Genomic DNA, 57,671 nt, shown 5'->3' with positions numbered 1-57,671 from the left:
CTATCTCATCTTCCGGTTCCGCCTGATCCGCTTTTATGCCTTCGTGATATCGAGTTGGCGGCGTTTTCTCAGCCGCTTCGCCGAACGTATAATACGTATGCAATGCGTCGGCTTCCAAAAGATACTCCAAACGGGGCAGGAGTTTTGTGACGATACGAGCGGAATCCACCGTCGATTCGGCACTAAATAATTCCGTCCACGTGAAAAACAGCTCGTCCACACCGTCGCTCACCGATACATCTCTTCCCCGCAGCTTCAAGTACGCGGCGTTGATGAACGCATCGGCCCAAAAGGCTTTTTGCCTGTTTTGCTTTAACTGGTCGGCATGGAAACCGCTGACTGTTTGTTCTCTCACTTGAAAAGCTTTTTGAGTTCCTGGGCGTTCTGCAACCACCAGGTCGCTCAAGCGGAATTCCTCCGCCAGCAGCAATAATTGGGCGGCGAGCTCCGGCAATTTTGTACGAGTCATTTGAAAGTCCCGCCACGCCAGCAAATCAAAATGACGCCAAAAACCGGCACTCATCAAATAAATGTCTGAAAGGTAGCCTAGCTGTTCAATCTCTTTGGGCCGGTGGCGCCAAAAAACACTCATCGATATGGCTCCTTCAGACGGACGGAATTCCCACAATTTGCGTGTCGTCAGGCGCAAATACGGCGCGCATGCCAGCGCTCTCGCCAATTTTTCCATACGGCTCAAAAGGCGTGTATCGACCGTTTCGTTATTAAACTGGATAAAGCGATTGATTGAAGTCATCGCGCGTCCCTACTTTCGCCAGGTGTTTGCTAAATCCATCAATAAATTCCGCTCGTTCTCATCGTCGAGCTTTTCAGCAATGGCATAACGGACAGCGCGCAGCGGGTCGATATGGAGCGCTAGTGCTGTGGCATCCAATAAACTGCGGATCGATGCCGCTTCTTCCGACAATAAGCCATTTTCCACTTGCTTCATCAAATCCGCCGCCAAATTCAGCATGAATGCCTTAAGTTTCACATCCGCATGTGGAAACTCCCGGTCCCATAAAGCAGACAGCTGCTCGCCGGACAAATAAGGAATAGGATAGGCAATAAAACGGTTTTTCAGTGCTTCGTTCATCGGTGCGGTGCCGATATAGCCTTCATTGATGGCCGCTACGGCCGAAAAGTCCGGATGTGCCTGAATGACTTCTCCCGTGAACGGGTTGGTCATCATGCGGCGGTGATCGAGCACACTATGGAGAATCGGCAAAGTTTCTGCCTTTGCCATATTAATTTCATCTATATACAAAATATGGCCTTTTTTCATTGCTGTGACGACAGGGCCTTCTACAAATTCGATGGCACTCTGGCCATCGCGCTGCACAAGTGTTTTAAAACCAAGCAGTGCTTCGGCATCCAGGTCGACTGAACAGTTGATGCTTTGGATCGGCTGTTGGAACAGGTCCGAAATGCTTTCGGCGAGTTTGGTTTTCCCTGCACCGGTCGGCCCTTTTAACAGTACTGGTTTTTTCAAGACAACTGCTGTCAAAATATCGGTCCAGAGCGTTTCATCCGGCGCAATATAACCGCCTGTGCCAATGAGCCGCTCGTCTTCCCCATGTGTTCTAGCTGAACGGTTTTTTATTTCTGTGTCAATGATGGTCATATGCATCTCTCCCGTCTCCATAGAAAAAACCGATGAATACCATCGGTTTTAAAAATTTATTCAAAATAAGTTTTGTAATAGCCGCCGACTTTTCCTGTATTGTCTACGACGAAAAGGAATTCCTCGGTTTCGTTTTTCACATCGTATTGCTTTCCGGGCGTCAAAACATTCGATACGAGAAATTTCTCAGCATCGGTATGTTTGCAGACAACGGTGCGGACGGTTTCTTTTTCAAGCCAATTTGTATGTATCATCGATTTCATCCTTTGCTATTTGTTTGTTTTATAGTATCAGTATAAGGAAAATGCCAGGAGAATTCAAACTTGTCCTCCCTTTCCGCCTTTCCTGAAAAAGTTCAGGTAAATCACGAGTGCGATGATTACAGTCGCGGACAACGCAATCAAAAACCATTGCAAGTGACTGAGAATCGCTTCATAGGCATATGGAAAGCTGCGCCCGAGTGTGAAATAAACGAACATCCACACAAAACCGGCGGGCATTGCAAACAACAAATAACGCGGCAGTGGAAACCGGTCTGCTCCAACTACATACGGCATGGCCCAGCGGATTCCCGGCAAAAAGAAACTAAATGAGATGGCCCAATTGCCTTTTTGCGAAAGAAATTCGCGGAAGCGTTTTACTCCGTTTCCAAGAAACGTCGTTTGCAGCCATTCAATCAAGCGGCTGCCGAACATTCGCCCGATACTATAGGCGAACAGATTGCTCGTGATTAGTCCACTGTAAGCGGCTAAAAACGCCGGCACCGGATGAAAATAACTCGTTTCCGTCACTACACCTGAAAAAGCAGCGGCAAACTCATTCGGGATCGGCAAGCCGAACAGCAACAGCCAATTCACCAGAAACATACTTACATACCCGTATTCCTTCACTAATTCCCAAAGCAAATCCAGCGGCATCGGCATCCCTCGTCTCTTTGCAACAGTATGACACAAAAAAAGGCAGCTCCGCAACGGAGCTGCCTTTTCATCCACAGAAGCAATAAACTTCTGCTTTATCTTACGATTCGAGCAACAAGTCTTCTGGGTTTTCGATCAATTCTTTTACTGTTTTCAAAAAGCCGACAGAGTCGCTTCCGTCGATTACGCGGTGATCATAAGAAAGCGCCACATACATCATCGGACGGATTTCGACAGCATCGCCAATAGCGACCGGGCGCTTCTGGATCGTGTGCATGCCGAGGATTCCGACTTGTGTGCCGTTTAAGATCGGCGTAGACAATAATGACCCGAAAACACCACCGTTTGTGATGGTGAACGAACCGCCTGTCATATCGCCGATAGACAATTTCTTGTCGCGCGCTTTCGTCGCCAATTCGCCGATGGACGCTTCGATTTCTGCAAAGTTCTTCTTGTCTGTATCACGGACGATCGGCACAACGAGACCTTCTTCTGTCGATACAGCAATCCCTACATCGTAGAACTGCTTCAAGAGTACATCCGTGCCATCGAGTTCAGCATTGACATATGGATATTTTTTCAATGCAGCAGTAACTGCTTTTGTGAAGAAAGACATAAATCCAAGCTTGACGTCATGGTCTTGCTGGAATTTGTCTTTCTTGCGTTTGCGCAGTTCCATCACATTGGTCATGTCGATTTCATTGAATGTCGTCAGCATAGCAGTCGATTGCTTTACTTCAAGCAAACGCTTCGCGATTGTCTGGCGGCGTCTCGTCATTTTCTCACGGACGACGCGACCGCTTTCTTCGTCTGAAGAAGGCGCAGCTGATGCTGATGCTTTTGGAGCTTCCTGTTTTGCAGCAGGTGCTGCGGCAGGTTTCGAACCATGTGCTTCTACGTCTTGGACGCGCACGCGGCCCATTGGGTCAACCGGCGTAATTGCAGCCAAATCGATGCCTTTTTCGCGAGCTAATTTGCGAGCTGCCGGGCTTGCGATTGTGCGGTCGCCAGTCGCCGTTTCTTCTTCTTGAGTCGGAGCAGCAGCCTGATCGGCAGATGCTTCTTCTTTTGCTGGTGCTTCTTCTTTTGCCGGAGCTTGTTCTTTCGGAGCTGATGCTGCTGTTTCGCCAGAACCTTCGCCGACTGTCGCGATCACTTGGCCGACTTCAACCGTGTCGCCTTCTTCAGCGAGCAGTTCCTGAACAACGCCCGCTTCTTCTGAAATGACTTCGACGTTGACTTTATCTGTTTCCAGTTCAACGATGAATTCACCTTTTTCTACTGTATCGCCCGGCTTTTTGAGCCACTGGGCGATTGTTCCTTCTGTAATCGATTCTGCTAATTCTGGTACTTTGATTTCTGCCACTACTAATTCCTCCTCAAAAATTCATCGTTACGCTTTGGCTAATGCCCCGTCGATGATGCGTGCCTGTTCAACTTTATGTGATTCTCCGTCACCCTCCGCAGGGCTTTGGCGCTTAATTCTGCCGTAATATTTCACTTCTTTGCCATCTGCAAGCTCGCGAAGATACGGATCGGCAAATGACCAGGAGCCCATGTTCTTCGGCTCTTCTTGTACCCATGCCAGTTCTTTAACATTCGGGTAACGGTCGATGATCGCTTTGATTTTCTCTTCCGGGAATGGGTACAATTGCTCAACGCGAACAATGTGCGCCCATTCAAAGCCTTTGCCGTCTTTGACGCGTTCTGCTAAGTCGATCGCCATTTTACCGCTGGCGAATAGAAGGCGTTTTACTTTTTTCGCATCTTGGCCCATGCCCGGCTGCTCAATCACTGTTTTGAATTTGCCTTCAGCCAATTGATCAACTTCAGCGCCGACGAGCGGGTGACGCAGCAAGGATTTCGGCGCTACGATAATCAATGGACGGATTGCTTCTTCTCCGAGCATTTTCGCTTGGCGGCGAAGAATGTGGAAGTAGTTGGCGGCACTTGAAAGGTTCGCGACTGTCCAGTTGTTTTCTCCCGCCATTTGCAGGTAGCGTTCGAGGCGTGCACTGGAGTGCTCCGGCCCTTGTCCTTCATAGCCGTGCGGAAGCAACATGACTAGACCTGATTTTTGGCCCCATTTAGCGCGACCGGACGAAATGAACTGATCGAACATCACTTGCGCCATATTGGCGAAGTCGCCGTATTGCGCTTCCCAAATGACTAGCGCTTTATCGTTTTCAACATTATAGCCATATTCAAAACCAAGAATCGAAGCTTCGCTGAGCGGGCTGTTGTAGACGACGAATGACGCTTTTGAGTCGGAAAGGTGGTGGAGCGGGACGAGCTCATTGCCGTTTTTCTCATCGTGCAAAACGAGATGGCGGTGTGCAAACGTTCCACGCTGTGCATCCTGGCCCGTTAGGCGGATCGGGTTGCCGTCTTGCAAAATAGCACCGAATGCCAATGTTTCAGCATGCGCCCAATCGATTTTGCCTTTCCCTTTGAACGGCTCTTCGCGGCGTTTTAGAATGCGCGCCAATTTGCCGAACGCAGAGAAATCTTCCGGCCATGACAATAGCTCTTCGTTCATCTTATGAAGCGCTTCTGTGCCGACGCCAGTTTCGATTTCTGGGAATCCGTTCAAGACTGCTTCCGGGATTTCCAACTTCGCGTGGTCATCGGATTTGTTTTCTTTTATTTTATCGTATGCTTCCTGCATCACTTTCTGGATATCTGCATCGAGCTTTTTGACATCATCCTCAGAAAGCACGCTTTCAGAAGACAATTGTTTCCCATATAGTTCACGGACCGTATCGTGCTTATGGACTCCGTGATACATCATCGGGTTCGTCACCAAAGGCTCATCCATTTCATTATGGCCGTAGCGGCGGTAGCCGATCAAATCAATCAAAATATCTTTGCCGAACTTTTCGCGGTATTCAAACGCTAAGCGCGCAACCGCTACAACAGCCTCCGGATTGTCTGCATTGACGTGGAATACAGGCACTTCGAAGCCTTTTGCCGGGTCGGAAGAATAATGAGTGGAACGGGAGTCATGTTGTTCAGTCGTAAAGCCGATCAGGTTATTAGCGATGATATGAATGGAACCGCCTGTCTGATAGCCGTTAATACGGCTGAAGTTCAAAGTTTCCGTAACGATTCCTTGTCCCGGGAACGCAGCATCGCCGTGAACAAGAATCGAATAAGCTTTTTTCGGATCATGCAGAGCCAAGCCGCTTTGTGCAGTATTTTCCTGTGCTGCACGCGTTTGGCCGGTGACGATTGGGCTCACTACTTCCAAGTGGGACGGGTTATAGGCAAGCTTGATTTTAGTGCCTGACTTGGAACTGTGCGCTGCACCCATATGGTATTTCACATCGCCGAACCAACCTTTAGTGATTTCTAGTGAGCCATCTTCAGGAAGGAAAGCTTCATCACCGACATGGGCAAATCCAGCAAACATCATTTCGTAAGGCTTATTGAGAACGTGCGTCAGCACATTCAAACGGCCTCGGTGGGCCATCCCGATCATAATGTTTTCCGTGCCTGCCGATTCCGACATACGGACCAATTCATCCATTAAGACGACAAGTGAATCCACGCCTTCGATCGAAAAGCGTTTTTGGCCGACAAATGTCCGGTGAACGAATTTCTCAAAACCTTCCACACGCGTCAACAAATCCAATACTTGCTTTTTCTTGTCAGCATCGAGCTTCGGTTGCATTTCGCCCGCTTCGATTTTAGACTGCAGCCAGCTGCGCTCTTGCGGTTGGATGATGTGTGAGAATTCATAAGCGATTTTATCAGTATAAAGAGATTTCAAGTAATTGATTGCATCGAGTCCGTTCTTCACTTCAGCAGGTGCATTTTCCAACAGGAGAGAAACGGGGACATCTTTCAAATCAGCTTCTGTAAGGCCGTGTTTTGAAATGTCGAGCCTTTCCGTGTCACGCGGTTGGTCTTGCAACGGATAAATATCTGAAGCCAAATGGCCATGCGCGCGAATTGCTTCCGCCAGCTGGATTGCCGACAAAACTTTTTCAAAGCGATTCGGTTCAACTGCAACGCCAGGATCAGCGCTTGTCTGCACATGAACTTCCGCTTTTTCTGATGGTGGTCCGTATTGCTCAAATAGTTCAGCGAATTCAGGGTCGATCAATTCAGGTGATTGTTGGTACAGGTCGTACATTTCCATTACATAGCCCAAGTTGGGGCCGGTGATGGAACTCCAAGGGGATTTTGTGTCTGGTTGATTGGTTGACATTGAATAACCTCCAACTATTTGCCTTATGGCATTCACTTTTATTTATAGGTCTTTCCTATTTTAGCACGCCCGGCGCTTGACTTAAAGCGACAGGGCTGTAGCGGTACAGAACGAATTTCCATATCAATCTTACTACTTCCACTGAAAAAAACAATGCTTTTCATTGAAAAGATTCGGTTAATCCGATTTGAAGCGCTTACATACTTGCTAGGGGACAGAATTTCTTCTTATTAATGGAAGAAACTCATTTTTCCCCGTGAAAACACACTAACCCGACTCCTTTTTTCTTCGCTTCGTATAATGCGTGATCGGCTTTTTTCATCAAATTGTCAAAGTCTACTCCATCATTCGGGTAAAGTGCGCTGCCGATTGAACAAGTAGGAGAAAACTGCTGTCCGTCAATTACCCAGCCCTTTTTCAGCGTTTCTTGAATACGCTGAATGATGCCGGCAATTTGCTTGCGGCTATTGAATGGAGAAATTCCCGGAAGCAGGATTAAAAATTCATCTCCCCCAATGCGTGCCGCAACATCCCGTTTGCGGATGCTGCGTTCAAGCGCACGGGCAAATTGGTGAATAAACTCATCCCCGATTTCATGCCCGTACTGATCGTTGATATGCTTGAATTTGTCGCCATCTATGTATAAAACAGCGACTAGCTCTTTGGTCTTTGAGCTGTCTTTGGCCATGTCCTTGAAATGCTTAACCATCATTCGGCGGTTCGGCAAATTCGTCAGCGGATCATGATATGCCATATGATGCAATTGTTCTTCCATCACTTTTCGGTCCGTTATATCGAACAAGATCGAAAGCACTTGGTAAATCCGCCCTTCAACGTCCAACAGCGGAATAATGGTGGCATCCACCCAGAACGGCTGTCCATTCTTGTTTATGCTGCGGAGTGACCCTCTCCAAATTTGCCCTTTGTTCAAGACCGTCTGGAGATGAGCGAGCTCTTGTTTCGTCAAAATGGCACGGCCGATTGTTTCGATTTTCATTCCGATCAGTTCACTGCTGTCAAAGCCCGTCAACTTTTTGAAATTGTCATTGGCAAACTCAATCATACCGGAGATATCCCAGATGAGCACGAGCGCTGCATAATTCAGTGCATCTTTGTAGCTTTCCAGAATATTCTCTGTCCGTTTCAGCTCATGCTTCAACAGCAGTTCGTTCGTCAGTTCACGAAATACGACGTGGAAAGCCCGGACGATGCCATCTTCTTTGATCAATGAATAGCTGGCTGAAAATCGTGCTTCACGGCCATTGCTTTTGATGCGTTTCAAAAAGATGGAACTTGTCTGGTGGTTATTGCTGCTACTTTCAAGCAATAGTTTGCCGGTTTCAAATAATTTTTGTTTATCCTGCGGAATATTTTCGTAATTGCGCCCGACCCATTCTTGTTTCAAAACGCCAAAGGTCTTCTCATATGCTGGATTCATGTCAAGGATCGTAAAATCCGCTGAAATCATCAGCATCGGATCGACCGAGTTTTGGACAAGCGACTGATAAAACAAATAATCTTCTTCAATCTTCTTTTGCGCGGTGACGTCTCTCGTAACAGCCAGTACGTATTGAGTGCCTTCGTGGACCAATGGCGTTAATTCGGTTTCCATGGCAGTGCCGCGATCAGAAAACAAGCTATAGTCCCGATAAAGATGGCGGCTATTGCGTTTAATTGCAATACGGTATTGTTTATGGATTTCCAGCATCAAGTCTTTCCGCATGGATTGTTCGACAGTTGTTCCCGTCAAATCTACACCAAAGATCTCGTTGCACACTGGGTTAACCCAAGCGTAAACAAAGCCCGTGCCCTGTTGCTTCATAAAATACACTGGGTCGGCCGCTTTTCCGTAGAGCATATCCAATTGTTCGTTAGTAAAAGGTCCGGACATCCCATCCACCGCTTTCCATCAAATCAGCTCTGAGGTCGCATCACTAATTTTCTCGATAAATTTTTCATAAGACGGTTGCTCTTCGTATTGCTTGACCAATTCCAGTTCACCATTTTCTAAACCATCGCCATAATGGAAGCGATACGCAGCAAGATAAGTCGCATTACCGCTCAGTTCTAACTCATACTGGCCGTCATTTGGTTTTACCGTACAGTTAACCATACCACCGGGATTATATACGGAAACGTTTCCGAACGGCACAAGCCCTGCTAAACAGCTGACAAGAGCCGATGCGGTCATTGCTGTACCACATGCATTTGTAAATCCGACGCCCCGTTCATACGTACGGACAAAGATGCCGGCTGTGATCGGTGTTACATAACTTAAATTAACACCGTCTGAAAAATATGGGTTTTCGCCGTTGAAATAAGCTGCCCATTTTTCTTGGTGGCGCGTGTTGCGCTGCAATTCAGGTTCGACAATGCCGATCAAATGGGGGTTGGGGACCGCCACCGCAGTAAACGGAATGGCCGGATCAACAAAAGGCAAAGGCTTCTGCTGCCACTCTGCATGATTTTCGTAAACCATCGGCAATTCCTCAAGCTTAAACGAAACCGGTGAAATTTCGACGCCGTAGATCTTTACACCCTCATCGATTTCCGGTTCTTTTTGGACAACCAAATCCGCTTTCAACGTCTCGATAACAGCTTGATCGACAGCGTCCCGTTCACAGACGAAACGCGCTACACAGCGCAACCCGTTTCCGCACATCGACGCCTCAGAGCCATCGGTATTGAAGACGCGCATTTTCGCCGCACAGCGCTCGGACGGAGAGACGGTCAATAACCCGTCAATTTGGCCATCTAAATGAGCCAATTGCCGCGTAATTTGTGGAAAATCTTCGCGGTCATCCCCTGCATAGAGGAAAAATGTGTTCATTGAACCGTGCACTTTGATTAATTCCATTTCGGCCACCTCTTCAAATCCAGTTTATTTCGCATGAGCAGCTACAAGTTTCGCCATTTCATAAGCGGTTTTAGGCGGCTCTGCTTCTGTCATCGCTTGAACCAATTGCTCTTCCTCGCTATTCAGGCGTTCGATTGCTTGCATAAAACTCTTAGCTGTCAGTTGTTCTTCTTCGAGCACGTGGGCAAAGCCTTGCGCTTTGAATAAATTGGCATTTAAGATTTGGTCGCCACGGCTTTTTTGTTTCGACAACGGTATGAGCAACATCGGCTTTTTCAGCGCGAGAAATTCAAAAATGGAATTCGATCCCGCTCTGGAAACGACCAAATCCGTCAAATGCAGTAAATGCGATAATTCATGCGTCACGTATTCGAATTGGCTGTATTTTTCATGGCCATTTAAGCTTTCATCTACATTGCCTTTTCCGCATAGGTGGATAATGTTGAACTGTTCGGTCAATGCATCGAGGTTTTCCCGGACGGCTTCATTGATTGGTGCCGCTCCCTGGCTTCCGCCCATTACCATCAATACTTTATGCGTGTTATCGAAATGGCACAATTCTCTTCCACTCGCAGCCGACCCGTCCAGTAATTCACTGCGGATGACGGATCCGGTACATGTCGATCTCTCTTTCGGCACGTGGCGCAAAGTTTCTTTGAAAACAGTGAAAATATGGTCTGCAAAAGGCAGCGCCAATTTATTGGCGAGTCCTGGTGTGACATCGGATTCATGGATGATGACGGGCACGCCCATCATCCGTCCGGCCATCACAACGGGAACCGAAACAAATCCTCCTTTTGAGAAGATGGCAACGGGTCTCACTTTGCGGATAATGTTCGTCGCCTGCACCAGTCCCGCAACGACACGAAACGGATCGCTGAAATTCTTCATGGAAAAATAACGGCGCAGTTTGCCGCTAGAAATGGCATGATACGGAACCTCTGGATACGACTCACGGATCAGTTCATTTTCAATTCCTGCTTTGGAGCCGATATATTCGATGCGGAACCCGAGGTTTTCAAGTTCTGGGATAATGGCTTGATTTAATGAAACATGGCCAGCGGTTCCGCCGCCAGTCAAAATTATTGTCTTAGTTTTCATCTATTGTCCTACTCTCCTATATATACGTGCTCGTGTCGAAATCACTTCGCATCGTTTCTATGATATACTCGTTTTATTTGGCACTTAGTGTATTGGGAGGCAATGAATATGTATGAAACCGCAACGACTAAAGAAAAAATGAATCTTTTAATGAAAATCGTCTTACCGATTCTCATCACTCAAGTCGCTATGTATATGGTGACTTTTTTCGATATTTACATGACCGCCCGCTACGGGACTGAAGACTTGGCCGGTGTGTCGATAGGATCCTCTTTTTGGGTTCCGGTCTATATCGGACTCGCCGGCATCCTCATGTCCATTACTCCAATTGTAGCACAATTGATGGGAGCCAAGAAAAAAGAAGGTGTCAAAGAAGCGGTCCAGCAAGGCATTTACTTGGCCATTGTCCTCGCTGCGACCGTTTTCAGCTTTTTCTTTTTCGGCATCGATCGGCTACTCGCATTCATGAGTCTCGAGCCGGCAGTCAATGATGTAGCAAGCCGTTATATATTCGCGATGAGCATCGGACTTGTTCCGCTGTTCGTCTATAACGCCTTGCGCTCTTATATTGACGCACTCGGTGCGACCCGTGTGACGATGTTCATCACCTTGATGTCGGCACCAATCAATGTCTTCTTCAATTATCTGTTGATTTTCGGAAACTTCGGCTTCCCTGAACTCGGCGGGCCTGGTGCCGGCATGGCATCGGCAATCACCTATTGGCTCGTGCTCGTCATTGCAGTGGTCATCATCCATACGAATGAACCGTTCAAGTCGTTCGATATTTTCCGCAATTGGCCGCGCATCTCCTTGAAAAGATGGAAAGAAATCTCCGGCATCGGTGTACCGATCGGCATTTCCATCTTCGCCGAAACGAGCATCTTCTCAGCCGTAACGTTCATGATGGCGGTGTATGGAACGATTACCATCGCAGCGCACCAAATCGCGTTGAATTTCGCTTCTCTTCTGTACATGCTGCCGCTGAGCATTTCGATGGGCGCGACGATACTCGTCGGTTTTGAAATCGGAGCGAAGCGGACAAACGATGCCAAGATATACAGCTGGCTTGGTGTCGCTGCCGCTGTCACCTTAAGCGTCATCTCATCCGCCATCCTGTATTTCCTCAGAGAGCCGATTGCTGCCCTTTATTCATCCGATCCGGCGGTGATTGAGCTGGCTGTGCAATTCCTCGTCTTCGCGGCGCTGTTCCAAGTGTCGGACGCTGTCCAAGCGCCGGTTCAAGGAGCGCTCCGTGGCTATAAAGACGTCAACATCACATTCATCATGGCGCTCATCTCCTACTGGGTCATCGGTTTGCCATCCGGTTATTTATTCGCCACGTTCACCGATCTCGGGCCATTCGGCTATTGGGTCGGACTCATTGTCGGACTGACAGCAGGCGCAATCACCTTATCGATCCGTCTATTACTTATTCAAAAAAAACTTGCAGCTCATTGAGCTGCAAGTTTTTTATATAGTTGGACCAATAATGTTTTTTCGTCTTCGCTTAAATCAGATTCTTCGATCCTTTGATACGCCAATTGCAATTTTTCATCAACCGATTTACGGACGCGCGGATGGGTCAATTCATCGTTCAATTCAATCCGCATGCTTGTTTCTAGTTCCTCATCAGTCGTGATTTGCTGGACAGCTTGGCGGTCCGGCCACAGCCGTTTGTAAGCATCGATCATGGCAGCACCAGCTCTTCCAAATTTTCACCAATCAGTACGAGCTGATTGCGCAGCTTCATGTATTCCGGCAACCACTGCACCATTCCATATGCATACTGGAACGCATGTGGGTAGCTATGTCCAGCTAGCGTAACATAGCCTTTAATCCGGTAGACTGTGTCCGGTAGATTGCGCAGCCATTCCTCGAACACTTCCCGCTCGACGGGCCGATCGAAGTTGATGATCTTCGTTTGGAGCTTGAGTTTTGAAATCGGTGCCTGTTCGACCGTTCCGCGCGACTGATGATTCATGCTTTCCAGCAATTGAAACGGCACTTTTGCGTGAACCGTCTGGACAATTCTCGCCGATGGGTTCAGTTGCTGGATTTCAAAAATCGCCTGGCTTTGTTCCGACTCGCTCAACAAGTCCATTTTGTTCGCCAACAGCAAATCAGCATGGCGAATCTGCTCGATGAACAAAGAGCGGACTTGCGGCGGCAATTGCTGGCGTTCCATAAAACGCTTGCTGTCTGCAACGGTGACGATTCCGCGGAAATTTAAGCGCTCCGCGAATAACGGCGAGAAAATGGCATCCAATGCTTCAACGGGATGCGCAGCTCCTGTCGTTTCGATCAACAGCACATCAAACTCCGCTTCTGCCAGCAATGTTTGGATTTGCGCTTCGGATTGCTCGGATCCGCTGCAGCAAATGCAACCGTCCAAAATCTCCTTGAGCGGAACTCCGTCGCCGACTTCTTCCGAATCAAAATTCATCGAGCCAAGCTCATTCATAAACACGGCTGGTTTCAAGCCTTTATCTTTCAGTTCTATGATCATTTTTTTCAGCAGCGTCGTTTTCCCGCTCCCGAGAAAACCGCTGAATAAATAAACGTCTACCATCAACTCATCCTCCCTATTACGTAAAAAGGCCCGCCAGCAGCGGACCTTTTTATACGGATCATTCTTCAGTTTCGGTCTCTTCTGCAGCTGCATCTTCATCAATTGCTTCTTCAGATGAAAGGCCTGCTTGTTCCATAATGATACTCGTGGCTTCTTGGAGCTGCGGATCTTCAGTATTGATCTTCTCACGCAGTGCATCCATAACAGCGTAAGTGCTGTCTTCTGTCAGAATACCGTTCGCTTCGAGGTCGTTCGCTTCCTGGAACTCAATAACTGCCTGCTCCATCTGTTCTTCAAATACGCCGTCGATTTCGCCGACATCATAGCCGAGAGCATCCAGCATTTTCTCTGCCGTTTGCACTTGCTCGGAAATGCTCCCATCTTTCAGTTCAACGGACACATCCAGAAACGGAAGCGATGCATATTCCGGGTAAGCTACTTCTTCATCCGGCTGAATGCCTTCATCGTGGATCCAATTGCCGTCCGGCGTCAGCCATTTGGCCGTCGTGAATTTCAAATTCGAGCCATCGGCAAGATCGTTGGCGGTTTGGACCGTTCCTTTGCCGAATGTTTTTTCACCGATCAATGTAATGTCAGCGGATTCGCTCATTGCACCTGCCAAAATCTCAGATGCCGATGCGCTGCCTCCATCAATCAGCAAAGTTACTGGGATATCCAATTTTTCGCCGCCGGTCGCCAAGTACACTTCCGGTTCTGCTCCTTTAGCCTGCACTTCGAACATTTCCTCACCTTCCTCGATAAAGAGGTTGGAAATATCAAGGGCTGTATTCAACAGGCCACCCGGGTTTTGGCGCACATCAAGAACCGCTGCTTCCATGCCTTGTTCTTCCATTTCGGCAATCGCTTCTAGCAATTCATTATACGTGTCTTCTGAAAAGCTCGTAATGTTGATGTGGGCCACTTGGTCATTGACCATTTCTGCATACACCGTTTCAATCGGAATTTCATCGCGGACAATGGTAATTTCAATTGGGTCTGCCGCTTCCCCTCGCTGGATCGTCAAGGTCACTTCCGTCCCTTTCTCACCGCGAATAAGCATGACCGCTTCAGTCGTGGAAAAGCCTTGAATGCTTTCGCCGTCCACTTCTAGAATTTGGTCATTCGGCAGAACGCCTGCTTTTTCGGCAGGAGAATTTTTGATTGGAGAAACGACGGTCACAAAACCATTGCGCTCCTGAACTTCTGCTCCGATGCCTTGGAAGCTTGAAGAAATGCCTTCCATAAACTGAGCTGCCTCTTTTTCATCCATATAATCCGAATAAGGGTCGCCAAGAGCATCGACCATACCATTGATGGCACCGTTGATCAATTCATCCTGCTCCACGTCTTCGAAATACTCGTCTTGAATCTGATCATAAGCCGAATACAATTTTTGGAACTCAACGCGTTCAGGCGTATTCACTTCCACTGCTCTTTCATCTCCGAACGTCAGGGCAAAAACGGTCAAACCCGCCGTCGCAATTATCAATGAGAAGACAAGCATTATAAAATAAAAGGTCTTCATCCGAATAAAATGAGGCTTTGGCTCTTCCGCGGTTTGCGGTTCGGGTTGTTGCTCTTCGCCTGGTCGCTTGTCGTCCATACTCGTTCACCACTTTCTTCATCACCTAACAGCAGGTATTGCAATACTTGCTGATCACTTGCCCGGGGTTAAAAGAAAAAGACTGCCTAGACAGTCTTTCCCTCTGTTAGTCTTGAATCGCTGCATCCAATGCGACAACGATCATATCGTTGAACGTTGTTTGGCGCTCTTCTGCTGAAGTCACTTCGCCAGTCAATAGATGGTCGCTGACCGTCAAAATCGACAAGGCTTTACGGCCGAATTTCGCCGCAAGCGTATACAATGCGGAAGACTCCATTTCAAGGCCGAGAATTCCGTATTGCGCCCATTTTTCATGCTCAGCATGTTCATTATAGAACACATCTTCCGTGAATACGTTTCCGACACGCAAATTCAACCCTTTTTCTATACCGGCCGCATACGCTTTTTGCAAAAGATCGAAATCCGCAATCGGTGCATACGTGATTCCGTTGAAAATGATATCGTTCATTTTAGAATCCGTAGAAGCTGCTTGCGCCAGAATCACGTCGCGCACTTTTACGTCCTGATGGATCGAGCCGCATGTTCCGACACGTATCAATTTCTGCACATCATATTCCTGCATCAATTCTGTTACATAAATGGAAATGGAAGGAACGCCCATACCCGTTCCTTGAACGGAAATACGTTTGCCTTTATAAGTACCGGTGTAACCGAACATATTGCGCACTTCATTATACAAAGTGACATCCTCTAGGAACGTTTCCGCGATGTACTTCGCGCGCAGCGGATCTCCAGGAAGCAAAATTGTATCGGCGATATCGCCTTTTTCAGCATTAATGTGGACACTCATCATAAAACCTCACTTTATTTTAGTCGATTTAATCATACTGTTTTTTATCACCGAGTGCAATGAAGACCCTCAACCTGCCTCGTATTCTTCCCACATCTGGTCAAAAGTGGAAGCCGTGAGGACCGGGTGTGCTTTTTCTTCGATATATTGGGATAATTCCTGGAAATCGCTGCTGGTTTTCGGAAAACTATGATCCAAGAACATCATGTCCGCAAACCGGGAATACTCGTCCTGTTCGAGCTTGCCCCGATATTTCAGCGCAAATTGGTAAAACGCACGCTCCATCATCGACCCCTCCTTTCAAATAAAGAGAAACTCCAATCAGCAGGTGTTCTTCATCCCCCTGATTGTTAATTGACCTGTTCGTACTTTTACGGGAAGTCAAATCTCCCACTTGTAGAAGTGGGGCTCTTGACTTGCTGTTAAAACAGGATAAAAAGCCCGGACCGAAGTCCAGGCCTGCACCCTATTCAAATAACTTCTTATACTCGCTGTAACCTTGTTGTTCCAGCTGGTCTTTCGGTACGAAACGCAACGCCGCCGAATTGATGCAGTAGCGCAAACCGCCCATTTCAGACGGGCCGTCCGGGAACAAATGTCCGAGATGCGAATCGGCAGAAGCCGAACGCACTTCCGTCCGCCTCATGCCATGGCTTGTGTCGAAGTTTTCTTTCACTTCTCCGCCTGCAATCGGCTTGGCGAAACTTGGCCAGCCGCAATGCGCATCGAATTTATCGAGTGAACTGAACAACGGGGTGCCGGAGACGATATCGACATAAATGCCGTCTTCGAAATGCTGGTCGTATTCGCCTTGGAATGGCGGTTCGGTGCCGCTTTCTTGCGTCACATGGTATTGCATCGGTGTCAGTTTCGCTTTCAGCTCTTCTTTCATGTTTCATCCCCCCAATGTCTTTGGATAAATGACTTGCGCCCAGAACCCGTCGCGTAGCGGGTATAGTGAGTTGGGTTTTTTTGGTAATAATCTTGATGATACGTTTCTGCCGGATAAAAAGGCTTTGCTTCCAGAATTTCAGTGGCGATCGGCTGATGGAATTTGCCAGACTGCTGCAAATCTTGCTTGGATTGTTCAGCTGCTAGGCGCTGTTCTTCTGTATGAACGTAAATCGCGGTTTTGTAAGAATCGCCGCGGTCGAAAAACTGGCCGCCGGCATCGGTTGGGTCAATCTGTGACCAATACACGTCCAGCAGTTTTTCATACGGATAAATATCCGGCTGAAACGTTATTTCCACAGCTTCCCGGTGGCCTGTCCGGTTTGTGCACACTTGCTCATACGTTGGATTCGGCAAGTCGCCGCCCGTATAGCCACTGACGACCGCTTCAATGCCGTCTAACGAATCGAACGGTTTGACCATGCACCAAAAACAGCCTCCTGCGAATGTCGCTTTTTCGGTTTTCATCGTAACCCTCCTCTAACTTAAGGTTGAATCGTTACTAATAGACGGATATCGTCTTCTTCAAGGTCGAACGATGTAACACGGATAGAAATTCCGTCATCCAAGGAAATTTCGGTAAGTTTCAGCACCACTTCTTCTTCTGCTGGTATGACTTCCATGAAGTCAGGCAAATCCACTGAGTCCCTAAGCAATTTTAACGCTGATTCAGGCGGGATGTCGAGCCGTCCGACTTCAACAGAGCGCTGCTCAAGCAGCAAATTGCCATCTGGCAATACGACCGGATCGAACGTCAACAGAATCGGCAAGGTCACTCGGAATAATGTCAGCTCTGTCGACAAGCTGACATTATCATTGACCGCTAGTCGCAGCGGAATCGGCTGGCCTTCCATCGCTTGTGCGATATACGTATTGGCGATGCCTTCGAAATCGGCTTTTGTCGTATTCACGACCACCGTATTTCCTTCAAGCGGCGGGCCGCTGTCGGCTTGATGGGACGTGAAATTATCAGATGGCGTCGTGATGAATATAAGAAATCCAACGACTGCAACAATATTCAGTATTAATAGAATCAAAAAAGCGAGACGCCACTTTTTCATCATTTCCACCTCTATCCTTGGTAGTTGATTCCGCATTGTTCCAGTGTCTCAAGCACCCGCTCAGACATTAAGTCATAGCCTTTGCTATTCGGGTGGAAAAAATCGGTATGGTACACGAGATTCTGGTTACCGACGAACAGATCGCTGACTGGCACAAAGCAAGCTAGCGGATCTTCTTCCACTGTTTCTGCCATGACACTGTTATAGCTGGCAATGATTTCATCGAATTCTTCCACTTCGTCTGTAATGAGTGAAAACGGATTGTAAAGCCCTACCACGACCAGAGGAGCTGTCGGATTGACCGAACGGATTGAAGCATAAATCGTCTCAAAGCGATTTTGGTAAAAAATCAGCTCTTCGCTGAACGCATCAATATTAAGCGAGAACAAATCCCGCTTGACGATGCGCATCACATCGTTGCCGCCGATGGTCATGAGGATATAATCCGAAACCAGCAGCGGTCCGGTGAGCGTGCCTTGCTTGAACAAAGCGAGCAGTTGATCACTTCTGCGGCCGCGTTTGGCTGTGTTTTCAAGCGCGATGCCTTCGACACCCCGCCAGCTAGCCATTTCCACGGCCAGCCGCCCCGCATAACCGCCCCGGTTTTCAGTATCCCCCACACCTTGCGACAAAGAGTCTCCGAGTGTTGTGATGATGACCGTCTGCGGAATAAAGTTCGGCGGAATCGTATAAGCGTTGACTTCCACTGGCAAGCGCGGTTCAGCTTGCTCCTTGCCGAAACTGAACGTCGATGCACATCCCGAAAGCATGAGTGAAACGGCAATGACAATATACAGGATGTGTTTCACGTTCGTCTCTCCTTTTTTCCTAATCTGGCTTACTCGGTATAATACATGAACCCGATCGCCCCGATGCCGGTATGCGTTGAAATGACCGGCGTCGTAAAGTCATAACGGATATCGGTGAAGCCGGTTTCTTTGATTTTTTCACGCAACGGTTCGGCCATCGCTTGCCCATTCGCTTGTGCGATACCGACGCCTTTGACGACCTTGCCTTTCGTACGCTCGACAAAATCCTTCACCAAATAATCGACGACTTGCTTATGGCTGCGCGCTTTCGCAACGGGCGCATATTCCCCATCATCGAGAGAGGCGATCGGTTTGATCTTAAGGAATGAGCCGACCAATGCACGACCTTTGCCGATGCGCCCCCCTTTGACCAAATTATCGAGTGTGTCGACGACTACATAAAGTTTTGTATTGCGGCGGATTTCGTCCACCCGCTCAACAATTTCTTCGACCGATCGGCCGGCTTTCGCCATGTTAGCCGCTTCAAAAACTTGGAAACTTAACGCATGGGAAATATAGCGCGAGTCGATGACGGTCACGTCGGAATCCGTCAATTCTGCAGCAGTGCGCGCCGACTCCACCGTTCCGCTCATGCCCCCGGTCATATGGATCGAGATGATCTGATCGCCATCTTTGCCCAGTTCGTCATAAAGCTCCTTAAAGACACCCGGAGCCGGTTGTGAACTTTTTGGTAATTCCTCTGACGTTTTCATCAAGTCGAGAAACGCTTCCGGTTCCAAGTCGACGCGGTCCAAATACGTGTTGCCGCCGATTTGGATCGACAAAGGCACGACGTGAAGCCCGCATTCTTTTATTTCTTCTGCTTTTAAATCAGCAGTCGAATCCGTTACAATATGAATTTTTGACATTCGATCACTTCCATTTCATATGCTTTTGGTAAACCTTGCTCATCTTTGTGGACTATTTGTGCGGCAATGACTCCAATGCCTGTTCGATGCGGCTTCTGACCAGTTCTGCCGCTTTTACACCGGCTTCACTAAGTTCTTCCAGTGAAATCGGCTCCAGCACTTGGACTGTCACATTGGCTGAATGTACGCGGTTATTGTTCTTTTCCATGATGCGGGAAGTTCCTTCAATCGCGATCGGCACAATCGGTACTTTCGCGTCTTTTGCGATGCGCATGAACCCCGCTTTAAATTCTTGGAGTCCCGCGCCTTTGCTTCTCGTTCCTTCCGGAAAAATCAGCACCGTATGGCCCGCCTGCAATTTCGCAATCGAATCGGTGATAGACTTAAAGGCGCTGCGCCGGTCGGTCCGGTCGAGGAATACGCAATTCATCTCTTCCATATAAGCCGGAATGACCGGGAATTTCCTCACTTCTTCTTTAGAGATAAAGCCGAATGGTTTCGGGATCGATGACAGCAGCACAGGAATATCGAAGTTCCCTTCGTGATTGCTGACAAACAGCACCGGGCCGCCCGGCAATTTGTCGAGACCTGTAACCGTAACTTTGCTGCCGGTACGCTTCATGATGCCTGTTGCCCATTTCTGGGGTTCACTATGGATGAGCCGGCTGTATTCTTCTGTGTCCATGCCGTCTTTTTGCTTTTTGAACTTCGCCAAGTTTTTGGCGGCGACAGGCAAATAACCGAACAAATAAGAAAATGTCTGCGCTGATTTAATCAATTGCTTGTCTTCCTGCATCCCGTTCATAGATCAAATAAGAAAACGGGATGCCGTTGGACTCGAGGCGCTCAGATTCTGACACCAACTTCCATTCCCTGCCGTATTCAGGAAAAAACGTATCCCCTGAGAACGGGCGGTGAATCAGCGTGATGTAGAGCCTGTCGGCGACCGGCAAAGCTTCACGGAAAATCTGCTCGCCGCCGATGACCATCACTTCATCGTGCTCGGTTTCGGCCAGTTTGATGGCGTCATCTAAATTATGGACGATGTCGACACCGTCTGCTTTATAGTCTTTATTGCGGGTCACGACAATATTGCGCCGCTTCGGCAAGGGCCGTCCAATCGATTCGAACGTATTGCGCCCCATTACCATGCCTTTGCCGATTGTATGTTTTTTAAAATAAGCTAAATCTTCCGGAATATGCCAAGGCAATTGATTGTCCTTGCCGATAACATACTCTGGATCATGCGCCACCATCATTGAAATCATGCTTTTTCCCCCTCGGCCTTCTATACAGCGACAGGCGCTTTGATCCGCGGATGCGGGTCGTAGCCTTCGAGCTTAATATCTTCCATCTCCATGTCGAACATCGACTTGCCTTCAGTCAATTTCAATGCCGGCAACGTACGCGGCTCTCTGCTTAATTGCTCACGGACTTGATCCAGATGATTCACGTAAAGGTGTGTGTCGCCGGTCGTGTGAATGAATTCTCCGGGCTCCAAACCGCATTCGCGCGCTACGAGATGCGTCAGGAGCGCATAGGAGGCGATATTGAACGGCACACCGAGAAAGACGTCCGCACTGCGTTGGTATAGCTGGCACGACAATTTGCCGTCTGCCACATAAAACTGGAACATGATGTGGCATGGCGGCAGCGCCATGTCATCGATGAATTCAGGATTCCAGGCGGTCACCAAATGGCGTCTCGAATCCGGGTTGTTTTTGATCGATTCGACGACGTTTTTCAGTTGGTCGAGCTGACCGCCGTCCGTCTTCGCCCATGAGCGCCACTGCTTGCCGTAAACGGGGCCGAGGTCACCGTATTTGTGCGCAAACTCATCATCCTGCAGGATCTTTTCCTGGAACTTTGACATCTGCTCTTTATAGATTTCAGCAAATTCCGGGTCGCGCTGTGCACGCCGTCCGAAATCAATCATATCGGGTCCGTTGTATTCAGGACTTTCCACCCACTGGGAAAATGCCCACTCGTCCCAAATATGGTTATTGTCTTTTAATAAAGTTTGAACGTTCGTGTCGCCTTTGATGAACCATAAAAGTTCTGAGACGATGAGGCGGAACGCTGTTTTCTTCGTCGTCATCAACGGAAAGCCTTGCGCTAAATCAAAGCGCATCTGATGGCCAAACACGCTCAACGTCCCGGTTCCGGTACGATCTTCTTTTTTTGCGCCTTGTTCTAAAATATGTTCGCATAACGCTAAATATTGTCTCATGCAATTACCTCCATTATTAGTATCATCATAACAAAAACAAGTAAAATAACAAAAACATTAAGAGTAACATAAAAAAATAAAAATTCCATAACAATAAGAAAAACCGTTATAATGATAACGGTTTTACGACAGCCATTTCGGCGGGGTATCTTTTGACCAATAGATATCCCCGATGCTGATATGGCGCTGGTATTGATCGCTCGCTAAATGGTAATGGAAATTGAACGAATAGCCTTCGAGCGGTTTCTTTTCAGTGCGGACGTGGAAGCGGATTTCATCTTTGCCGCTGGCTTTATGGTAGACGTGGAAAATTTTTTCCGCATGGTCACCGGATGGCTTTTCGGAAATCGCCAAATTGCACAAGTTCTCTTTGCCGTAAACCGAAAGTTCCGTGTCGATGACTTGCTGTATCGCCGGCAAAATGCGCGTGCGGAATTCCGCATCGATCACCGGCCCGATGCGCGAACCGAACTTCACATACGACTGCTCTTCTGCAGCCGAGCGAAAATCAGCGAGAATTGTGTCGGTTGTGACATAATATTCTGCAGGATCGATCCATTCAAGCGTATATTCTTTCGTTTGCCCTTGGCTGGCATGCGATTTCGGAATATCGTCTTCTTCGAGCAAAGACTCCCAAATCATATGGTTCGGTGTAATGGCTCCAAGCGTCAGGACCGTTACAGCAATCATCAAGGACTTCTGCCACCAACTCTTCACTGAACATCACCTTCAATTTCGAACATTTTGTCAAGCTTTCTATATGTAATAAACGATTTTTGGTTGGAAAGGTTTCATCTTGTTCCAATTCATTGTACAATAAAGTGAGTAAGTACGCCTTGTTTTTTTAAAAAGGAGGAATTTTTATGGACGCGTCATTATTGATCGGATTGGGTCTATTGTTTATGCTTGTGTTTTTGACATCGCTTTCGTATACAGACTAAAAATAAAAAAATCTCCCAAATGGGAGATTTTTTTATTGGCTTTTATTTATCTGAATGACCCCAAAATGAAACTTCGTATTCGGCCGCACGCGCCGCGTAAATCCGAACGCTTCGAAATCGGTGGAGCGGAAATGAGCTTTCAGCACGACGCTTTTTCTTGCGACACGGACGGCTTCCGCTACCCACTGTTCCGTTAACTGGCCGTGGTCCGCATTGTTCCGGAGCGGTGCGAAATTCGACGCTTCCGTGATCCTTTCGGTGAACATCGGATCCATATAGACAACATCAAACGAATCGGTTTCGAGACCTTTCAAATAACTGAGCGCATTCATTGATACGACTTCGATGCGCCTCATCGACTTATGCAACTTCGGCATGTCCTGATAGCTTTTCAAGCCTTCCTGAACGATATGGGCGATGACAGTGTCGCTCTCACAACCGACAACACGCCCCGCTTCCCCCACGACCAGTGAGGCAATCAAAGCATCACTTGCCATGCCGAGCGTGCAGTCCAAAAATGCATCGCCCGGTAGGAGTCCTGACATTTCGATGAGCGGATCTGCTCCGAGCGGCCGCTTCGAGCGAAATGCCGCAGAATTGGGATGAAAAAAGAACGGCTCGCTTTGTCCGACTGGATAAAGCTCGAGCCGTTCTTTTTTGCAGACGATGACGTCTCCCTTTTCCTCTTCGTGCATGCGGAAAATCGTCCGTTTGCTGCGTTCAACGGCGCTCACACCGAGCGAAGCTGCCGTCGATTGTGCACGGCGTTTCGTCTCGTCTGTCGGCCGGTAAGCGGTCGTGACGACTGTCTTCACTCGGCTGTCGCCTCATCAAGTGCTTGTTTCACTGCATCACGCACTTGCTCCATTTCAAAGCCTTCGATTTCCTCGCGCGGAATAAAATGCGCAAGCTGCCCGTCTTTCAAAACGGCGATCGATGGAGAAGACGGCGGCACTTCCTCGAAATATTGGCGCATCTGAGCAGTCGCTTCCTTGTCTTGTCCTGCGAATACCGTCACCAAATGTTCCGGCTTGCGCTCTGCCAGTTCCACCGCTTCGCGCACAGCTGGACGTGCCAGCCCTGCCGCACAGCCGCAGATCGAGTTGATGATGACCAAGCTCACGCCTTGCGAGCTGCTCATATGTTCATTCACTTCGTCCGAAGTCGTCAGCTCCGTGAATCCGGCTTGTGTTAATTCTTTGCGCATTGGGACTACAATGCCTTTCATGTACTCATCGTATGCGTTCATATATCTCCCTGCTTTCTTTAATAGTTTTCTGTTGGCTTAGGTTTATGTCTACAGTTATTATTCTAACTTAGTTCATGCTTATTTTCATTTATTCGGACACCTTATATTTCTATTACTTACTTTTTCAATTCTATAGCAAGATATTCTTTGTAGTAGTTTATGGAATCTGCTTTGATGAATCGTTGGCACCTCAGTCAGTTTCCACACTTGTCGAGCTCTCCCCAAACAAATAACCCTTGAGATACAAGCTTATAATAGCCGCTTTATCTTGAACTACTCCCACTTTAACGCTAAGCGTTTTGAAGTGAGAGATTCCTAAGAACACCAACTAGGCAGTCGGTTGCTTGATTAGGCGAGCCCCGCAGTTCCTGCGGTTAGGAGGCGCATGGCTTCCTGTTTGATATTGATACTGGCGTTCAGATCCCGCTCGTGATGCGCCGTACAGGACGGGCAGTCCCACTGGCGCAGGGCGAGACGCTTCACTTCTTTGTGCTGGTGTCCGCAGCTCGAGCACAGCTGGCTCGAGGCAAAGGTTCTGCCGACCGCCACGACGTGTTTGCCGTACCAGTTTGCTTTGTATTCGAGCATGCGGCGGAATTCCGACCAGCTGGCGTCACTGATGCCTTTGGCGAGGTGACGGGTTTGGAGCATGGCGACTACCTGCAAATCCTCGATGCCGATCAGGTCGTGCCGTCGGACAAAACGGCGAATTGTTTGCGGCCCACGTCGATGCCACCGCCGAACCCATTTTTGGCAGTTCCTGAACTTCGGTCTCCACGACCAGTGACACGTAATAGACGCCGCTCGGTTTGCGCCGGACTGTGGCGCTCAGGATGCGTCCGTCGATCTCCCGGCTGTTGGCCACACGGACCCAGCCCAGTTTCGGCAGCTTGACCTTCTGTCCATCAAGCGCGCTATTGCCGTTCGTGAATTTGGTCGTGTAGGATTGGACCGAATTTTTTTTGGACTTGAAACGGGGTTTTTTATTTTGTTTTTTCCACAGTCGTTTAAATGCCTCCTCTAAGTTCCGGAGGGAAGACTGTAGGGCGGTGCTGTCGACTTCCTTCAGCCAAAGCAACTCTTTCTTCAACCGGGTCAGCTGCGCGGAACAGTTGATGTAACCTAAGGCTTTTCCGTTCTCTTCAAAAGTGGTATTCCTGTGATCCAGAAAGTGATTGAACACAAAGCGGCTGCAGCCGATGGTCTTGACGATCAGCACTTGCTGTTTTTGGTTGGGGTAGAGTCGAAACTTGTACGCTTTGTGGACCATCACAGCAGGCCACCTCCTTACCAGCACCACACCTAGAACGCATGTTCTTTTAACCGTGAAAACGAAAAAAAAAAGCGATTCATCCCCCCACCTATGCATAGCGTTGAGGTAACGGTCTTCTCGCTAATGATGATAAAAAAGATCGAAAACCTTACAGCTGAAGACCATCAACTCATCCAATCGTATTTGAAGAAGAAATTGTAGAGAGATCACCCATCCCCGCAGCAAGTAAAAACTAGTCCTATTTCTTCAAACAAAAAAGTTAGCGGGTTGTGAAAATCACAACCCGCTAACTTTTTTACTTACTTATCTTAAAACCTATTTCCCTTTAAAGCGTTTATTGATAAACGACAGCATATCTCCGAAACTATCGTAATGAAACCAGTCATAGCGCATTTTTTGATCGACTTCGCCGTCGTCGTTGATGTGCATGGAATTGGCGCTCAGCTGAAGAATGTCGGTATCCTTCACATCCGTCGGTTCTTCCTTGAATGCATGGTCGGCGAACTGTGTTTTCACCGATTCGTAAAACTTGTCGCGCTTATTTTCCTGGTCGAATTCCCACGATTCGTATTTGCCGCGGCATAATACTTCTATTGAATATATTTGTTTTTCAGCCATTTTCTCTCTCCTCCACGTAAAAGCGTCGTATTGCTCTTTACCTCGCAGGAGATGGCTGGAAACATAAGTTTGTTATTTGTTGTCTTTCATCGCCTGGCGCGCTTCGGTCATTTGCTTCCATACCGAGCCTTTTGCTTCGTCGCCTTGCTCGATGCGGGCGATGGCCATTTTGATTTGGAGCTTCACTTCAAACTCGGGATCGTTTTCGGCATCTTTCAATGCCGGCAGCGCTGCTTCGGTTCCCGTTTCGTAAAGGAACATCGCCGCACGCCAGCGCACGAGCTTGTTCTTGTCTTTCAAGGTGTCGATCATGATCGGCTCGAACGCTTCAAAGCCGAGGTCGCTGATCGTGTCGCCCGCGGTGCGGCGGACGGCCCATGATTTGTCTTTCATGGCGCGTTCTGCGTAAGGCACAACCGCCTCATCATCGATGTCGCCGAGGTAAATGGCGGCCTGACGGCGTATCGACATTTTGTCGTCTTCCAACGCTTTACCGAGCAACGGCAAATCATCCAAATCCGCTTCGACAAGCTGGCCGAGCAGTTGGAAACGCGTCTCCCAGTCCGGCGCATCGAATTCTTCTAAAGATACTTTGCGTTTGCGGACGGTGCCTGTCGCTTCGCTCGTTTCGGTTTTACTCGTCAGCGCTTCAAGACGTTCATCCGGATACGCCGCTTCGATTTCTTCGACGATATTTTTGCCGATTTCCGCTTTTTCGCCGTAACGGACACCGTAATCAGCCCATTTACGCTGGAAAATAAAGTTTTCATCGTTCGGGTCCATCACTCGGTTCATCGCGCTGACAAAACGTTCGGACATCGCGAAACGCTCTTCCGAATGCGAGTCGAACACTTTCACTTGCAGCGGAATGCCTTTGAATTCCTGGACGTGGACGTACACTTCACCGAAATGCTCATCGATTTCGAGTTCTTCCTGGGAGCCGTTGCCTTCGCCGAACACACGGCGTACGTCTGCCAATATCCCTTCCCAGTCGAATTTCGAGATGCGTTCCACGGCGAGGAAATCCGCGACGTGGTAGACGCCTTTGACGCCGTCGGTTGCAAGGATTTCCTGCACTTCTTTCGGTGCGCCTTCTAGCTGGTCTTTCTTGTAATTATGGCTTTTGCCAAACGGCAATTCCTGGTCGATGATCACTTTCATCGTATTCGGGCTTGGTGTTGGTTCAATAGCTAGAATTTTCAAGATAATCCCCCCTGTGAAAATTTTTACGATTCTGCCATTTCCTGCAGATGGCTCCACCGCTCGATCAGTTCATCGTACTCGGCCGTGTAAGCATCGATTGTGTCGGTCAATTCCTGCAATTTATCGAAATCAGATCCGGCGCTCGACATAGAGGCTTCGGTCTGTTCTATTTTCTCTTCAACCTGTGCGATTTTCTCGAGAATGCCTTCGTATTCTTTTTGCTCGAGGAAACTCATTTTCTTCTTTTTGCTAGTTGCAGGCTCTGCTGCTACTTCGGGTGCCGCAGTAACTGCTTGCGACTCAACTACTGGCTTTTTTTCTTTCAGCCAGTCGGTATAAAGACCTTGGTATTCATCGACGGTGCCGCTGCCGAGTGTCCAAAGTTTCTTGGCGATCCGGTCGAGGAAAAACCGGTCATGGGAAATGGTCAAGACGACGCCCGGGAAGTTCTCCAAAAAGTCTTCCAATACCGACAAAGTTTGGATGTCCAAATCGTTCGTCGGCTCATCAAGCAAAAGAATGTTCGGTTGTTCCATCAATAGCTTGAGCAAATACAAGCGTTTGCGTTCGCCGCCGGACAATTTACCGATCAATGTACCATGGGCATTCGACGGGAACAAAAAGCGTTCGAGCATTTGTGTTGCGGACAGACGGACGCCTTTTTCCGCTTCAAAATCACTCGACACTTCCTGGATGTATTCGATCATGCGCTGGGATTCGTCCATTTCCGGCAAACGTTGCGTGAAATGTGCGATTTTGACGGTGCTGCCATAATCCAAGCTGCCAGCCGACGCTTCTATGTCCCCTGCAATCAATTTCATGAGCGTCGATTTACCTGCACCGTTCGGGCCGACGATGCCGATGCGGTCGCCGCCTTGCAGCAAGAAGTCGAATGAATGGAAAATTTTCTGGTCGCCGTACGAAACGGCCAAGCCTTCCCCTTCGATGATTTTCTTGCCGAGGCGCTGGCTTTGCATCGACAATTCCAAGCTCGTGTTGTCCGATGTGGACTGCACATCTTCGGCCAATTGGTCAAAGCGCTGGATGCGCGCTTTTTGTTTCGTGCTACGGGCTTTCGCACCGCGGCGTATCCATTTCAGCTCCGAGCGGAAACGGTTGTTCATTTTCTGCTTGGAAGCTTCGGACACTTCCTCGCGAATGGCTTTCGCTTCGAGATAATCGCCGTAATTGCCTTTATGTGTGTAAAGGGTTTGGTCCGCGAGTTCAAAAATATGCGTCGAGACGGCATCGAGGAAATAACGGTCATGCGTAACGAAAAGCATCGCGCTGTTCATGCGCAACAACGTTTCCTGCAGCCATTCCGTAGAGCCGGCGTCCAAATGGTTGGTCGGCTCATCCAACAGAATCAAGTCGGCCGGTTCGATGAGCGCTTTCGCGAGGGCTACCCGCTTGCGCTGGCCGCCTGACAACTCGCTGATCTGCTGGTCGTACATATCGATGCCAAGTTTGGTCAAGGCGGTCTTCGCTAAAGCATTGATGTCCCAGGCATTTTCCTGCTCCATGCCTTCCTGGATTTTCATCAATTCTTCCTGCAATTGTTCAGAGCTTGAGTCAGCCATCATATTGACCAACGCTTTTTCATAAGAGCGGTTAAGTGCAAGCAGCGGTGAATCGCCGGAGAACACCGTCTCGAGGACCGTCAGCGATTCGTCAAATTCAGGCTCTTGCATCAAATAGGTGATGCGGTATTTTTTCGGATGGTCCATTTCCATGGAGTCCGATTCGACATCTCCAGCTAGAATCGACAACAGTGTCGACTTGCCGGTGCCGTTGACGCCGATCAAGCCGGCGCGTTCTCCTGGATACAATGAAAATTCGACATTGGTGAAGAGGGTTTTGACCCCCACTGATTTGCTTAAGTGCTTTACATGTAAGTGGCTCATTTTTTCCCATCCGTTTCGTTTTGTAGTTGCTCTAGAAAGGATAGCATAAACTGGTGTCTTTCTTCAGCCATTTGCTTCCCGCTATCCGTCACCATGAGCTCTTTGAGCAGTAATAGTTTCTCGTAAAAATGTGTCACAGTGCTCGTCCCGCCCGTCCGGTATTCACTTTCCGTCATCGCCGTACGCGCTCTTTCGGCCGGGTCGTAGAATTTTCGCCCCTTGGCTCCGCCGTAAGCAAACGCTCGCGCGATGCCGATTGCGCCGATTGCATCGAGCCTGTCGGCATCGCGGACGATTTTTCCTTCGATGGAATCCGGCTCATCGTTCGTGCCGCCTTTAAAGGATACGGTTGTGATAATGGAGCGAATCTTCCCCCGCTGTTCGGCCGTCAGCTCAAGCTGTTGGAGAATTTCCTGTTCCCAGTCTTCACCGTCTTTTTTGTATTTTGGATCGGACACATCGTGAAGCAATACCGCAAGCTCGATCAATAACGGATCGCCGCCTTCAGTTTGCGCAATGTGCCAGGCATTCTGCATAACCCGTTCGATATGCTGCCAGTCGTGGCTAGCATCGAAAGTTTCATATATCTGTTTTACTTTTATTCGGCATTCGGGAATGGCTGGGTGGTTCATCAAATCGCTCCTTCTATTCATACTGTCACTACCAGTATAACGCGAAAACCTTACAAACGGCGGCTCTTCGCCATATTGACCTTATATGCACCATCATGTATAGTTAATCCATCCATTGTCTCATTGGCTTGGTTTCTGACAATCCGAATATATAGGGGGAAGGTCCATGCACCATGGAGTTGTGAAATGGTTCAATTCTGAAAAAGGCTATGGCTTTATCGAATGTGACAACGGTGATGACGTTTTCGTCCATTTCACCGGTATCCAAGGTGATGGTTTCCGCACGTTGCAAGAAGGCAAACCCGTGTCGTTCGAGATCATCGACGGCAACCGCGGCCCACAAGCAGCAAACGTCCTCCTTATTGATAACGAATAAGAAAAAAGCAGGAACGGATTTTTCCGTTCCTGCTTTTTATTTTGGTTAAATCATCCAAGTCAACCTCTGGAGCCCATTTTATTCAGTTCCTGCCCCAAAAATTGCAGCTGGGTGCCGACGGTGCATTCGCTGATGCAGAAGCGGTGCGCGGCTGTTTTTCCTTCGTCCTTGCGGAGTTGGGCTTTGACAAAGCACCCTTCACAATAGGTGCTGAGCATGTCATCTATTTCATTGATGATGGATACTTTCTTCATAATGAGTCCCTCCGCAAAATGTCATTCTATTATTCTACTATGAATTTGTTTTTTTCTGCAACAATCGGTATACTGGCCTGGGACATTTTGGTCCATCAGCGGTTCGAAACTTCCCGCTCTACCAAAACTAAGGAGGAACTCGTTTGTTCAATGAAGTATGGGGGCTCAGCTTTGCCCTGTTTAATTTTGTGTTATTGCTCATCATGTATAAAGTATTCGGCAAGACCGGTTTGTTTGCCTGGGTCGCGGTCGCCACCATCCTTGCGAATATCCAAGTGACGAAAACGATCGAAATCATCGGGCTGACGGCAACACTTGGAAACAGCCTGTATGCATCCACGTTCCTCGCAACGGATATCCTGAACGAAAAATACGGCCGAAAAGAAGCGAAAAAAGCGGTCTGGCTCGGCTTTTCGTCGCTGTTGATCATGGTATTGACAATGCAGTTCGGCCTGCAATTCATTTCGGCAGAAAGTGATTTTGCACAAGGTTCACTTGAAACGATTTTCGGTTTGGTGCCGCAAATCGCCATCGCCAGTTTAATTGCCTACCTGCTTGCGCAGCATATCGACGTCATCGTGTTCTCAGCGCTCAGGCGCGTGTTCCCGAAAGACAGCCAGTTCTGGATCCGCAATAACGGCTCGACGCTGCTCAGCCAATTGCTCGATACGCTGATCTTCACGTCCATCGCCTTTTACGGCGTCTTTCCGTTTGACGTGTGGATCCAAATCTTCATCTCGACCTATGTGTTGAAATTCATCGTGTCGGTGCTCGGTACGCCATTCGGCTATATGGCGAAAAAAATCCGCCCGCTCGACGAGAAGGAGGCCGCTTAATGATTGAACTGTTCGTCGATGCCTCGACTGCCGGACGTGTCAATGTCAGCGCCGTTGGAGTGTTTTTACGCGGCGAAGGGCATTCCATCAAATGGAGTGAATACCTCGGGGAAATGGACAATCACCAAGCGGAATTCATCGCCCTTTTAAAAGGCCTTGAGCTTGCACAGCCGCTCGCGACCGGGATGGTCTCGATCAAATGCGATTCGAAATTAGTCGTCGACGCGTTCGAAAAGCGTTTCGTGAAAAATCCGGTGTACCGGCAACTTCTCGATGAAGCGTTGCATATCGCCGATGGCTTCGAATATTGCTTTATCAAATGGATCCCCGATTCGCAAAACAAGGCAGCGCATGCGCTCGCCAACCAAAAGCTCAATAAGCACAAATAGCCGAAGCAGCCATTCAATTAGAATGGTTGCTTTTTAGTTTTGACATGCCAGACGCTGCCGGATTCTGCTATGATGGAGACATCCTGATTTACTGGAGGCTATGTATGAGATCGAAACTAGGAACGGCACTCGATATTTTCATCTTACTGATCGGACCAATCATCATCTATTCGCGCATTGCAGACATTTCGCGTGACGGGGTAACGCTTTATCCGCTCTTGTCGATCATCATTATCGGCATTGCGCTCGCTTTCGCCATCTATAACCTATACCATATCGTCAAAGCGAAGCAAACGGACCAGCAACGAAAAAAATAGCAGAAATGAGGATCTATGGTGAAAACGCTTTTGTTTTACTTTCTCCCATTGGCCATTTATGCTGCGGTCAATAATGGGGTCAGCGAAGATCTGTCGTGGCCGTATTATTTGATCTTGCTGCTGGCCTTTTTGATGTTCCAGCTCGGGCGGCTGCGCTATCCGAAAAATGCGGTGCCCCCAGCTGCCAAAGTGACGCAAGCGGTGTTTTATGTGTTGGCTGTGGCGATGATTTTCCGTGACAAATATTTGGACGCCGGTCTCGTCAACTTGATGATCGTTTTGGCGACGGTATTTGTCGTCGTCGAATTGTTCATCACGAAACCCCAGCAGAACAGCAAAACCTAAAAAAGCGCGAAACCCTGAATTCAGGGCTTCGCGCTTTTTTCTTGTCCATCATTTGCACAATCGCTTACAGCACATACCAGAGTATGAACAAAACGACTGCGATGCTAATCCAGGTGATGATGCGGATCATGTTGCGCTTGCGGCGGATTTCTTGCTCTTCTTTCACTTCTTTTAATAACGGCATTTCTTGCCCTCCTTGCTGTCTTTCATTTCCCATCGCTCCCTGCTTCGATTATGATGAATAAAAAGGAGGTTTTCAAGTTGAAAAAATGGCTCTTTCCCGGAATTCTCGCAATTGCCCTCACCGGCTGCAGCAATTCACCTGCAAATCCCGATGAAGCGACTGCCCCTGCGGATGTCATCGCGACTAACCTTGATGCCCCTTGGTCAATCAACAAACATGAAGATGTTTTTTATGTCTCGGAACGGCCAGGAACGGTTGCTTACATTGATGCAGAAGGCGTTGTAGAGCGGCAAGCGGTCAACTTTACTTCGACACTATCTGATGCATCGGAAGCTGGCTTTCTCGGGTTTGTCCTGAAGCCTGATTTTAGTGTATCCCAAGAAGCTTATGGCTATTATGTCTATGAAGAAAACGGCAATTCGTATAATAAAATTGCCAGCTTCCGCTTGGAAGCTGGCAGCTGGACGGAAACCGACATACTCCTTGCCGGCATTCCGACCGGCAATGTCCATCACGGCGGCCGCTTGGAAATCGATGACGACGGTATTTTATATGCCACGGTCGGCGACGCCTCCAACCCGGAACTCGCACAGGACCCGGCATCGGTCAACGGCAAAATTCTCCGGCTCAATGAGTTCGGCGAATTCGAAATCTACTCGACCGGCCACCGCAACCCGCAAGGAATCGCCTGGTCGGATGGCGTGATGTATGCTTCCGAACACGGCCAATCCGCCAATGACGAAATCAACATAATCGAACAAGACGCCAATTACGGCTGGCCGGAAATCGAAGGGGAAGAAACTGCGGACGGCATGAAAGCCCCGTTTGCCACAAGTGGTGCCGATAATACGTGGGCGCCGAGCGGCATTGATTTCCACAACGGTTCATTGTACATCGCAGCGCTGCGCGGCACTGCGATCGAAGTGCTCGATCCCGAAACGGCTGAAATCACGGATTCCATCGAAGGCTACGGACGCATCCGTGACGTTCATTCGGACGGAGACAATTTGTACTTCATCACCAACAACACGGATGGGCGCGGTACGCCTTCTGATGGCGACGACAAGCTGTATATTTTAAACGAACAGTAAAAAAAGCAGAGATCTTGGTCTCTGCTTTTTTTATTGGCTTCATGGCGTTAATGAGCGCACCATTAAAATTCATCAACGAAATTCCTGAACGACCCGCCCTATGCCGTCTTGCGCGTGAACAGTCGCATAGGCACCGTTGACAAAGACCAGCTGAGGCGGCTGGTGGCCGATATCCGCGTCATAAATGATCGGAACGTTCAGCTGTTCCGCCAGTTCAGCGTATACATCTTCTGCCGTATAACCTTGCACCGGCCCGTTTGCGGCACTTCTGCCGAACACGATGCCTGCACAATTGTCGAACCATCCCGCATATTTCATTTGCAACAAGCTGCGTTTCAAATCGGTGACGGTCAGTTCACAGTTTTCCAAATACCAGACAACCGGTTCACCCGGGATATGCGCTGTGCGGAATCCTGCCACATCGCCATACGGTGTGCCGATCAAATGGCGGATGACGTCGATGCAGCCGCCGAGCAAACGGCCGTCCATTTGTTCCGCGTGACCGGAAGCCGTCTTCCAGACAGTTGGCTCATCTAAATGAAAGACGGCAGGTGTCGGCTTGTCGTGCTCCCAGCTTTTCTGGTAAAATTTTGATGAAGTCTGCTCAATGACGGCTCCTTGTGTCGATTCGAGCACATCTCGCCAACGCACCGTCGTCGGGTCAGTTTCGCTGCCGCGCAGATCGATGATATTCGTTCCGTGTGCGGTGGCGATCCCGGTATTCAATGTTGCCGCTAAAGTAAGCAGGCTCAAGTCGGAATAACCGAGCAGCCATTTCGGCGTGGTCGACTGGAAATCAGTATGCTCCAAAATTTCCAGCAACAGCTCCCCGCCCCAAGGCGGAACGATCGCATCGATTTCAGGGTCCTGCCACATGGCGATCAGTTGTCGTGCGCGGTCAACTGCAGAAGACGACCTGGCGCCTTGTTGTGTCCACGCATTGGCGCTAGTCTTAACAGAAAGTCCAGTTTGTTCGAGCTGCGAAACGGCAGCCTTCAGCAAATCGTGATGCGCTTCAGGAACACCTGAAGAAGGTGCGGTGACTCCGATTGTTTTCAAAGGTCTATCTGGATAGCGGATCATGTGTTGTCCTCCTTACCAGTTGATGTAATTGAATAATACATAAGCGATGGCCATCAGTAAAGCCGCTCCGATGGCGGTCAAAAACACATGAACGAGTCCATCGACCAATAAATTCGGCTGCTTGTCGAGGCGATTGCCTTTGAATTGAGAGAAATCAGGCGGCGTGTCCGCTATTTGACGATCTGAAAAGGAAAAGGTATTTTTTTCTACTTGCTTGCTCATAAAACACACCCCTATAATTTAACATTTTTAAATTATTTTACTTTTATGATTATACTAAAAACTGAGGAAACAATACATGCTAGATTTTTTGCATCATGCCCTAGTTTTTGGCTATTTCCATCTATTTGGGGTATATACCTTACATAATCTTATAGAAAAAGGAGAATGCCCCCATGAAAACTTTAGTAATTGGCGCGAATGGAAAAATCGGACAGCACCTCGTCCGGCTGATGGCAGAACATCCGCAGCATCACGTGAAAGCACTGATCCGCCAGCTGGAACAACAGCCCTTTTTCGATGAGTTGAACGCAGAAACATTCGTGGCGAGCCTTGAAGGGTCAGTCGCAGAACTTCAGCAGGCAATGGACGGATGCGACGCGGTCGTCTTTACTGCCGGCAGCGGCGGCTCTACAGGTGCGGACAAAACCTTAACGGTCGACCTTGACGGCGCAGCAAAAGCGGTGGAAGCAGCTGAACTCGCTGGCATCAAACGCTTTGTCATGGTCAGTGCCATCCATGCTGATGACCGTTCGCAATGGACGAAAGAAATGACGCCGTATTATATCGCCAAATATCATGCCGACCGTATCCTCCAAGCGAGCAGCCTTTCATACACAATCATCCGTCCAGGCTTATTGACGGACGAACCGGCAAACGGAAAAATTGCCGCTGCAGGAAAACTCGAAACCGGCAGCATCCCGAGACAAGACGTTGCTGCAGTCATACTCGCCTGCCTTGACAATCCCGAGCTCGCCGATAAAACTTTTGAATTGACGTCCGGCGACGAAGAAATCGAAAAAGCACTGCACAATATCTGAAGCGACTTTTCTCCACAATAAAAAAAGCAGGCGAAGGAAATTCCTTCGCCTGCTTTTTTGGTTATGCTTTTGTGGCCGTTTGGCTCTTCCAGTTGCGGTAGCCGATGACTGCCTGAAATACGAAAGCAATCGAACAGACCACAATCGCCAAATAGCCGAGCGTCGTGATGGGCTGCATCAAAATCGATTGAACGACCAACAGCAACATCATAACGGCAATTCCAAAATTGACGATATACGGCTTGTCGTAATATTTCTTTGAAGCGATTCCGACAAAAACCGCCGCTGCGATAATTGCCACTAGTAACAAGACATCCATATCGGTTCCATCCCTTTGCAATAAATTGTTCTGTCCCATCGACGAAACTGTCGTGCCGTTTGCCACCTACTTCAGCGGCAAACACTACCTTGTAGCTACTATAGCATAGTTATTCCGCGAAGACGGCGAGCACTGAAATCATCCCAACGCACCTTCCCCCCCATTTCGCCTGTCGCCGAAATGGATGTTTTGCAGGTTAATTCGCTGTTACTTGCGCTGTGAGTTTTTTGTATTTGTCAAAATCGAATTCGACGCTGTTCGGTTTGTAAAACCAAAGAACCGCTTCCATATCGCCGCACCCGAGCAAATGGGTAACGAACGCTTTCGGGCTCGAGAGGTCTACTCCCGATTCACCTGCCTGCTGTAATTTCGACAGCATCTCGTGATTGGTCGCCATGGAATCCCCTCCTTTTCACTGCGGCAACTCCCGCAAATCGAGCACTACCGGTAGCTCCTCGAAATCCGGTCGCTGCATCAAAGCGATCAAGCCTGCCGCTGTTTCTTCAGGACTGCTCAGTTTGCCGCTGCGTTTATAATCGCGGAAATGCTCGAGCTGTGGAAAGTCTTCTTCCCCACTGTTGCGGATCGTTTCCTGCATCGCCGTATCGATGATGCCCGGTGCGACCGAGACGGCTTTAACGTCCGGATATTCTGCATCCACACAAGCCGTATAATGGTCGAGCCCGGCCTTTCCTGTGCAATACGCGCTCCATCCGGCGATGTGCTTTCTGCCGGCGCCAGACGAAATATTGACGATCCGGCGCTTTGCACGCCCCGGTTTTGTTTCACGCAAAAACGCAGCCGATAACGCCATCGGAGCGACCAAGTTCAAGCTAATGCTGGCCGCGAGCTCTTCAGGTTGAGCAGATGCCGCAAAACCGATCGGTTCGATTGTTCCGGCATTGTTGACTAGGGTGATGGCCGTTACGTCTTGCGGAATTTCATTTATTGCGCTCGCCATGATGCCTGAAATCCGGTCCATGTCGATCAGGTTATGCGTGATGAAGACATGTCCGGTCCAATCCGCCGGTTTTGAGCGTGCGATGCCGATGACCTGGTGGCCAGCTTGTGTCAACTGCTTGCTGAGCGCAAGCCCGATGCCTTTTGATGCTCCTGTAATCACATAAGCTTCCATGCCTACACCTCCACACCATTTTTCTCGTACATGACTTCGCCTGCGACGACCGTCATGGTGACATTGGCTTCGAGCAATTGCTCTTCAGGACCTGCGAACAAATCACGGTCGAAAATGGTGAAGTCCGCATCGAACCCTTCACGGATCAACCCGCGGCGGTGTTCCATGCAAATCGCCTCGGCGCAGCCGAATGTATAGAGCCGGATCGCTTCAAAGCGGCTGAGCTTTTGTTCCGGCAAATAGCCGTCGTGCTTGTCTTCCGGCTTGCGCCGTGCCACTGCCGCAAATAGCCCTAGCCGTGGGTCCACTTCCTCGATCGGTGCATCCGAGCCTCCCGCACAAATGACGCCGGCGTCTAACAGCGTCTTCCACGCATAAGACAATGCCAGACGGTCTTCACCGAGGCGTTCGACCACCCACGGGAAGTCGGATGTGACAAAGCTTGGCTGCAGATCCAGTGCGACGTCTAGACGCGTCAGGCGCTCGAGTAAGTCCTCTCTCAGCACCATTGCATGGATGAGGCGGTCTCTTTTACCTTTTGGTGTCGGGTGCGTTTCAATGGCATCGAGTGCCTTTTCCATCGCGAAATCGCCGATTACATGAATGGCGACCGCTTCTCCGTGTTTTCTTGCAACAGCTACGAGGCGCTTTAATTCGTCATCAGAATGGATCGCCACGCCGCTAGTTGATGGATCGTCTGTATAAGGGCGGCTCAACAACGCGGTTCTGCCGCCGATGGAGCCGTCTGCAAATAGCTTCATCGGGCCCGGTTCGATAAACGGCTCCAAATACTCCGCCTGTTCCATCATTTCTTCAAAGGCGACATGCGCGAGCAGTAGGTGGGCGCGGAATTTCAACTGTTCCCCGATGACGTTATGGAAAGCTTGCAACGGTCTCGAGTAATGGCCGTAATAACCCATGTCCTCCGTATGCGCGCCCGTCAGCCCGAGTTTGAGCAAATCGTCGACCGAGGTCTTGAGTGCCTTCGTCAAATACTCGACGGTCACTTCCGGTATGACGTTTGCCACGAGGTCTTGTGCCGCATCGAGCAAATATCCCGTCGGCTCGCCGTTCGCATCGCGCACGATGAGTCCCCCTTCCGGATCTTCTGTATCTTTCGTGATGCCGGCGAGTTCGAGGGCTCTTGAATTGGTCAGTATGGCATGCCGGCATACCCGCTTCAACATCATCGGTGACTGGCTGATGGCATCTAGTTCACTGAGGTGGAAAATTTTCCGGTCCGGGAAGTTGTTCTCATTCCAGCCTTCTCCGATAAACCACTCGTCTCCTTGTATCCCTTCTGTGGAGCGAATCAGCTGCTGCTTCATTTCTTCCGAACTGGTGATTTTCGACAAATCGCTGCGCATCAGCTTTTCACCATGCTGGATCAAATGCAGGTGGCTGTCGACAAAGCCCGGATACATCGTGCGCCCGTGTAAATCTATTGCTTTATCGCAAAGAGGCATAAGCTCCTCTACTGTTCCTGTTTTTTCTATGCGATCACCAGAGACAAGAACTGCTTCGACCGTCTCGCCTTCTGTGTCCATTGTGTAAATCTGTCCACCATACCAAAGCACTTTCATCTACTTCCACTCCTTTTCTCTTAGTTCATCATAGATTTATTCTGCAGCTCATTCAATAAGTTTGGTTGCAAACAGGCATTTTTTCTCATTTGCCGCACAGATACATCGATGGCCATTTATGATATACTATGCACAACTTTAGAAAGCTGAGGTGAGCTCCCGGATATGGGGGACGAATTGGACAGTATATTTTATCTATATGTTTCATTAGCAAGCATTCTTTTATTTTTGACCGCTTTTTTTGTCGGAGCGGAATTCTCGATTATCCGTGTTCGCTTGTCACGTATCGAACAAGCCCTTTCAGAAGGCCAACGAAATGCAAAGTGGCTCGGAAAAATCAGCAATAACCTGGATTATTATTTATCCGTAGCCCGCTTCGGCATTGCAGCCACGGCAATCGGCCTTGGCTGGCTATCCAAGCGTTTCGCTGAATTGCCCAGTGTACGAGCGATCACCGGTAATTTCGGACAAGAATTATCAGCGCCCATCGCCTATATCGCTGTATTTGCACTGATCTTTTTAATCCGTGCCATTATCGGTGAACTAGCGCCAAAAGCGCTTGCCGCGCAGTATGCAGAACGTGCGGCGTTCCGTTTAGCTCCACCATTGTATTTATCAGGCCGTATTTTCGCACCTGTCTTATGGCTGATGAATGTTTGTGCCCGAGCGATACTACGGCTGTTCGGAGTTCGTTCCACACAGCCTGAATACGGCCACTCCGAAGAAGATTTAAAGCTGTTAATGCATGAAAGCTATCAAAGCGGTGAAATCAACCAGAACGAACTGGCCTATATGCAGAACATTTTTTCTTTCGACGAGCGGCAAGCAAAAGACATCATGCTGCCACGAACACAAATGATCACCATTTCACTCGAAATGGATCATGCGGAACTGATGGAAATTATTGAAGAACATCAATATACACGCTATCCCGTCACAGAGAATGGCGATAAAGATGCCATCATCGGCTTCGTCAACATCAAGGAACTGCTCACAAGTTACACGACGACGCGCGATTTGGCGAAAAGTTTGACGATTCATGACTTGCCGTTCCTCCATGACCTAGCGCCTATACAGGATGTGCTGTTGCGCATGCAAAGCCAGCACGTCCACATGGCGATTGTTGTCGATGAATACGGTGGGACTGCCGGCGTCATTACGATGGAAGATATTCTCGAAGAAATCGTCGGGGAAATTCGCGATGAATTCGACCATGACGAATCCGACGACATCAAGCGCTTGGATCACCATAACTTCCTCGTCAACGGCCGCGTGTTATTGTCAGAACTAGAAGCCCGCTTCCCGATCAGCTTTGCGGAAAGTGAAGACATTGATACGATCGGCGGCTGGGTACAGATGATGGACACCGATATCAGCGAAGGCGGCACCATCGACTTGCCTGATTTCCGGTTTATCGTGCGGGAAATGGAAAACCACCAAATCATCACGGTTCAACTTAACAAGACAATCAACACATAATAAAAGGGCATTGCTTTTCCAAGCAATGCCCTTTTATTATTTTTTTTCGTTCAATAACGATTTTTCAAACTCGAATTTCTTCATCAACATCTCACCGCTATAGCCTTCTTCGATCAGTTTCGCCAACACCGCTTTTGTCTGATCATCTGCTGCTTCCGGATGTTCATCGCGGTCAATTTCGACAACATTGTCTTCATCGGTAATCCAGTCGGAATAGCTGCCGACATAAAGTTTGATATTGGCGTATTGCTTGTCAGCCAGTGCGGCATAAAGCGCTGCCGCGGTGACGCCGCTTCCGCAATAAACGACTGCCGGTTCTTTCGGGTCGAGCAATGTGCCGAAACTAACATCAGTCCGGAAACTGCCTCCGCGTACGAGCTGTGCCCAGTCGTAATTGCGGGCGCCCGGAATGCGTCCAGCCACTGCATCGATCGGCTCATTCGTACCGGCATAGCGCTCCGCTGAACGGGCATCGAGCAAGACGCCTAAGTCTTTGCCGTCGACGATGTGTTTGACGTCTTGGCGTTCGGCGAGCAGCTGATCGTTGAACTGCGGTTGTATTTCCGTCCGCGGATAAACGTCAGGTTCTGTTGATAAAGCAATCCCTTGCTGCTTTAATGCATCAAAGCCGATGCGGCTGATATACACCTGCTTAAAGCCGGCATAGTGCAGCAACCACCAGGCGCGGGCCGCATAAGGCGAGCCGCCCTGGTCATAGACGACGATGGAATCGGTCAACTCCAGGCCAGCCCGTTGAAACAGCTCAGTCAGCTGCTCTTTGCCCGGCATCGGATGGCGGCCATTAGCTGACGACATGTCAGATAAATGCTGCTCCAAATCCCAGTGGACTGCTCCCCTGATATGCTCCTTTGAAAAGCATTCACTTCCCCAGTTCGGATCTTTCAAATCAAAACGGGCGTCGATCCAACGATAATTTTCTGTATCTATTGTTTCAATAAAAACAGTCATTTCATCCCCTGCCTTCCGTCAACTTATCATGCAATTGCTTCCATTGTGCCAAAATCTCACTTTGCTGAAGCAAACTGCGTTCGGATTCGATTTGCTCCATCGCCTGGCGCAACAGATGCTGCCTGAGCCCTTCCGCTTCTTGTTCGATCCAGAAAACCGCCCAGTCTTCGAGCGAGGTTTTTGCTTTTTCCAAATACACCGATGCGTCCGGCTCCATCATCGCTTGCAAAGCATCCCGCATCGATTCTTTTTCATTTTTCTCAAAAAAGCTCTTATTGTTTTTGTAATACGATTTGGCCGATGAATAATCCGCCCCGTCAAATGGTTCCCCGACTTCGATCGGCTCTGTTTCTTCGACTTCATACGGCAGGAACGAAAACTCAGCATTCCATTCCTTCAAGTTCGCGGCATCGTCTTTAAAACGCTCCGTCAATTTCTTTTCGACAAAGCGCGTCAGGCGCAAGTTCGTGACCCGCAGCTCCTGGCCGAAATCGAACGCGGTCATATCGCGCAAATCACGCAGCGCCGTATCAAGTGCTTGTTTTGAAGATTCACGGGAAAATAGGGATGGGTTGAAAGCTTCTTTAAAGAAATCATTGAAGCGATAAAATACACGCTGTTTCACATAATACAGCAATTCCCCCAGTTCCTGGGAAGCTTCCCGCTCAAGGACTGGCGCTATCGTGTCACTATAGCGTTTGCGCACTTTCTGCTCCAATTGCTTCAGTTCAGCGAGGCGCTCATCTTTGCGCTCCAAGTTCTTCTCCGTGGAATGGATCAGATTGCGGAAGCGATCTACCGTCTTTTGCTCTTCTTCTGACAGCGACTGCACCGCCATGCCTTTCAGTTCTTCCTTGAGGAAATGCTGGAAATTCTCTTCAAATAGAGGCATCCCTGAAACTTCACGGTCTTTTAGGGCGAGCAGGCTCGAAACGCCGAACAGGCGCGGGAAGCGGATGCCGAAGCGCTGCAATTCGTTGCCGACGTAATCGATGACGTCTTGTTTTTCTTCTTCGTTATTGGCGAGGTCGATGGCGTTGACGACAAAGAACATTTTGTCCATTTCAAACGCATCTTTGACCCGTCCGAGCTGAATCAAAAATTCGCGGTCAGCACGCGCAAAGGCGTGGTTGTAGTAAGTGATGAACAGGACCGCGTCGGCATTTCGGATGTACTCGAACGCGACGTTCGTATGGCGCGCATTAATCGAATCCGCTCCCGGCGTATCGACTAAAGTTACGCCGCTTCTCGTCAATTCGCAGTCGAAGTAAAAGTCGATTTCTTCGACAAAGCAGCTGCGCTCTTCGTTGGCGACGTATTGGCCGAATTCCTCGCGGTTAACGCGCAATGTTTCGCCGAGCTGGCCGGAATATGATTCATAGCCCCGTTTGAAAGCCAACAGGAACGATTTGTGGATTTGCTGTTCGGTAGTGGCGTCTTCCGGTAGTGCGTTTGTTTTCACAAAAGCTTCATCAAGCGTTTCGGCAACCATGCCGAATACCGCAAATGAATTTTTAACGTCCTCTGTCATCGCCGCTGCTGTTTTCAAACGCACATCCGCTGTTTCGTGCGGATGCTCATTCGTGACCGGGCGGATGCGGTTGATCGTCGCCGTCGTCGGGTTCGGGGATACCGGAAGCACAGACTCGCCCATCAACGCATTCGAAAACGACGATTTTCCGGCACTAAATGCGCCGAATAAGGCAATGGTGAATTCCTGGCCTTCCAAACGCTGAGCTTTGCGCCGCAAATATTGGACGGTTTCCGAGAATCCGCGGACCGGCTCTAAAATCTGCGCCGTTTGTTGGACGCGCTGGAGGACAGCATTTTCATCAAAGGACGCGAGTTCGTTTTTCGGCGACCTTTCTCCTTCATTCCACTCTTCTTCCGTTGCGGTTTCGAGCATCGACGGCGTAAATTCGGTCATGTCCTCCTTAGAGATGTGGAACATTTGCTGCCAGTCCGTCACTTGCTGTTCGGCAGCTTCCCGTTGCTTCGGCAAAATGGCAGTGAATGATTTCTTCACTTTTTCAATCGCCATGTCCATTTCTTCAAGCGTCCGGACCGCTAGCACTTTTTGTTCAAGCGATTCGGATTTCATGTCGATCTCCACGCCCGTGTCGTCCGGCAAGCCCTCAAAGCCCTCTTGTTGCTGGGCTTTCCACGGATCGGTTTCCTGGATCAGCCAGCGCTGAACTTGCGAAGTTACACTGTTGCTGACATTCAGCACCGTATCTGCGGTCATCGCTGTCATTGCCGGAACAGTTTCTTCGACAATCGAGAACGGCAGCTCAAAATCCATATTGTCGATTCGAAGCGATTCGGTATCGGTTAACAAACCAGCTTCCCGCAGTGATGTTTTCATCAATTTCTTCAAGTGGCCGGTCATTTGCGAGTCGATCGTTTTCGACAGCTTGTCCTGCAGATCCTCTTTGCGCACTTGGCGCTGTTCTTCCGTTTTCTTGCCACTGAACATTAAGCCGACTTTAAAGCCCGACTGGCGGGATTCCAAATAAGAAGTCAGCGCATCGCGCACTTCGTAAGGCATGATATTGGCATTTTCCAGAAGCTCTTTGCGTTTTTTCTCGAAATTCAGCCGCCAATTGGCGTAATCCTGGACAGAACTGCGGCGTTTGATGAGTTCGTGGTCTTTCTTTAAATCTTCCCGCGCGTCCCATTCCTCTTCAGACAGCACGTTGGAGAAAGCCTCGAGCCGCTCCGCTTTTTCGTCTTCCAAAAAGCGGATATGCTCATCTTTCAATTGGTGAAGTGCAGATGCAGACGCTTCGCCAATATGCCCTTGCCAATTATCCATAACCGACGACACAAGCTCTTTCACTTTTGTGAACTCGTTGCCGGGAAAATCATGCACTTTCAGCGAGGTGAAAAAGATCCCTTTCGGTTCCACGCCCCATGCCGCAAAACTATCGGCGACGGACTGCCGGAACGCATCGAACGTCATTTCGCTTTCCTGGTGCTTGTCGATTTGGTTAACGATCAAATACAACTCGGTGTATTTCTGCAGCTCGCGTGTGAAATTGAAATTCAGTTCAGATTGGACGTGGTTGTAGTCCATGACGTAAAACACCATGTCCGCCACGTGTAAAGCCGATTCCGTCGACACGCGGTGGGCGTCGTCGGTCGAGTCGACCCCTGGCGTATCCATGACGGTGATGCCTTCCGGCAAGACAGAGGTTTCATGGCCGATGTCGATTTGCGTAACGTCCCCGCTTTTGCAGAAATCCTTGACTGCTTGGAAATCGTAGTTTTCCGGAAAATACACCGGCCGGTCTCCCCTGCGGTTGACAATCGCATAGTCTTTATCCGCTTTATGGACATTGACGATGTTCGCGCTGGTCGGGATCGGGCTAGACGGAAGCAAAGTCTCCCCAGTCAACGCGTTGATCATCGATGATTTGCCGGAAGAAAAATGGCCCGCAAAACCGATGATAAACTGATCTTTCAATATTTTCCGGGCGAATAATTTCGCCTTTTCCTCGCGCTCGGTATCTTCGTTGCTTTGAAAAATCCGGTAAAGATGTCCCGTTTCGATTAATTCCTGTTTGTGGTCTGTCGATGTCATATGTATATCCCCTTCACCGTTACTTCTATTCATCATATCATCTTTTATGCGTAACGAAAAACATCCTCCCATTTCTGGAAGGATGTTTACTCAGGAAAATCCGTGGATCGACATGCCGCCGTCGATGAATAATGTCTGGCCGGTGATATATCCTGCCGCATCGGAAGCTAGAAAGACGACTGGAGATGCCACTTCCGGCAATTCGCCGACGCGCTTCAGCGGCGTCACCGCTAAAACCGAGTCCAAATAAGCCTGATCCGACAAGATGCCTTCGGTGAGCGGCGTGCGGAAATACCACGGGCCGACTGCATTGACACGGATGCCTCTTGGCCCCCATTCCATCGCCATCACTTTTGTCATTTGAATAATAGCAGCTTTAGAGGCAGCATAAATGACACCGGTTTTGAGCGCACGCTCTCCCCCGACGGAACTGACATTGATGATGGAAGCGCCTTTATTCATATGCTTCGCAGCTTCCTGTGAAAACATGAATACACTTTGGGCGTTCGTATCCATGATTTTTTGCCATTCGCTGTCGGTCGCCTCGTCCAGTTTCGAACGGATATTCATACCCGCATTATTGACGAGAATATCAACGCCTCCAAAGCGCTCGATTGTCTGTCGGACAGCTGATTGAATAGCCGCGCGCTGCGTCACATCAGTGACTGCATAAGCCGTGCGCTCAGCTTGCATTTCTTGTTGCACGCTTTCTAAATCGTCTTGTGTTCTCGCGACGAGCATGACGTTCGCTCCCGCTTCACCGAGCGCGAGCGCAATTGCCCGCCCGATGCCTTTGCCGCCACCGGTGACGATTGCGGTTTTACCTTCCAAACTGAATGATGCCAACAAAGCGGATGCCTCCTTTAGTCATTTTCTATTCATGGATTCCCAATCATCAGAAATGCTACTGGCTGATTAAACTAACTGATACAGTTTCGTATATTTCGCTTCCAGATAGTCAGCTAAGTGCTCGCCGTTCAAGCCTTCGCCTGTCGCTTCCTCCAAAATCTCAAGCGGTTTTTTCACCGCTCCGTGGCGGTGGACTTTATCGGTCAGCCATTCGGTGATCGGCTCAACTTGTCCGGTCGCCAGCAGCTCGTCAAAATTCGGGATGTCTTGTTGCATCGCTTTTTTGAACTGGGCTGCATACAACAGTCCGAGTGCGTAGGACGGGAAATAACCGAAGCTGCCGCCTGCCCAGTGGACGTCTTGAAGTACCCCTTCTCCGTCATGGCCGGGGCGGATGCCTAAATATTCCTCGTATTTATCATTCCATAACTGCGGCAAGTCTTTCACTTCATAATCGCCATCGAACAGCCCCTTTTCCAGCTCGTAGCGGATCATGATGTGAAGCGCATACGTCAATTCATCGGCTTCGATGCGGATGAGAGACGGCTTTGCTTCATTGATCGCCCGGAGGAAATCAAGCACCGGCACTTGCTGGAACGCTGTTGGTGCATAGGATAGGAAGTTGTCGTAATTGTCCTGCCAAAATGCATCATTGCGCCCGACGAAGTTTTCGAAAAACAGCGACTGGGATTCATGAATACCCATCGACGAACCTCCATCGACCGGCAACCCGCTAAGTTCGCTGCTGATGTTCTGCTCGTAGAGCGCATGGCCCGCCTCATGAATCGTGCCGAATACCGCTGTACGGAAATCCGTTTCATCATATTTGGTCGTGACGCGCACGTCCCCTCGGTTGATCGCGATCATAAACGGATGGACCGTTTCGTCCAACCGACCCGCTTCAAAATCATAGCCGAGCTTTTTCAAAACAGCGAAGCTGAAATCCTGCTGCGCTTGTTTCGGGAAATGCCCGTACAAAAAACCGGTTTCCGGCTGATTGGCGGATTCGTTGATTTTTTTGACAAGCGGTACGATGCGGCTTCTCAACTGCCCGAACACCTTGTCCAGCTGTTCTGTCGTCACGTCCGGCTCATATTGGTCAAGCAAAGTGTTATAAACGCTGCCGTTTTTCACGCCCCAGTATCCTACGAACCGACGCGTCGTTTCCACCAGCTGCTCCAAATATGGCTGAAACAGCGCGAAGTCGGCTTGCTCTTTCGCTTGCTCCCAGACCGATTCAGCTTTGCTCGTCAAGACGACAAATTCCCGGTACTCTGCCGGCGGAATTTTCGCATTCAATTGGTACTCCCGGTCAGCTTCTTCGACTGAACGTTGCATAGCCGGAGACAATCCCATTTGTTCTTTCAACCCGACAATCAGCTTGCCATATTCTTCGGATGTCGACATGGCAAACAGTTCAGACGACAAGGTGCCGATAGTTTCCGATCGCAGTTCCATTCCTTTTTTCGGTGCACCTGTCCGCATATCCCAATACAGGAGGGAAATCGCCTCGCTGTAACTTGTCATTTTCTGGTGAAGTTCTCTAAATCGTTGTTCCATTGACACAATATTCCTCCTTCTTTTCCGGTCTATTGTATCATAACGTGATGCTAGAGCTAGCGATTTTTCGCGGTTACCGGCAGAACAGACTGCCACAAGTGTTCGATGCGCAATTCTTCTTCGGTCAACAACAAATGGATTTCTCCGTGGTCGGTAGAAGAGCGGATCAAGCGGCCGACGCCTTGCTGCAGACGCAGTTGCATAAACGGCAAGTCGATCTCTTCCAAAGGACGATCGCTGAATTTGCGCTTCGCATCAAACACTGGATCGTTCGGCGGCATCGGCAAGTCGACGATGATGACTTTCGTTAAAGCCTCACCCGGCAAGTCCATGCCTTCCCAAAGATGGTGGGAGCACAGCACTTGGAATTTGCCTGACTGGAAATCGCGGACGACCGATGACAATTCACGGTCCCCTTCAAATTCGATGCTCAAAGAACAGTCCTCCGGCAAAGTACGCTGGAAGGATTGCATGGCGGATTTGGACTTGAATAACACCAAAGTCTGTCCACCTTCTGCCGCAAGTTCCAAGACGCGTGCCGCTTTATCTTCTTGATTGAGCGGGTGCTTGAAGATTTCCATCGTTTCTTCATAGTCAAAAGGCGACGGCACCGAAAACGATTCGAACGCATCGATCCCTAACGTATCCGCCAAGTAAGTGAAATCTTTTGCGACCGATAATGTCGCAGAAGAGAAGACGATCGGCAATTTGCCGTCGAACAGTTTTTCTTCCAAAATTTCTGTCACCAAGCGCGGCATGATGACCAAAGTTTCGATGTCATCTTTTTTCTCGAGCCAGCTGATGGCATCGCCATTTTCCACAAACAAGCCCATGGAGAATTTGTACTGCTCAAAATATTCTTCCGCTAAATTCAGTTCGTATTCCGGAATGCTGTACAGCTCGCCTTCAAAAACGAATTCTTCCGTCAAGTCATCGACAGTGCTGATCAATTCATGGCCGATGCGTTTCAATAACGGGTCTTCCTGTATTGCTTTGCGATCTTCATCACTTGGGATGAGGTTGCTGCGCAAGACACGGAAAAACTCCGTATGCAAATCAATGGTCCGTTCAATCAGTCCGAGCGTCTTTTCACGGACCCCGTCGACCATGACTTTTTCCGTTACATCATAAAGGGAGCTTTCCTGTACTTCATATGTCAGCGCGCGCTGTGCGGCGAATTCGAGCAAATGTCCTTCATCGAGCACAATTTGGGAAACTTCCGGAAGTAAAGGCGTCTGCCCTTCGTGCTTGCGGTTTTCTTTCGTCCAAATATGCTCCATCAAAAAATCATGTGAGCAAATGACCAGATCGGTCGCTTCCCGGTAATGGTTGCGGTGCAAAGTCTGACCGCATTTATTGCGCATATCGCAGGCGTGGCAGTTTTGGATTGGGTGGTAATTGACTTCCTGCCACTCGTCATCGGTCAGTTCCGGATAACTCGAACGTTCGCCGTACGGATACATCTGCTGCATGGAATACGTCTTGTTGACGAATTCCGGCAACGTGAATTCGATGACATCCAAAAACTCGGCTTCACTGCGTTTTTTCGCCCCTTCAAAACGCTGCAGGCATAAATACTGGTCGCGTGATTTCGCCAGACGGACGTCCAGATTCAAATTGAACAGCTCATCCAATCGATCGATGTCTCCGCCTTTTTTCACCAATTGCTCGATCAATGCTTCATCGGCGCACGAAATGAGCGCAGGCTTCCCTGTATAGCGGGCATACGCAATGGCCGGCAACAAATACGCCAGCGTTTTTCCGGTGCCGACGCCTGCTTCTGCGAACAGCACTTCTTTGTCTTTTAATGCCTTTTCCAGCTGAAACGACATGAAGATTTGTTCATCGCGCAGTTCATAGCCTTTTTCCGGCAGGATATCGTAGAATATATCACCGATCCAATCGTTCAATGAATCGAAGAAAGTTTTGTCTTTGGATAATGGAAATGGCAATGCTTTTCTCATAAAATCTCCTCACAGAGAAACGGAAGGGCATTTGCCCTTCCGTTTTCCTCATTTATTTTTTGGACGTTCTCCCCAGAATTGGAACAGATCTGTACGGATAAAGCCGTTGTAGAGTTTGCGTTTTTTCGTCGCTTTTTGTCCATACAACTTTTCGAATCCTTCCATCGATGACAGCATATAGACAGACCAAGTCGGGAATCTTGATAACACTTGGCCCATATCTTCAATCATTTCCTCTATCACTTCCACTTCACCGATCCGCTCGCCATATGGCGGGTTTCCGATGATGATGCCGTTTTCTTCTTCAGTTGTGAAATCTTTCACTTCGCGCTGCTGCAAGCGAATCAACCCAGCAAATCCGGCTTCGATGATGTTTTCTTCCGCGATTTGGATCATGCGGGGATCGACATCCGTACCGAGAATATTGAGTGGCTGATCGTAATTGGCTAGCGTTTCCGCTTCTTCGCGCACTTCATCCCAAATTTCAGAGCCGATCCATGGCCAGTGTTCACTGTCGAATTCCCGGTTATAGCCGGGAGCGAGGTTCTGCCCGATCATCGCCGCTTCAATGACAATGGTCCCGGAGCCGCAGAATGGATCAACGAAAGGCCGGTCCGGTGACCAGCGGGATAGTTTGACGAGCGCTGCCGCCAATGTTTCTTTTAGCGGCGCTTCGCCTTGTCCAACGCGGTAGCCGCGTTTATGGAGCCCGGCACCGCTCGTATCGATCGACAATTGCACTTTGTCTTTCAAAATAGACACTTCAATCTTGAAACGCGGACCTGATTCATCCAAGAAGGAATTGCGTTGATATGCTTTTTTCAAGCGTTCGACAATCGCTTTTTTGACGATCGACTGGCAGGTCGGCACGCTATACAATGTCGATTTGACGGATTTTCCTTGAACCGGAAACTCAGCATCGACTGGCAAAAACTTCTCCCATTCGATGGCTTTCGTCTGTTCGAACAAATCATCGAACGTCGCCGCTGTAAATTCACCGGCAATCAACTTAACACGGTCGGCCGTACGCAGCCATAAATTGGCTTTTGCAATATCCCGCTCGGTTCCTTGGAAAAACACTTTTCCGTTATCTGTCGTTGTTTCGTATCCCAATTCTTTCACTTCGTTCGCCACGATGGACTCGAGTCCCATTGCTGCAGTAGCGAGTAACTTATAGCTGGTCATATAAACGCCCTTTCTATATTGCGCAGTGCAATTTCTTGTGTAATGTTGCGGATGGCTTCAAGCAGTGCCGATTCACGTCAAATACACGATTTTTGTTCAACTAATCGATGTTTCATGCGTTGTTTAGTGTGCTATGTTCTTTCATATGAAGAAAAGCTCCCCGACAGGAGAGCCTTTCCGAAAAATAATTTAAGACCATTTAAAATTCTATAAGCCATGTTTTGTCTCCATGTACTCAAGCGGCCGAAGCCTCGTACTGGTGGATGGCAATCATCTATCTGCGGATCAGATCCGCCTCTTCCGTCGGTTCAATTCCCTTGGAAAAGTGCCCCTACCATAATTTGGGTTTCTCACTCGCGGGGTTTACCTCGTTCCACCTGCATAATTTCTTATGCAGCTCCGTCACTGTGGCACCTTCAGGGTATTTCGGCCATATCCGAAGACTTAGGCGTTCTACCCGCCGTCAGCTGAATAGCTGCCCCAGCTTATTGTTTCGCTGGGCGCGATCACTACGGTCATCGCAGATCCGTGTGAGCATGGACTTTCCTCTCCCGCAACAAGTGCAGGAGCGATTGCCAGAATTTTAAATGGCTAACTAAGTATACGCTATTCCTTGCCGCGTGGCAATGTTTTTACCTATTGTCGAGCTTGTTGCCAAACACATGGTTTTCCAGATGTGACAATCTCCGCAGAATATCAAAATTGGTCGTTCCTGGAGCGGGCGTCGCCTGTTTTTTTGGCGATTCCTCCAGCTCGGTACGCAAACGCCGGTTTTCATTTTGCAATTGTTCGATTTTTTTATTGTACAATTCATAGTCTTGGATGACCTCATCGAGAAAATGATCCACTTCATCTTGATTGTAGCCGCGCATTGCTGTTTTAAAGTCTTTTTCAAGAATGTCTTTTGCTGCATATTTAATGTCCATTCGAATCGCCCTTCCATTAAAAGAAACTTCGTGAATTTAGTTCATTCCTTACGGATAGTATAGCATAAGCGATATTTATCGTGTTCTGTGAACCGTGGATTCGGCTGCTTTTTTTCGTTTTTTCTGTTCGAGCCGCAATTCGCGCTTGATCAAATCGCTCATAATAGACTGCCTGACTTTCGTGTGCGCCGCCGCTTCTTTTGCAAACCCCGTCATGACCAAAGCCTGCGCTGGGTCTTTCATTTGGTGCTCATAGAGCTTTGCCGCATGCACCCACGCTTCCACTTCAACCGTGCCGCGAAGATGCGGTGCCGCTTCTTTGAACAATTGAAGCGCCTCTTCATTTTGTCCCTTGCGCTTTTTCTGGACCGCCAATAAGTAGCGGGCGAGAGCCCCGGCGTCGCCGCGTTCAAGCGTCACATGCTCGAGATATGCTGCGCTTTGGTCGAACTGCTTCAAGTCAGCATACCATTTCCCGATATTCGTATAAGCCCCGCTCGACTCGCTCGATAAATCCTCCATCAATAGGTCGGAAGAACGGATATAGAGTGAGACGAGCGACAAAATGTCCAATTCATTATGGTACAGCACTTTCGCAAGCCCTTCCGGAAACCCGCTTTTCACTGCATCAAGGTAAATCGCCGGAATCAGGTACCCAGGCACATCTCCACTCCTGGCAAAGCCGAGCTTCTGCTCTTCAATAACACTGAGCTTGAGGCGCTGTAATTCATTTTTCCAAATTCGCTTGGTCCCGTGGAAAAGATCAATCTGTTTCGGATCTGGCAGTTTCGGCAACACGCCTCTGTGCATTGTCCAGCGCGAGTGAAGCTGCGGCCAATCGAAGCTTTTTCCGTTATAAGAGAAAATGATTGAATCCTGTGCCTTCCATAAATTCGATTCATATAGAAATGCCGCTTCATGGGACGGTTCCGGCATGATCCATTGCGTCATTTCAAATCGGTCTTCTCGCCGCTCCAAAACGCCGAGCAGAAAAATATACGCACCTGTCCCGCCGAGTCCCGTCGTTTCCGTGTCGAAAAACACGAGCGGGTCATTTCCCGCCAGCTTGAACGGATGCTCGTATTCGGTTTTCTCCCATGCCGCAAGCACACGGTCAAGTTCCCCGAGCACAACATCTCCATGGCGATAATCGAACGGGTACTCGATTTTCTTCTCAAAAACAAACCCGAATTTATTTTCTTTCAATGTCAATCCGATTTCTTTCCATTGCTGTTCTTGAGGCGGGCGCGTCGGTGTGGTTTGCGGCTTTCGGGCTGCTGTTTTATTCTTCAGCATGCCTTTCATTTGCATCAGTTTTTTTTCAAAAGACATCCGCTCACCCCTCTTTTTCCAGTTCCTCGAGCAATTCGATGACACGCACTTTCATATCGAGTGCAGCATCCTGTGCGCCGATGCAAGACGGACAGCCGTCAAAACATGGGCATTCCGTGACATGCTGCCGCGCTTTTTCGAGCAGCGGCTGCCACAGGTCATAAATGCGCTCGCTAATGCCGATGCCGCCCGGATAGGAGTCATGAATAAAGAACGACGGCTGGTCGTTATGCGGCGATTTCACTTGCGGCACGACGTGGACATCCCGACGGTCGCATTGGACAAAAATCGGGATGAAACTTTCGATGGCATAAGCCGCCCCGGTCATCGTGTCCGACAAATCCGAGTCGCTGAAATTAGCCGGTTTATCGAAGCTCAGCCACGTCGAAGAAGTATGCAGCTCCTCGGCGGGCAGTGAAATCGGGCCCGAGCCGATATTGTCATGCGTATCGAAGCGGATTTTCTTGAATATCGTTGGCATCGCAAGAACCGCGACGTCGCCATAATAAACGTTCGCTTTATGGAGTGCACGGTATTTGTCTTCGCTGATCACTTTCAATTCGATCGCCAAGTTCGCGTCGGTGAAATAATCGACATCGACTTCGCGCACGTATGCTTTCTTTTCTTCCCAGTCCAAAATCTCCACTTGGAATTGGGTTCCCTGGTGCAGATAAATCGCTTCTTCGTGCAATAGCGTCATGGCGCTGAAGCGGTCCATCTCGCCGATGACTTTCGTATCGGCCGGAACCGATTGGTCGATGATGACGACATTTTCCTGAGTGGCCGAGCGCAAGGAAATGTCATGCGCCGGAAACCGGTCGCTCATCCAGTGCCAGCGGTCCGACGTCCGGACAAGAACGCCTTCTTCCTGAAGGTATTCAAGCAAGGACTGGACATCGAATTCACCGTACATATCATCTGACGAAAACGGCAGCTCGAACGAAGCGCATTTCAAATGGTCCATCAAAATGATGATGTTCTCTGGATGGATGCGCGCTTCTTCCGGTGATTGGTCGAGTAAGTATTCCGGATGATTGATGATGTATTGGTCGAGCGCTGTCGATTGTGCGACGTAAATGACGAGCGACTCATCCTGGCGTCTCCCGGCACGTCCTGCCTGTTGCCAGGCGCTGGCGATATTGCCGGGGTAGCCGGTCATGATGCACGCCTGGAGCTGGCCGATGTCGACACCGAGCTCGAGTGCGTTGGTCGACACGACACATTGGATCGACCCGTCACGCAATCCTTTTTCAATGGCACGCCGTTCAGACGGCAAATAGCCGCCTCGGTATCCTTTAATCGACTCATCTTGCAACTTATATTTGGTGATTTCGTTTAAATAAGTTACCAGCATTTCCACACGGACACGGCTTTTTGCAAAAACAATCGTCTGGATGCCTTGCTTGATGAGATAGGTCGCCAAATCCCTCACCTCGAGCACCGCGCTGCGCCGGACGCCGAATGTCGGGTGGACGATCGGCGGATTGTAGAATAGAATATGCTTTTTGCCTGCCGGCGCGCCGTTTTGGTCGATCAGCTCATGATCCGTATTGGTCAAGCTTTCCGCCAATTGCTTCGGGTTGGCGATGGTCGCCGATGTACAGATGAAGACGGGATCGCTACCGTAGAAGTTGCAGATACGCTTGAGCCGCCGTATGACGTGTGCCACATGCGTCCCGAACACGCCTTTATACGTATGCAGCTCATCGATCACTATATAATGAAGGTTTTCAAAAAGTGACACCCATTTCGTATGATGCGGCAGAATTCCGGAGTGGAGCATATCTGGATTGGTCATGACAATCTGGCCAGCTTTGCGCACTTTTGTCCGGATCGAAGGAGACGTATCGCCGTCGTAAGTATACGACAGGATCGACTGCTCGGTCTTTTCGATCAAATCGTGCAGGTCGCTTTTCTGGTCTTGCGCCAACGCTTTGGTCGGAAACAAATACAGTGCCCGCGCATTCGGGTCATTGAGGATTTTGTGGAGCACCGGCAAATGATAGCAATACGATTTGCCCGAGGCGGTCGGCGTAACGGCGGTGAACGATTTTCCTTGCTGCGAAAGATCGAACGCTTGCCTTTGGTGGGTATACAATTGTTCGATGCCTTTTTTTCGGAGCGCTTGCTTTAAACTATCGTGCATCGCTTCCGGAAAATCCGCATAACTCGCCGGTTTTTCCTGCTTTGTATGCCAATGGTAAATGCGTTCCATCATTTCCGGCTCCACTTTCCACTCTTCCAATATTTCCGGTATGGTCTTTTTGATCCTCATTGTTTCTCATCGCCCTTTTCATCTATCGCCGTAAGCAAGGTCTGTATCGTATATTGAGCTGCCTGTATCGTCTGGACAAAGCGCTTTTTGCTCGTTTCTTTATAGAAGCTTTGGACAAAAACTTGCCCCATGCCTTCTGCAGCATTGTCGATCTGTAATTTATGGACATATTTCGGTCGTTCTTGCTGGATATAATCAAGCGTCAAGTTTTTCCATTCCTCTATCAAACGATGCCAGTGGTCGGCATATGGTTTTACGTCTTGAAAAAAATCAGGTTCTGCGTCTTGCGCCCGCATCTCTTTAAAGCGATTGAGGCAAGATTCACATTCATCATATAATGCAGTAGATCGTTGTTTGAGGTCCATCATTGATTCCCACCTCCATAGGCATAAGTTTATCACAATCCTGTGCTCAATATGCAGTTTGCCGAACAGGCATTCTTTTCAGTTGGAGATAGCTCCAAAATCCGCTATTATTAGGAATATAGTTCGGAAACCTTTCATAATATTTGTCGTCTATCTGCGTGTGATATGATAAAGTAAGCGAGGTGTATCACGAATGGCAATCAATTATCCAAACGGCAGGAAATTTTCTCCCCCAAAGGACAAACCCGTCCCACAAAAGAAAAAGGATGTATCGTTCAGTAATCGCGGGAAAACTTTGGAAGACGAATTGAACGAAACGAATACGTATTATTTGCAGCGCGGACTGGCCGTTATCCATAAAAAACCGGTACCGGTTCAAATCGTCCGTGTCGAATACCCATCCAGAAGTGCCGCGGTTATCCGGGAAGCTTATTTCCAAGCGCCCTCTACGACCGATTACAACGGCTTGTGGCAAGGTCGCTATATCGATTTTGAAGCGAAAGAAACGGAAATCCGCACGTCATTTCCATTAAAAAACATCCATGAACATCAAGTCCACCATATGGCAGACATTCTCCAACACGGCGGTTTAGCTTTTTTAATCATCCGATTTTCAAGCTTAGACCGTTATTTCGTCTTGCCGTTCGAGACATTGGAAACGTATTGGAAAAGAATGGCGGCAGGAGGCAGAAAATCGATGACAATAGATGAAATTGAAGAATCTTCGATTGAAGTACAGCCCGGTGCTTTCCCGAGAATCGATTATTTATCCGTTCTCGATCAGCTAAAGCAATAGCATATACATGAAAGTGAGGAAGCGCTTGTGAGTGAAAAGAAAATATCGCGTGAAGAACGCAGAAAATCAATTGAACGGAAACGGAAAAATTCGAACAAAAAAAAGAAATCCGGAACTAAAACTTGGATCAAGCGAGGAATACTGGGCATCGTCGCATTGATTGCTGCCGGACTGCTATTCGGAATCGTCCTGTTTGCGGTTTATGCGAGCGGCGCACCGGAACTCGACGAAGAACTGTTGCGGGATCCGATCAGCCCGGTGTTTCTAGCGAATGACGAGGAAACCGAAATTCCCTTCTTCACCGCACAAAACCGGGAATATGTGAATTATGAAGACATCCCCTCTGTCTTGGAAGACGCCATTTTAGCAACAGAAGACAATCGCTTTTATGACCACTCCGGAATTGACGTCATCCGCCTCGGCGGTGCCGTCATCGCCAACATTACAGGCGGTTTCGGTTCCCAAGGGGCCAGCACCATCACCCAGCAAGTAATCAAAAACTCATTCTTGTCGAACGAAAAAACCTTGAAACGAAAAGCGCAAGAAGCTTATTTGGCTTACAAGCTGGAAAGAGAATACGACAAAGAAGAAATCTTCGAAATGTATTTCAATAAGATTTTAATGTCTGGAAACACGTACGGCTTTGGAACGGCTGCTGAAGAATTTTTCGGCAAGCCCGCTGGAGAATTGGAACTGCACGAAGCAGCGCTGCTAGCAGGTATGCCCCAAAGCCCGAACCGCTTTAATCCATTCAAAAACCCGGAAGCGGCAGAAGAACGCCGTGATATTGTCTTAAATTTGATGGAGCAGCACGGAAAAATCGATGCTGCGCAAAAAGAAGAAGCATGGAACACTCCGGTTGAATCTACTTTGCTGCCGGAAGACCAACGCAGACCAGCTGAGCAAAACACCGAGTACATTGCATTTATGGAAATGGTCGTCGATGAACTCGAAACACTTGATGGCGATTACTCATTGGATGAAGGCTTAACGATTTACACAACACTTGAACCTTATGTACAAGAACGTGTCAATGAAACGATGGCATCTGATTTATTTTTCGACGAGGAAGTCGAATCTGCAATGACAGTTGTAGACACTAAAACAGGCGCAATCAGTGCAGTCGGTGCCGCCCGCAAATACGAAGGCGATGTGCGCAGAAACTTTGCAACCTCCACTGACCGGGTAATCGGTTCGACGATCAAACCACTCGTCAGTTACGGGCCAGCAATCGAACATTTGGGTTGGTCTACGGGCCAAACGCTGGTCGATGAAGAATACTCCTATAGCAGCGGCCAGGAAATCCGCAATGTCGATGGCCAGTTCCTAGGACCGATGACATTACGTGAAGCCTTATACCGCTCACGCAACATTCCAGCGGTTAAAGCACTTGGTGAAGTCGGATCGGATAATGCCGCTGACTTTACACAGAAACTCGGTTTGGATTTCGGCGGCATTTATGAATCCGCTGCACTTGGCACACCTGAAAAACAAATCTCCACGGTCGACATGGCTGGCGCTTTCGCAGCTTTCGGCAACAACGGTGTCTTTACTGAACCGCACACCATCAAAAAAATTGTGTTCCGTGACGGTACGACCGAAGCGGTCGTCTCCCCTGAACCGGTAAACGCTATGAAAGACAGTACAGCGTATATGGTCACAGATATGTTGCGCGATGCCGTCGATCTTAGCGTTGATGGCGCGACAGGCAAAGAAGCAGCCATTAATGGACTTGATATGGCCGGTAAAACCGGTACGTCCAACTATGCTGAAGATGACCTGAGAAAATACGGCTTGGATGCCAGTTCTGCACGGGATGTTTGGTTCGCCGGTTACACGACCGACTACTCGATTTCTGTTTGGAGCGGTTATCCATCAGTTAGTACACCGATCGATACAGCTTCAAATGAACGATTGCTCGCACAGCGCCTATTCAAGCAGGTGATGAGCCAAATTTCATCACCGGAAACGGCAAGCTTCCAACAGCCGGATTCGGTCACTGAA

Annotated in this window: 56 protein-coding genes, 1 other RNA gene and 2 pseudogenes (2 of these 59 cut by a window edge); 11 read left to right on the top strand and 48 right to left on the bottom strand. The window is 48.9% G+C overall.

Annotation, left to right across the window (positions count from 1 at the left end; all coding sequences use genetic code 11):
- The 9 genes from J7E21_RS04875 to J7E21_RS04835 form a co-directional block, all read right to left on the bottom strand.
- Positions 1–754 carry the beginning of a vWA domain-containing protein gene (locus J7E21_RS04875; protein ID WP_215105285.1) on the bottom strand. The gene continues 1,103 nt to the left of window position 1, outside the view, so the window shows 754 of its 1,857 coding nt (coding positions 1–754); its start codon is at positions 752–754; the stop codon falls past the left edge of the window.
- Between the two features lie 9 nt (positions 755–763).
- Complete coding sequence (locus tag J7E21_RS04870) at positions 764–1,621, bottom strand: AAA family ATPase (protein ID WP_215105283.1); 858 nt, start codon at positions 1,619–1,621, stop codon at positions 764–766.
- Between the two features lie 56 nt (positions 1,622–1,677).
- The gene (locus J7E21_RS04865) at positions 1,678–1,875 is read right to left on the bottom strand and encodes a DUF6501 family protein (RefSeq protein WP_215105281.1); all 198 of its coding nucleotides are present in this window, start codon (positions 1,873–1,875) and stop codon (positions 1,678–1,680) included.
- Positions 1,876–1,938: 63 nt separating this feature from the next.
- Positions 1,939–2,538 (bottom strand): DedA family protein, encoded by a 600-nt coding sequence (locus tag J7E21_RS04860; RefSeq protein ID WP_215105280.1) that lies wholly within the window; start codon positions 2,536–2,538, stop codon positions 1,939–1,941.
- 100 nt (positions 2,539–2,638) lie between these two features.
- Positions 2,639–3,904, bottom strand: a complete 1,266-nt coding sequence (gene odhB, locus J7E21_RS04855; RefSeq protein ID WP_215105278.1) for a 2-oxoglutarate dehydrogenase complex dihydrolipoyllysine-residue succinyltransferase — start codon at positions 3,902–3,904, stop codon at positions 2,639–2,641.
- A 27-nt stretch (positions 3,905–3,931) separates the two neighbouring features.
- On the bottom strand, positions 3,932–6,751 hold the full coding sequence (locus J7E21_RS04850) for a 2-oxoglutarate dehydrogenase E1 component (RefSeq protein WP_215105276.1): 2,820 nt from the start codon (positions 6,749–6,751) through the stop codon (positions 3,932–3,934).
- 244 nt (positions 6,752–6,995) lie between these two features.
- The gene (locus tag J7E21_RS04845) at positions 6,996–8,642 is read right to left on the bottom strand and encodes a diguanylate cyclase domain-containing protein (protein WP_215105274.1); all 1,647 of its coding nucleotides are present in this window, start codon (positions 8,640–8,642) and stop codon (positions 6,996–6,998) included.
- A gap of 18 nt (positions 8,643–8,660) precedes the next feature.
- Positions 8,661–9,608 carry a diaminopimelate epimerase gene (gene dapF, locus J7E21_RS04840; RefSeq protein WP_215105272.1) on the bottom strand — a complete coding sequence of 316 codons (948 nt, stop codon included), beginning with the start codon at positions 9,606–9,608 and terminating at the stop codon, positions 8,661–8,663.
- 24 nt (positions 9,609–9,632) lie between these two features.
- A complete protein-coding gene (locus J7E21_RS04835; RefSeq protein WP_215105270.1) occupies positions 9,633–10,709 on the bottom strand; it encodes an undecaprenyldiphospho-muramoylpentapeptide beta-N-acetylglucosaminyltransferase in 1,077 nt (358 codons plus the stop codon).
- A 108-nt stretch (positions 10,710–10,817) separates the two neighbouring features.
- On the opposite strand from J7E21_RS04835, the gene J7E21_RS04830 reads away from it, so the two are divergent.
- A complete protein-coding gene (locus J7E21_RS04830) occupies positions 10,818–12,167 on the top strand; it encodes an MATE family efflux transporter (protein WP_215105268.1) in 1,350 nt (449 codons plus the stop codon).
- Here the strand turns inward: J7E21_RS04830 and J7E21_RS04825 are convergent.
- The 21 genes and pseudogenes from J7E21_RS04825 to J7E21_RS04725 all read right to left on the bottom strand — a co-directional run bounded on the left by J7E21_RS04825 (position 12,161) and on the right by J7E21_RS04725 (position 29,432).
- A complete protein-coding gene (locus J7E21_RS04825; RefSeq protein ID WP_215105266.1) occupies positions 12,161–12,400 on the bottom strand; it encodes a hypothetical protein in 240 nt (79 codons plus the stop codon). The genes J7E21_RS04830 and J7E21_RS04825 overlap by 7 nt on opposite strands.
- Positions 12,397–13,278: a CobW family GTP-binding protein gene (locus J7E21_RS04820; protein ID WP_215105264.1), complete on the bottom strand. Its 882-nt coding sequence runs from the start codon at positions 13,276–13,278 to the stop codon at positions 12,397–12,399. The genes J7E21_RS04825 and J7E21_RS04820 overlap by 4 nt, the downstream gene beginning before the upstream one ends.
- Before the next feature lie 58 nt (positions 13,279–13,336).
- Positions 13,337–14,881, bottom strand: a complete 1,545-nt coding sequence (locus J7E21_RS04815) for a lmo1851 family serine protease (protein WP_215105262.1) — start codon at positions 14,879–14,881, stop codon at positions 13,337–13,339.
- A 106-nt stretch (positions 14,882–14,987) separates the two neighbouring features.
- Positions 14,988–15,692, bottom strand: a complete 705-nt coding sequence (deoD, locus tag J7E21_RS04810; RefSeq protein WP_215105259.1) for a purine-nucleoside phosphorylase — start codon at positions 15,690–15,692, stop codon at positions 14,988–14,990.
- 69 nt (positions 15,693–15,761) lie between these two features.
- Positions 15,762–15,980: a YozE family protein gene (locus J7E21_RS04805; protein WP_483313477.1), complete on the bottom strand. Its 219-nt coding sequence runs from the start codon at positions 15,978–15,980 to the stop codon at positions 15,762–15,764.
- Positions 15,981–16,158: 178 nt separating this feature from the next.
- A complete protein-coding gene (gene msrB, locus J7E21_RS04800; RefSeq protein WP_215105258.1) occupies positions 16,159–16,584 on the bottom strand; it encodes a peptide-methionine (R)-S-oxide reductase MsrB in 426 nt (141 codons plus the stop codon).
- Positions 16,581–17,111: a peptide-methionine (S)-S-oxide reductase MsrA gene (gene msrA / locus J7E21_RS04795; RefSeq protein WP_215105256.1), complete on the bottom strand. Its 531-nt coding sequence runs from the start codon at positions 17,109–17,111 to the stop codon at positions 16,581–16,583. The genes msrB and msrA overlap by 4 nt, the downstream gene beginning before the upstream one ends.
- A 17-nt stretch (positions 17,112–17,128) precedes the next feature.
- Positions 17,129–17,707 carry a YpmS family protein gene (locus J7E21_RS04790; RefSeq protein WP_215105254.1) on the bottom strand — a complete coding sequence of 193 codons (579 nt, stop codon included), beginning with the start codon at positions 17,705–17,707 and terminating at the stop codon, positions 17,129–17,131.
- Between the two features lie 8 nt (positions 17,708–17,715).
- Positions 17,716–18,513: a GDSL-type esterase/lipase family protein gene (locus tag J7E21_RS04785; protein ID WP_215105252.1), complete on the bottom strand. Its 798-nt coding sequence runs from the start codon at positions 18,511–18,513 to the stop codon at positions 17,716–17,718.
- Positions 18,514–18,542: 29 nt separating this feature from the next.
- Complete coding sequence (locus J7E21_RS04780; RefSeq protein ID WP_215105250.1) at positions 18,543–19,382, bottom strand: DegV family protein; 840 nt, start codon at positions 19,380–19,382, stop codon at positions 18,543–18,545.
- Between the two features lie 52 nt (positions 19,383–19,434).
- Positions 19,435–20,160 carry a lysophospholipid acyltransferase family protein gene (locus J7E21_RS04775; protein ID WP_251047786.1) on the bottom strand — a complete coding sequence of 242 codons (726 nt, stop codon included), beginning with the start codon at positions 20,158–20,160 and terminating at the stop codon, positions 19,435–19,437.
- Positions 20,153–20,650, bottom strand: a complete 498-nt coding sequence (locus tag J7E21_RS04770; RefSeq protein WP_215105245.1) for a dihydrofolate reductase — start codon at positions 20,648–20,650, stop codon at positions 20,153–20,155. Before J7E21_RS04770 ends, J7E21_RS04775 begins: the two co-directional genes overlap by 8 nt.
- 20 nt (positions 20,651–20,670) lie before the next feature.
- The gene (locus J7E21_RS04765; RefSeq protein ID WP_215105243.1) at positions 20,671–21,612 is read right to left on the bottom strand and encodes a thymidylate synthase; all 942 of its coding nucleotides are present in this window, start codon (positions 21,610–21,612) and stop codon (positions 20,671–20,673) included.
- Positions 21,613–21,735: 123 nt separating this feature from the next.
- On the bottom strand, positions 21,736–22,329 hold the full coding sequence (locus J7E21_RS04760) for a YpjP family protein (protein ID WP_215105241.1): 594 nt from the start codon (positions 22,327–22,329) through the stop codon (positions 21,736–21,738).
- Between the two features lie 256 nt (positions 22,330–22,585).
- Positions 22,586–23,368, bottom strand: a complete 783-nt coding sequence (locus J7E21_RS04755) for a class I SAM-dependent methyltransferase (RefSeq protein WP_215105239.1) — start codon at positions 23,366–23,368, stop codon at positions 22,586–22,588.
- Entirely contained in the window at positions 23,365–23,802 is a 438-nt protein-coding gene (locus J7E21_RS04750) for a BrxA/BrxB family bacilliredoxin (RefSeq protein ID WP_215105237.1), read from the bottom strand. The genes J7E21_RS04755 and J7E21_RS04750 overlap by 4 nt, the downstream gene beginning before the upstream one ends.
- A 348-nt stretch (positions 23,803–24,150) precedes the next feature.
- Positions 24,151–25,072: pseudogene (locus tag J7E21_RS04745) on the bottom strand (RNA-guided endonuclease TnpB family protein).
- A 318-nt stretch (positions 25,073–25,390) separates the two neighbouring features.
- Entirely contained in the window at positions 25,391–25,693 is a 303-nt protein-coding gene (locus J7E21_RS04740) for a hypothetical protein (protein WP_215105235.1), read from the bottom strand.
- 72 nt (positions 25,694–25,765) lie between these two features.
- The gene (locus J7E21_RS04735) at positions 25,766–26,896 is read right to left on the bottom strand and encodes a conserved virulence factor C family protein (protein WP_215105233.1); all 1,131 of its coding nucleotides are present in this window, start codon (positions 26,894–26,896) and stop codon (positions 25,766–25,768) included.
- Positions 26,897–26,919: 23 nt separating this feature from the next.
- Positions 26,920–28,800, bottom strand: coding sequence for an ABC-F family ATP-binding cassette domain-containing protein (locus J7E21_RS04730; RefSeq protein ID WP_215105231.1), 1,881 nt, complete (start codon positions 28,798–28,800; stop codon positions 26,920–26,922).
- Positions 28,797–29,432, bottom strand: coding sequence for an HD domain-containing protein (locus J7E21_RS04725; RefSeq protein ID WP_215106121.1), 636 nt, complete (start codon positions 29,430–29,432; stop codon positions 28,797–28,799). The genes J7E21_RS04730 and J7E21_RS04725 overlap by 4 nt, the downstream gene beginning before the upstream one ends.
- A 166-nt stretch (positions 29,433–29,598) precedes the next feature.
- On the opposite strand from J7E21_RS04725, the gene J7E21_RS04720 reads away from it, so the two are divergent.
- The gene (locus J7E21_RS04720) at positions 29,599–29,808 is read left to right on the top strand and encodes a cold-shock protein (protein ID WP_215105229.1); all 210 of its coding nucleotides are present in this window, start codon (positions 29,599–29,601) and stop codon (positions 29,806–29,808) included.
- Between the two features lie 59 nt (positions 29,809–29,867).
- Here the strand turns inward: J7E21_RS04720 and J7E21_RS04715 are convergent, their stop codons facing one another.
- On the bottom strand, positions 29,868–30,062 hold the full coding sequence (locus J7E21_RS04715) for a zinc-finger domain-containing protein (RefSeq protein ID WP_215105227.1): 195 nt from the start codon (positions 30,060–30,062) through the stop codon (positions 29,868–29,870).
- Between the two features lie 143 nt (positions 30,063–30,205).
- Here J7E21_RS04715 and J7E21_RS04710 point away from each other — a divergent pair, with 143 nt between their 5' ends.
- From J7E21_RS04710 to J7E21_RS04690, 5 genes are all read left to right on the top strand, one after another.
- Entirely contained in the window at positions 30,206–30,898 is a 693-nt protein-coding gene (locus tag J7E21_RS04710; RefSeq protein WP_215105225.1) for a queuosine precursor transporter, read from the top strand.
- Complete coding sequence (locus J7E21_RS04705; RefSeq protein ID WP_215105223.1) at positions 30,898–31,287, top strand: ribonuclease HI family protein; 390 nt, start codon at positions 30,898–30,900, stop codon at positions 31,285–31,287. The genes J7E21_RS04710 and J7E21_RS04705 overlap by 1 nt, the downstream gene beginning before the upstream one ends.
- Before the next feature lie 104 nt (positions 31,288–31,391).
- Positions 31,392–31,604: a hypothetical protein gene (locus J7E21_RS04700; RefSeq protein WP_215105221.1), complete on the top strand. Its 213-nt coding sequence runs from the start codon at positions 31,392–31,394 to the stop codon at positions 31,602–31,604.
- Between the two features lie 15 nt (positions 31,605–31,619).
- Positions 31,620–31,949, top strand: coding sequence for a hypothetical protein (locus J7E21_RS04695; protein WP_251047785.1), 330 nt, complete (start codon positions 31,620–31,622; stop codon positions 31,947–31,949).
- 261 nt (positions 31,950–32,210) lie between these two features.
- A complete protein-coding gene (locus J7E21_RS04690; protein WP_251047784.1) occupies positions 32,211–33,224 on the top strand; it encodes a PQQ-dependent sugar dehydrogenase in 1,014 nt (337 codons plus the stop codon).
- 72 nt (positions 33,225–33,296) lie between these two features.
- Here J7E21_RS04690 and J7E21_RS04685 read toward each other — a convergent pair whose 3' ends face one another.
- Positions 33,297–34,307, bottom strand: a complete 1,011-nt coding sequence (locus J7E21_RS04685) for a S66 family peptidase (RefSeq protein ID WP_215105219.1) — start codon at positions 34,305–34,307, stop codon at positions 33,297–33,299.
- A gap of 12 nt (positions 34,308–34,319) precedes the next feature.
- Entirely contained in the window at positions 34,320–34,529 is a 210-nt protein-coding gene (locus tag J7E21_RS04680) for a hypothetical protein (protein WP_215105217.1), read from the bottom strand.
- A gap of 173 nt (positions 34,530–34,702) precedes the next feature.
- Here J7E21_RS04680 and J7E21_RS04675 point away from each other — a divergent pair, with 173 nt between their 5' ends.
- Positions 34,703–35,347 carry an SDR family oxidoreductase gene (locus tag J7E21_RS04675; RefSeq protein WP_215105215.1) on the top strand — a complete coding sequence of 215 codons (645 nt, stop codon included), beginning with the start codon at positions 34,703–34,705 and terminating at the stop codon, positions 35,345–35,347.
- Positions 35,348–35,408: 61 nt separating this feature from the next.
- Here J7E21_RS04675 and J7E21_RS04670 read toward each other — a convergent pair whose 3' ends face one another.
- The 4 genes from J7E21_RS04670 to J7E21_RS04655 all read right to left on the bottom strand — a co-directional run bounded on the left by J7E21_RS04670 (position 35,409) and on the right by J7E21_RS04655 (position 38,384).
- Positions 35,409–35,666, bottom strand: a complete 258-nt coding sequence (locus J7E21_RS04670) for a hypothetical protein (protein ID WP_215105213.1) — start codon at positions 35,664–35,666, stop codon at positions 35,409–35,411.
- Between the two features lie 196 nt (positions 35,667–35,862).
- A complete protein-coding gene (locus J7E21_RS04665; protein WP_215105211.1) occupies positions 35,863–36,063 on the bottom strand; it encodes a hypothetical protein in 201 nt (66 codons plus the stop codon).
- Between the two features lie 15 nt (positions 36,064–36,078).
- On the bottom strand, positions 36,079–36,801 hold the full coding sequence (locus J7E21_RS04660) for an SDR family NAD(P)-dependent oxidoreductase (RefSeq protein WP_215105209.1): 723 nt from the start codon (positions 36,799–36,801) through the stop codon (positions 36,079–36,081).
- Between the two features lie 2 nt (positions 36,802–36,803).
- Positions 36,804–38,384: an amidohydrolase gene (locus tag J7E21_RS04655; protein WP_215105206.1), complete on the bottom strand. Its 1,581-nt coding sequence runs from the start codon at positions 38,382–38,384 to the stop codon at positions 36,804–36,806.
- A 165-nt stretch (positions 38,385–38,549) separates the two neighbouring features.
- Between J7E21_RS04655 and J7E21_RS04650 the strand changes: the two genes are divergently transcribed.
- A complete protein-coding gene (locus tag J7E21_RS04650) occupies positions 38,550–39,863 on the top strand; it encodes a hemolysin family protein (protein ID WP_251047783.1) in 1,314 nt (437 codons plus the stop codon).
- Between the two features lie 36 nt (positions 39,864–39,899).
- Here J7E21_RS04650 and J7E21_RS04645 read toward each other — a convergent pair whose 3' ends face one another.
- The 11 genes from J7E21_RS04645 to J7E21_RS04595 all read right to left on the bottom strand — a co-directional run bounded on the left by J7E21_RS04645 (position 39,900) and on the right by J7E21_RS04595 (position 54,874).
- The gene (locus J7E21_RS04645; protein ID WP_215105205.1) at positions 39,900–40,832 is read right to left on the bottom strand and encodes a sulfurtransferase; all 933 of its coding nucleotides are present in this window, start codon (positions 40,830–40,832) and stop codon (positions 39,900–39,902) included.
- Between the two features lies 1 nt (position 40,833).
- A complete protein-coding gene (locus J7E21_RS04640) occupies positions 40,834–44,415 on the bottom strand; it encodes a dynamin family protein (RefSeq protein ID WP_215105202.1) in 3,582 nt (1,193 codons plus the stop codon).
- A 90-nt stretch (positions 44,416–44,505) separates the two neighbouring features.
- Positions 44,506–45,264, bottom strand: a complete 759-nt coding sequence (locus tag J7E21_RS04635) for an SDR family NAD(P)-dependent oxidoreductase (RefSeq protein WP_215105200.1) — start codon at positions 45,262–45,264, stop codon at positions 44,506–44,508.
- 66 nt (positions 45,265–45,330) lie between these two features.
- On the bottom strand, positions 45,331–46,824 hold the full coding sequence (locus J7E21_RS04630; RefSeq protein ID WP_215105193.1) for a carboxypeptidase M32: 1,494 nt from the start codon (positions 46,822–46,824) through the stop codon (positions 45,331–45,333).
- A 56-nt stretch (positions 46,825–46,880) separates the two neighbouring features.
- Positions 46,881–48,788 (bottom strand): ATP-dependent DNA helicase, encoded by a 1,908-nt coding sequence (locus J7E21_RS04625; protein WP_215105191.1) that lies wholly within the window; start codon positions 48,786–48,788, stop codon positions 46,881–46,883.
- Between the two features lie 48 nt (positions 48,789–48,836).
- Positions 48,837–49,973 (bottom strand): THUMP domain-containing class I SAM-dependent RNA methyltransferase, encoded by a 1,137-nt coding sequence (locus tag J7E21_RS04620; RefSeq protein WP_215105189.1) that lies wholly within the window; start codon positions 49,971–49,973, stop codon positions 48,837–48,839.
- A gap of 205 nt (positions 49,974–50,178) precedes the next feature.
- Positions 50,179–50,557: RNase P RNA component class B (gene rnpB, locus J7E21_RS04615), an RNA gene on the bottom strand.
- Between the two features lie 48 nt (positions 50,558–50,605).
- Complete coding sequence (gpsB, locus tag J7E21_RS04610) at positions 50,606–50,899, bottom strand: cell division regulator GpsB (RefSeq protein WP_215105187.1); 294 nt, start codon at positions 50,897–50,899, stop codon at positions 50,606–50,608.
- Positions 50,900–50,974: 75 nt separating this feature from the next.
- Positions 50,975–52,231, bottom strand: a complete 1,257-nt coding sequence (locus J7E21_RS04605; RefSeq protein ID WP_215105185.1) for a ribonuclease H-like domain-containing protein — start codon at positions 52,229–52,231, stop codon at positions 50,975–50,977.
- Positions 52,232–52,235: 4 nt separating this feature from the next.
- Positions 52,236–54,506 (bottom strand): DEAD/DEAH box helicase, encoded by a 2,271-nt coding sequence (locus J7E21_RS04600; RefSeq protein WP_215105183.1) that lies wholly within the window; start codon positions 54,504–54,506, stop codon positions 52,236–52,238.
- Entirely contained in the window at positions 54,503–54,874 is a 372-nt protein-coding gene (locus tag J7E21_RS04595) for a YppE family protein (RefSeq protein WP_251047782.1), read from the bottom strand. The genes J7E21_RS04600 and J7E21_RS04595 overlap by 4 nt, the downstream gene beginning before the upstream one ends.
- A gap of 190 nt (positions 54,875–55,064) precedes the next feature.
- Here J7E21_RS04595 and recU point away from each other — a divergent pair, with 190 nt between their 5' ends.
- Positions 55,065–55,667 carry a Holliday junction resolvase RecU gene (gene recU, locus J7E21_RS04590; protein WP_215105182.1) on the top strand — a complete coding sequence of 201 codons (603 nt, stop codon included), beginning with the start codon at positions 55,065–55,067 and terminating at the stop codon, positions 55,665–55,667.
- A gap of 27 nt (positions 55,668–55,694) precedes the next feature.
- Positions 55,695–57,671 (top strand): annotated as a pseudogene (locus tag J7E21_RS04585) (PBP1A family penicillin-binding protein); its annotated part runs 345 nt beyond the window's last position; the annotation flags it as partial.

The sequence above is a fragment of the Planococcus sp. ISL-109 genome, assembly GCF_018613655.1.
In the GTDB taxonomy this organism is placed as follows: domain Bacteria; phylum Bacillota; class Bacilli; order Bacillales_A; family Planococcaceae; genus Planococcus.
The sequence above is the reverse complement of the archived record's forward strand: the minus strand, read 5'-3'. Positions and strand labels throughout refer to the sequence as shown.

What these genes read in the sequence shown, in the direction of transcription:
- J7E21_RS04870 (WP_215105283.1), bottom strand. Translation starts at nt 1,621, where the DNA reads ATGACCATCATTGACACAGAAATAAAAAACCGTTCAGCTAGAACACAT.
- J7E21_RS04865 (WP_215105281.1), bottom strand. Translation starts at nt 1,875, where the DNA reads ATGATACATACAAATTGGCTTGAAAAAGAAACCGTCCGCACCGTTGTC.
- J7E21_RS04860 (WP_215105280.1), bottom strand. Translation starts at nt 2,538, where the DNA reads ATGCCGCTGGATTTGCTTTGGGAATTAGTGAAGGAATACGGGTATGTA.
- J7E21_RS04850 (WP_215105276.1), bottom strand. Translation starts at nt 6,751, where the DNA reads ATGTCAACCAATCAACCAGACACAAAATCCCCTTGGAGTTCCATCACC.
- J7E21_RS04845 (WP_215105274.1), bottom strand. Translation starts at nt 8,642, where the DNA reads ATGTCCGGACCTTTTACTAACGAACAATTGGATATGCTCTACGGAAAA.
- dapF (WP_215105272.1), bottom strand. Translation starts at nt 9,608, where the DNA reads ATGGAATTAATCAAAGTGCACGGTTCAATGAACACATTTTTCCTCTAT.
- J7E21_RS04835 (WP_215105270.1), bottom strand. Translation starts at nt 10,709, where the DNA reads ATGAAAACTAAGACAATAATTTTGACTGGCGGCGGAACCGCTGGCCAT.
- J7E21_RS04830 (WP_215105268.1), top strand. Translation starts at nt 10,818, where the DNA reads ATGTATGAAACCGCAACGACTAAAGAAAAAATGAATCTTTTAATGAAA.
- J7E21_RS04825 (WP_215105266.1), bottom strand. Translation starts at nt 12,400, where the DNA reads ATGATCGATGCTTACAAACGGCTGTGGCCGGACCGCCAAGCTGTCCAG.
- J7E21_RS04820 (WP_215105264.1), bottom strand. Translation starts at nt 13,278, where the DNA reads ATGGTAGACGTTTATTTATTCAGCGGTTTTCTCGGGAGCGGGAAAACG.
- J7E21_RS04815 (WP_215105262.1), bottom strand. Translation starts at nt 14,881, where the DNA reads ATGGACGACAAGCGACCAGGCGAAGAGCAACAACCCGAACCGCAAACC.
- deoD (WP_215105259.1), bottom strand. Translation starts at nt 15,692, where the DNA reads ATGAGTGTCCACATTAATGCTGAAAAAGGCGATATCGCCGATACAATT.
- J7E21_RS04805 (WP_483313477.1), bottom strand. Translation starts at nt 15,980, where the DNA reads ATGATGGAGCGTGCGTTTTACCAATTTGCGCTGAAATATCGGGGCAAG.
- msrB (WP_215105258.1), bottom strand. Translation starts at nt 16,584, where the DNA reads ATGAAAGAAGAGCTGAAAGCGAAACTGACACCGATGCAATACCATGTG.
- msrA (WP_215105256.1), bottom strand. Translation starts at nt 17,111, where the DNA reads ATGAAAACCGAAAAAGCGACATTCGCAGGAGGCTGTTTTTGGTGCATG.
- J7E21_RS04790 (WP_215105254.1), bottom strand. Translation starts at nt 17,707, where the DNA reads ATGATGAAAAAGTGGCGTCTCGCTTTTTTGATTCTATTAATACTGAAT.
- J7E21_RS04780 (WP_215105250.1), bottom strand. Translation starts at nt 19,382, where the DNA reads ATGTCAAAAATTCATATTGTAACGGATTCGACTGCTGATTTAAAAGCA.
- J7E21_RS04770 (WP_215105245.1), bottom strand. Translation starts at nt 20,650, where the DNA reads ATGATTTCAATGATGGTGGCGCATGATCCAGAGTATGTTATCGGCAAG.
- J7E21_RS04765 (WP_215105243.1), bottom strand. Translation starts at nt 21,612, where the DNA reads ATGAGACAATATTTAGCGTTATGCGAACATATTTTAGAACAAGGCGCA.
- J7E21_RS04750 (WP_215105237.1), bottom strand. Translation starts at nt 23,802, where the DNA reads ATGAACGCATACGATGAGTACATGAAAGGCATTGTAGTCCCAATGCGC.
- J7E21_RS04740 (WP_215105235.1), bottom strand. Translation starts at nt 25,693, where the DNA reads ATGGCTGAAAAACAAATATATTCAATAGAAGTATTATGCCGCGGCAAA.
- J7E21_RS04730 (WP_215105231.1), bottom strand. Translation starts at nt 28,800, where the DNA reads ATGAGCCACTTACATGTAAAGCACTTAAGCAAATCAGTGGGGGTCAAA.
- J7E21_RS04725 (WP_215106121.1), bottom strand. Translation starts at nt 29,432, where the DNA reads ATGAACCACCCAGCCATTCCCGAATGCCGAATAAAAGTAAAACAGATA.
- J7E21_RS04720 (WP_215105229.1), top strand. Translation starts at nt 29,599, where the DNA reads ATGCACCATGGAGTTGTGAAATGGTTCAATTCTGAAAAAGGCTATGGC.
- J7E21_RS04715 (WP_215105227.1), bottom strand. Translation starts at nt 30,062, where the DNA reads ATGAAGAAAGTATCCATCATCAATGAAATAGATGACATGCTCAGCACC.
- J7E21_RS04705 (WP_215105223.1), top strand. Translation starts at nt 30,898, where the DNA reads ATGATTGAACTGTTCGTCGATGCCTCGACTGCCGGACGTGTCAATGTC.
- J7E21_RS04700 (WP_215105221.1), top strand. Translation starts at nt 31,392, where the DNA reads ATGAGATCGAAACTAGGAACGGCACTCGATATTTTCATCTTACTGATC.
- J7E21_RS04695 (WP_251047785.1), top strand. Translation starts at nt 31,620, where the DNA reads ATGGTGAAAACGCTTTTGTTTTACTTTCTCCCATTGGCCATTTATGCT.
- J7E21_RS04685 (WP_215105219.1), bottom strand. Translation starts at nt 34,307, where the DNA reads ATGATCCGCTATCCAGATAGACCTTTGAAAACAATCGGAGTCACCGCA.
- J7E21_RS04680 (WP_215105217.1), bottom strand. Translation starts at nt 34,529, where the DNA reads ATGAGCAAGCAAGTAGAAAAAAATACCTTTTCCTTTTCAGATCGTCAA.
- J7E21_RS04675 (WP_215105215.1), top strand. Translation starts at nt 34,703, where the DNA reads ATGAAAACTTTAGTAATTGGCGCGAATGGAAAAATCGGACAGCACCTC.
- J7E21_RS04670 (WP_215105213.1), bottom strand. Translation starts at nt 35,666, where the DNA reads ATGGATGTCTTGTTACTAGTGGCAATTATCGCAGCGGCGGTTTTTGTC.
- J7E21_RS04665 (WP_215105211.1), bottom strand. Translation starts at nt 36,063, where the DNA reads ATGGCGACCAATCACGAGATGCTGTCGAAATTACAGCAGGCAGGTGAA.
- J7E21_RS04660 (WP_215105209.1), bottom strand. Translation starts at nt 36,801, where the DNA reads ATGGAAGCTTATGTGATTACAGGAGCATCAAAAGGCATCGGGCTTGCG.
- J7E21_RS04655 (WP_215105206.1), bottom strand. Translation starts at nt 38,384, where the DNA reads ATGAAAGTGCTTTGGTATGGTGGACAGATTTACACAATGGACACAGAA.
- J7E21_RS04650 (WP_251047783.1), top strand. Translation starts at nt 38,550, where the DNA reads ATGGGGGACGAATTGGACAGTATATTTTATCTATATGTTTCATTAGCA.
- J7E21_RS04645 (WP_215105205.1), bottom strand. Translation starts at nt 40,832, where the DNA reads ATGACTGTTTTTATTGAAACAATAGATACAGAAAATTATCGTTGGATC.
- J7E21_RS04640 (WP_215105202.1), bottom strand. Translation starts at nt 44,415, where the DNA reads ATGACATCGACAGACCACAAACAGGAATTAATCGAAACGGGACATCTT.
- J7E21_RS04630 (WP_215105193.1), bottom strand. Translation starts at nt 46,824, where the DNA reads ATGGAACAACGATTTAGAGAACTTCACCAGAAAATGACAAGTTACAGC.
- J7E21_RS04625 (WP_215105191.1), bottom strand. Translation starts at nt 48,788, where the DNA reads ATGAGAAAAGCATTGCCATTTCCATTATCCAAAGACAAAACTTTCTTC.
- J7E21_RS04620 (WP_215105189.1), bottom strand. Translation starts at nt 49,973, where the DNA reads ATGACCAGCTATAAGTTACTCGCTACTGCAGCAATGGGACTCGAGTCC.
- gpsB (WP_215105187.1), bottom strand. Translation starts at nt 50,899, where the DNA reads ATGGACATTAAATATGCAGCAAAAGACATTCTTGAAAAAGACTTTAAA.
- J7E21_RS04605 (WP_215105185.1), bottom strand. Translation starts at nt 52,231, where the DNA reads ATGTCTTTTGAAAAAAAACTGATGCAAATGAAAGGCATGCTGAAGAAT.
- J7E21_RS04600 (WP_215105183.1), bottom strand. Translation starts at nt 54,506, where the DNA reads ATGAGGATCAAAAAGACCATACCGGAAATATTGGAAGAGTGGAAAGTG.
- J7E21_RS04595 (WP_251047782.1), bottom strand. Translation starts at nt 54,874, where the DNA reads ATGATGGACCTCAAACAACGATCTACTGCATTATATGATGAATGTGAA.
- recU (WP_215105182.1), top strand. Translation starts at nt 55,065, where the DNA reads ATGGCAATCAATTATCCAAACGGCAGGAAATTTTCTCCCCCAAAGGAC.